The 55184-nt window shown below is 72.0% G+C and carries 50 protein-coding genes, 1 other RNA gene and 2 pseudogenes (1 of these 53 running past the window's edge); 24 read left to right on the top strand and 29 right to left on the bottom strand.

Annotated elements, in window-relative coordinates:
* Positions 1–316 precede the first annotated feature (316 nt).
* From ACFXI4_RS02370 to ACFXI4_RS02385, 4 genes are all read right to left on the bottom strand, one after another.
* Positions 317–1537 carry an MFS transporter gene (locus ACFXI4_RS02370; RefSeq protein WP_384987434.1) on the bottom strand — a complete coding sequence of 407 codons (1221 nt, stop codon included), beginning with the start codon at positions 1535–1537 and terminating at the stop codon, positions 317–319.
* 157 nt (positions 1538–1694) lie between these two features.
* Positions 1695–2744, bottom strand: a complete 1050-nt coding sequence (locus ACFXI4_RS02375; protein WP_384987436.1) for an endonuclease/exonuclease/phosphatase family protein — start codon at positions 2742–2744, stop codon at positions 1695–1697.
* A gap of 200 nt (positions 2745–2944) precedes the next feature.
* Entirely contained in the window at positions 2945–3580 is a 636-nt protein-coding gene (locus tag ACFXI4_RS02380) for a TetR/AcrR family transcriptional regulator (RefSeq protein ID WP_384987438.1), read from the bottom strand.
* A gap of 84 nt (positions 3581–3664) precedes the next feature.
* On the bottom strand, positions 3665–5263 hold the full coding sequence (locus ACFXI4_RS02385; protein ID WP_384987440.1) for an MFS transporter: 1599 nt from the start codon (positions 5261–5263) through the stop codon (positions 3665–3667).
* 232 nt (positions 5264–5495) lie between these two features.
* On the opposite strand from ACFXI4_RS02385, the gene panB reads away from it, so the two are divergent.
* From panB to ACFXI4_RS02400, 3 genes are all read left to right on the top strand, one after another.
* The gene (gene panB / locus ACFXI4_RS02390; protein WP_384987442.1) at positions 5496–6371 is read left to right on the top strand and encodes a 3-methyl-2-oxobutanoate hydroxymethyltransferase; all 876 of its coding nucleotides are present in this window, start codon (positions 5496–5498) and stop codon (positions 6369–6371) included.
* 423 nt (positions 6372–6794) lie between these two features.
* Positions 6795–7802, top strand: coding sequence for an ATP-binding cassette domain-containing protein (locus ACFXI4_RS02395; protein ID WP_384987444.1), 1008 nt, complete (start codon positions 6795–6797; stop codon positions 7800–7802).
* On the top strand, positions 7799–8629 hold the full coding sequence (locus tag ACFXI4_RS02400; protein WP_362730990.1) for an ABC transporter permease: 831 nt from the start codon (positions 7799–7801) through the stop codon (positions 8627–8629). The genes ACFXI4_RS02395 and ACFXI4_RS02400 overlap by 4 nt, the downstream gene beginning before the upstream one ends.
* Positions 8630–8646: 17 nt before the next feature.
* Here the strand turns inward: ACFXI4_RS02400 and ACFXI4_RS02405 are convergent, their stop codons facing one another.
* Both ACFXI4_RS02405 and ACFXI4_RS02410 read right to left on the bottom strand, forming a co-directional pair.
* Positions 8647–11913 carry a BTAD domain-containing putative transcriptional regulator gene (locus ACFXI4_RS02405; protein WP_384987446.1) on the bottom strand — a complete coding sequence of 1089 codons (3267 nt, stop codon included), beginning with the start codon at positions 11911–11913 and terminating at the stop codon, positions 8647–8649.
* Between the two features lie 35 nt (positions 11914–11948).
* Positions 11949–12569 carry a Uma2 family endonuclease gene (locus ACFXI4_RS02410; RefSeq protein WP_384987448.1) on the bottom strand — a complete coding sequence of 207 codons (621 nt, stop codon included), beginning with the start codon at positions 12567–12569 and terminating at the stop codon, positions 11949–11951.
* Positions 12570–12629: 60 nt separating this feature from the next.
* Between ACFXI4_RS02410 and ACFXI4_RS02415 the strand changes: the two genes are divergently transcribed.
* Entirely contained in the window at positions 12630–13430 is an 801-nt protein-coding gene (locus ACFXI4_RS02415; RefSeq protein ID WP_384987450.1) for a site-2 protease family protein, read from the top strand.
* A 3-nt stretch (positions 13431–13433) separates the two neighbouring features.
* Here ACFXI4_RS02415 and ACFXI4_RS02420 read toward each other — a convergent pair whose 3' ends face one another.
* Positions 13434–14081 (bottom strand): heme oxygenase (biliverdin-producing), encoded by a 648-nt coding sequence (locus tag ACFXI4_RS02420; protein ID WP_384987452.1) that lies wholly within the window; start codon positions 14079–14081, stop codon positions 13434–13436.
* Positions 14082–14253: 172 nt separating this feature from the next.
* Entirely contained in the window at positions 14254–15111 is an 858-nt protein-coding gene (map, locus tag ACFXI4_RS02425; protein ID WP_384987454.1) for a type I methionyl aminopeptidase, read from the bottom strand.
* 57 nt (positions 15112–15168) lie between these two features.
* Here map and ACFXI4_RS02430 point away from each other — a divergent pair, with 57 nt between their 5' ends.
* Positions 15169–15402, top strand: coding sequence for a hypothetical protein (locus ACFXI4_RS02430; protein ID WP_362728149.1), 234 nt, complete (start codon positions 15169–15171; stop codon positions 15400–15402).
* On the opposite strand, the gene ACFXI4_RS02435 is transcribed toward ACFXI4_RS02430, so the two are convergent.
* A complete protein-coding gene (locus ACFXI4_RS02435) occupies positions 15403–16671 on the bottom strand; it encodes an MFS transporter (protein WP_384987456.1) in 1269 nt (422 codons plus the stop codon).
* Positions 16672–16807: 136 nt separating this feature from the next.
* Positions 16808–17407 carry a hypothetical protein gene (locus tag ACFXI4_RS02440; protein WP_362725225.1) on the bottom strand — a complete coding sequence of 200 codons (600 nt, stop codon included), beginning with the start codon at positions 17405–17407 and terminating at the stop codon, positions 16808–16810.
* Between the two features lie 80 nt (positions 17408–17487).
* Between ACFXI4_RS02440 and ACFXI4_RS02445 the strand changes: the two genes are divergently transcribed.
* The 3 genes from ACFXI4_RS02445 to ACFXI4_RS02455 all read left to right on the top strand — a co-directional run bounded on the left by ACFXI4_RS02445 (position 17488) and on the right by ACFXI4_RS02455 (position 19587).
* A complete protein-coding gene (locus ACFXI4_RS02445; RefSeq protein ID WP_384987459.1) occupies positions 17488–18567 on the top strand; it encodes an exo-alpha-sialidase in 1080 nt (359 codons plus the stop codon).
* A 37-nt stretch (positions 18568–18604) separates the two neighbouring features.
* A complete protein-coding gene (npdG, locus tag ACFXI4_RS02450; protein WP_384987461.1) occupies positions 18605–19333 on the top strand; it encodes an NADPH-dependent F420 reductase in 729 nt (242 codons plus the stop codon).
* A 71-nt stretch (positions 19334–19404) separates the two neighbouring features.
* Positions 19405–19587, top strand: coding sequence for a hypothetical protein (locus ACFXI4_RS02455; RefSeq protein ID WP_384987463.1), 183 nt, complete (start codon positions 19405–19407; stop codon positions 19585–19587).
* On the opposite strand, the gene ACFXI4_RS02460 is transcribed toward ACFXI4_RS02455, so the two are convergent.
* Positions 19580–20248, bottom strand: a complete 669-nt coding sequence (locus ACFXI4_RS02460) for a PhzF family phenazine biosynthesis protein (protein WP_384987465.1) — start codon at positions 20246–20248, stop codon at positions 19580–19582. The two genes, ACFXI4_RS02455 and ACFXI4_RS02460, sit on opposite strands and share 8 nt — an antisense overlap.
* A 489-nt stretch (positions 20249–20737) precedes the next feature.
* Here ACFXI4_RS02460 and efeO point away from each other — a divergent pair, with 489 nt between their 5' ends.
* From efeO to ACFXI4_RS02480, 4 genes are read left to right on the top strand one after another with little or no spacing between them, the layout of a single operon-like run.
* Positions 20738–21874: an iron uptake system protein EfeO gene (gene efeO, locus ACFXI4_RS02465; protein WP_384987467.1), complete on the top strand. Its 1137-nt coding sequence runs from the start codon at positions 20738–20740 to the stop codon at positions 21872–21874.
* A gap of 10 nt (positions 21875–21884) precedes the next feature.
* Entirely contained in the window at positions 21885–23147 is a 1263-nt protein-coding gene (efeB, locus tag ACFXI4_RS02470; RefSeq protein ID WP_384987469.1) for an iron uptake transporter deferrochelatase/peroxidase subunit, read from the top strand.
* Positions 23148–23150: 3 nt separating this feature from the next.
* Complete coding sequence (gene efeU, locus ACFXI4_RS02475) at positions 23151–24044, top strand: iron uptake transporter permease EfeU (RefSeq protein ID WP_384987471.1); 894 nt, start codon at positions 23151–23153, stop codon at positions 24042–24044.
* Positions 23983–24993, top strand: a complete 1011-nt coding sequence (locus ACFXI4_RS02480) for a hypothetical protein (protein ID WP_384987473.1) — start codon at positions 23983–23985, stop codon at positions 24991–24993. Before efeU ends, ACFXI4_RS02480 begins: the two co-directional genes overlap by 62 nt.
* Before the next feature lie 10 nt (positions 24994–25003).
* Here the strand turns inward: ACFXI4_RS02480 and ACFXI4_RS02485 are convergent, their stop codons facing one another.
* The 4 genes from ACFXI4_RS02485 to ACFXI4_RS02500 form a co-directional block, all read right to left on the bottom strand.
* Positions 25004–25747, bottom strand: coding sequence for a bifunctional DNA primase/polymerase (locus ACFXI4_RS02485; RefSeq protein ID WP_384987474.1), 744 nt, complete (start codon positions 25745–25747; stop codon positions 25004–25006).
* A 93-nt stretch (positions 25748–25840) separates the two neighbouring features.
* Positions 25841–26848: a small ribosomal subunit Rsm22 family protein gene (locus ACFXI4_RS02490; protein WP_384987476.1), complete on the bottom strand. Its 1008-nt coding sequence runs from the start codon at positions 26846–26848 to the stop codon at positions 25841–25843.
* 72 nt (positions 26849–26920) lie between these two features.
* The gene (locus tag ACFXI4_RS02495) at positions 26921–28117 is read right to left on the bottom strand and encodes a serine hydrolase domain-containing protein (protein WP_362727323.1); all 1197 of its coding nucleotides are present in this window, start codon (positions 28115–28117) and stop codon (positions 26921–26923) included.
* Positions 28057–29361: a multidrug effflux MFS transporter gene (locus tag ACFXI4_RS02500; protein WP_384987893.1), complete on the bottom strand. Its 1305-nt coding sequence runs from the start codon at positions 29359–29361 to the stop codon at positions 28057–28059. The genes ACFXI4_RS02495 and ACFXI4_RS02500 overlap by 61 nt, the downstream gene beginning before the upstream one ends.
* A gap of 144 nt (positions 29362–29505) precedes the next feature.
* On the opposite strand from ACFXI4_RS02500, the gene ACFXI4_RS02505 reads away from it, so the two are divergent.
* Together ACFXI4_RS02505 and ACFXI4_RS02510 are read left to right on the top strand one after the other, a co-directional pair.
* Positions 29506–30501 (top strand): Gfo/Idh/MocA family protein, encoded by a 996-nt coding sequence (locus ACFXI4_RS02505; RefSeq protein ID WP_384987479.1) that lies wholly within the window; start codon positions 29506–29508, stop codon positions 30499–30501.
* Between the two features lie 123 nt (positions 30502–30624).
* On the top strand, positions 30625–31383 hold the full coding sequence (locus ACFXI4_RS02510) for an SDR family oxidoreductase (protein WP_384987481.1): 759 nt from the start codon (positions 30625–30627) through the stop codon (positions 31381–31383).
* Between the two features lie 240 nt (positions 31384–31623).
* On the opposite strand, the gene ACFXI4_RS02515 is transcribed toward ACFXI4_RS02510, so the two are convergent.
* The gene (locus ACFXI4_RS02515; protein WP_384987483.1) at positions 31624–32838 is read right to left on the bottom strand and encodes a D-alanyl-D-alanine carboxypeptidase family protein; all 1215 of its coding nucleotides are present in this window, start codon (positions 32836–32838) and stop codon (positions 31624–31626) included.
* Between the two features lie 173 nt (positions 32839–33011).
* Between ACFXI4_RS02515 and ACFXI4_RS02520 the strand changes: the two genes are divergently transcribed.
* Positions 33012–34457, top strand: coding sequence for an ABC transporter permease (locus ACFXI4_RS02520; RefSeq protein WP_384987485.1), 1446 nt, complete (start codon positions 33012–33014; stop codon positions 34455–34457).
* Between the two features lie 86 nt (positions 34458–34543).
* Positions 34544–35215 (top strand): annotated as a pseudogene (locus ACFXI4_RS02525) (ABC transporter ATP-binding protein); the annotation flags it as partial.
* Positions 35216–35413: 198 nt separating this feature from the next.
* On the opposite strand, the gene ACFXI4_RS02530 reads toward ACFXI4_RS02525, so the two are convergent.
* Both ACFXI4_RS02530 and ACFXI4_RS02535 read right to left on the bottom strand, forming a co-directional pair.
* Positions 35414–36400 carry an aldo/keto reductase gene (locus ACFXI4_RS02530; protein ID WP_362717399.1) on the bottom strand — a complete coding sequence of 329 codons (987 nt, stop codon included), beginning with the start codon at positions 36398–36400 and terminating at the stop codon, positions 35414–35416.
* Between the two features lie 71 nt (positions 36401–36471).
* The gene (locus tag ACFXI4_RS02535) at positions 36472–36798 is read right to left on the bottom strand and encodes a nuclear transport factor 2 family protein (protein ID WP_362717396.1); all 327 of its coding nucleotides are present in this window, start codon (positions 36796–36798) and stop codon (positions 36472–36474) included.
* A gap of 119 nt (positions 36799–36917) precedes the next feature.
* On the opposite strand from ACFXI4_RS02535, the gene ACFXI4_RS02540 reads away from it, so the two are divergent.
* The 4 genes from ACFXI4_RS02540 (at position 36918) to ACFXI4_RS02555 (ending at position 38971) form a co-directional block, all read left to right on the top strand.
* Positions 36918–37457 carry a DoxX family protein gene (locus ACFXI4_RS02540; RefSeq protein ID WP_384987488.1) on the top strand — a complete coding sequence of 180 codons (540 nt, stop codon included), beginning with the start codon at positions 36918–36920 and terminating at the stop codon, positions 37455–37457.
* A gap of 46 nt (positions 37458–37503) precedes the next feature.
* Positions 37504–37860, top strand: a complete 357-nt coding sequence (locus tag ACFXI4_RS02545; RefSeq protein ID WP_384987490.1) for a MazG-like family protein — start codon at positions 37504–37506, stop codon at positions 37858–37860.
* A 6-nt stretch (positions 37861–37866) separates the two neighbouring features.
* Positions 37867–38499: a DUF1345 domain-containing protein gene (locus tag ACFXI4_RS02550; protein WP_384987492.1), complete on the top strand. Its 633-nt coding sequence runs from the start codon at positions 37867–37869 to the stop codon at positions 38497–38499.
* 88 nt (positions 38500–38587) lie between these two features.
* The gene (locus tag ACFXI4_RS02555) at positions 38588–38971 is read left to right on the top strand and encodes an NUDIX hydrolase (RefSeq protein WP_384987895.1); all 384 of its coding nucleotides are present in this window, start codon (positions 38588–38590) and stop codon (positions 38969–38971) included.
* A gap of 155 nt (positions 38972–39126) precedes the next feature.
* On the opposite strand, the gene ACFXI4_RS02560 is transcribed toward ACFXI4_RS02555, so the two are convergent.
* Complete coding sequence (locus ACFXI4_RS02560) at positions 39127–40227, bottom strand: polyprenyl synthetase family protein (protein WP_384987494.1); 1101 nt, start codon at positions 40225–40227, stop codon at positions 39127–39129.
* A 200-nt stretch (positions 40228–40427) separates the two neighbouring features.
* Positions 40428–40910 carry a hypothetical protein gene (locus ACFXI4_RS02565; RefSeq protein WP_384987496.1) on the bottom strand — a complete coding sequence of 161 codons (483 nt, stop codon included), beginning with the start codon at positions 40908–40910 and terminating at the stop codon, positions 40428–40430.
* 149 nt (positions 40911–41059) lie between these two features.
* Here ACFXI4_RS02565 and ACFXI4_RS02570 point away from each other — a divergent pair, with 149 nt between their 5' ends.
* Entirely contained in the window at positions 41060–43402 is a 2343-nt protein-coding gene (locus tag ACFXI4_RS02570) for an FdhF/YdeP family oxidoreductase (RefSeq protein ID WP_384987498.1), read from the top strand.
* Positions 43403–43465: 63 nt separating this feature from the next.
* Here the strand turns inward: ACFXI4_RS02570 and ACFXI4_RS02575 are convergent, their stop codons facing one another.
* Positions 43466–44299 (bottom strand): PIG-L family deacetylase, encoded by an 834-nt coding sequence (locus tag ACFXI4_RS02575; protein WP_384987500.1) that lies wholly within the window; start codon positions 44297–44299, stop codon positions 43466–43468.
* Between the two features lie 303 nt (positions 44300–44602).
* Between ACFXI4_RS02575 and ACFXI4_RS02580 the strand changes: the two genes are divergently transcribed.
* On the top strand, positions 44603–44995 hold the full coding sequence (locus tag ACFXI4_RS02580; RefSeq protein WP_384987502.1) for a hypothetical protein: 393 nt from the start codon (positions 44603–44605) through the stop codon (positions 44993–44995).
* A 1007-nt stretch (positions 44996–46002) separates the two neighbouring features.
* Here the strand turns inward: ACFXI4_RS02580 and ACFXI4_RS02585 are convergent.
* The 7 genes from ACFXI4_RS02585 to ACFXI4_RS02615 all read right to left on the bottom strand — a co-directional run bounded on the left by ACFXI4_RS02585 (position 46003) and on the right by ACFXI4_RS02615 (position 52161).
* Positions 46003–46545, bottom strand: a complete 543-nt coding sequence (locus ACFXI4_RS02585; RefSeq protein ID WP_384987504.1) for a hypothetical protein — start codon at positions 46543–46545, stop codon at positions 46003–46005.
* Positions 46546–46689: 144 nt separating this feature from the next.
* The gene (locus ACFXI4_RS02590; protein ID WP_384987506.1) at positions 46690–47505 is read right to left on the bottom strand and encodes an SAM-dependent methyltransferase; all 816 of its coding nucleotides are present in this window, start codon (positions 47503–47505) and stop codon (positions 46690–46692) included.
* 82 nt (positions 47506–47587) lie between these two features.
* A complete protein-coding gene (locus ACFXI4_RS02595) occupies positions 47588–48871 on the bottom strand; it encodes a HEAT repeat domain-containing protein (protein WP_384987508.1) in 1284 nt (427 codons plus the stop codon).
* Positions 48872–49224: 353 nt separating this feature from the next.
* Positions 49225–49631: RNase P RNA component class A (rnpB, locus tag ACFXI4_RS02600), an RNA gene on the bottom strand.
* 18 nt (positions 49632–49649) lie between these two features.
* A complete protein-coding gene (locus ACFXI4_RS02605; protein WP_384987510.1) occupies positions 49650–50612 on the bottom strand; it encodes a DMT family transporter in 963 nt (320 codons plus the stop codon).
* A 16-nt stretch (positions 50613–50628) separates the two neighbouring features.
* Positions 50629–51459 (bottom strand): AraC family transcriptional regulator, encoded by an 831-nt coding sequence (locus ACFXI4_RS02610; RefSeq protein ID WP_384987512.1) that lies wholly within the window; start codon positions 51457–51459, stop codon positions 50629–50631.
* 48 nt (positions 51460–51507) lie between these two features.
* Positions 51508–52161, bottom strand: a complete 654-nt coding sequence (locus ACFXI4_RS02615; RefSeq protein WP_384987897.1) for a TetR/AcrR family transcriptional regulator — start codon at positions 52159–52161, stop codon at positions 51508–51510.
* 49 nt (positions 52162–52210) lie between these two features.
* Here ACFXI4_RS02615 and ACFXI4_RS02620 point away from each other — a divergent pair, with 49 nt between their 5' ends.
* Together ACFXI4_RS02620 and ACFXI4_RS02625 are read left to right on the top strand one after the other, a co-directional pair.
* Positions 52211–53779, top strand: a complete 1569-nt coding sequence (locus tag ACFXI4_RS02620; RefSeq protein WP_384987514.1) for an FAD-dependent monooxygenase — start codon at positions 52211–52213, stop codon at positions 53777–53779.
* Positions 53776–53901, top strand: a pseudogene (locus ACFXI4_RS02625) (MerR family transcriptional regulator); the annotation flags it as partial. The gene ACFXI4_RS02620 and the pseudogene ACFXI4_RS02625, both read left to right, overlap by 4 nt.
* 336 nt (positions 53902–54237) lie before the next feature.
* Here the strand turns inward: ACFXI4_RS02625 and ACFXI4_RS02630 are convergent.
* Positions 54238–55184 carry the 3' portion of an RNB domain-containing ribonuclease gene (locus tag ACFXI4_RS02630; RefSeq protein ID WP_384987516.1) on the bottom strand. It continues 490 nt past the right edge of the window, so only the last 947 of its 1437 coding nucleotides appear in the window; its start codon lies off the right edge, out of view; its stop codon occupies positions 54238–54240.

The raw sequence follows: 55184 nt of genomic DNA on the forward strand, positions 1-55184 counted from the left end.
TAATCCCCCCCCGCATCCTTTTGTTCTTCCCGGGGCGGGCCCCCCGCTACCCCTCCCCCCCCCCCCCGCCCCTTCGGGGGGGGGGGGGGGGGGGGTTCTGTATCCCCCCCCCCCCCCCCCCCCCTGCGCGTCGTCCGGACACCCGAGGGAAGCGCCCGCCGCGTCCTCCGGACCCAGGAAAGACACGCGCCGCCTCCTCCGGACCCGAGGGAGACGCCCGCGGCGGGCGTCGGCCGACGGCGCGGCGCACGGCCCGTGTCCGCCGTCGCCTCCGGACGGCGGTCACCGGGACGTGTGCGCCCGGCTCCGCCGGCGGTCAGGAGTGGACCGGCTCCGCCGGGTCCGGTACGTGGGACGCGATCAGCCGTTCGCGGCCCGGTGACGGGATGTCCCGGCGCCGGTCCACCGCGAAGGCCACGCTCGCCACGCCGAGGCCCAGGACCGCGAGCGCCGCGCCCGCCACCGCCGGGGAGGTGACGCCGAAGCCCGCGGCCAGGGCCACGCCGCCGATCCAGGCGCCGCCCGCGTTCGCGAGGTTGAAGGCCGCCTGGTTGGCGGAGGAGGCGAGGGAGGGGCCGGCCGCCGCGCGTTCCATGACCATCAACTGGAGCGGGGAGCCGGTGACGAAGGCGGCCACGCCGAGCAGGGTCACCGCGAGGGCCGCGCTCCACTGCGCGTGCATCAGGGCGGGGAAGAGGAGCAGCACCACGACCATGGAGGCCAGGCCGCCGAAGAGGGTGCCGCGCATCGCGTGGTCGGCGAGCCGGCCGCCGATCAGGTTGCCCGCGGTGGCGCCGACGCCGAAGAGGGCCAGCAGCAGGGTGACGTCGGAGTCGGCGTACCCGGCCGAGTCCGTCAGCATCGGCGTGATGTAGCTGTACGCGGAGAAGAGGGCGCCGAAGCCGACGACGGTGGTGGCGAGGGCCAGCCAGACCGGCAGGGAGCGCAGGGCGGTCACTTCGCCGCGCAGGCCGGAGACCGGGGCCGGGGTGTCGGTCCGGCGGATCAGCAGCGCGACCGCGGCCATCGCGGCGACGCCGATCAGGCTCACGCCCAGGAAGGTGGCCCGCCAGCCCAGGTGCTGGCCCATGAGGGTGGCGACGGGGACGCCCGCGACGTTGGCGACGGTCAGGCCCATGAACATCAGGGAGACCGAGCGGGCCTTGCGTTCCGGTGCCACCAGGTTCGTCGCGACGACCGCGCCGACGCCGAAGAAGGCGCCGTGCGGCAGGCCGCTGAGGAAGCGGGCGGCCAGCAGCCAGTCGTAGGTGGGGGCCAGGGCCGACAGCGCGTTGCCGGCCACGAACAGGGCCATCAGGGAGATCAGCACGGTGCGGCGGGGCATGCGCGCGGTCAGCGCGGCCAGGAGCGGGGCGCCGATGACCACGCCCAGCGCGTACGCCGAGACCAGGTGCCCGGCGGCAGGGATCGAGATGTGCAGGTCGTCGGCGACGTCGGGCAGCAGGCCCATCATCACGAACTCGGTGGTGCCGAGACCGAAGGCGCCGACGGCCAGCGCGAGCAGGGCCAGGGGCATGGGAGGGCTTCGCCTTTCGGGGAGCGGGTTCCGTGCGGACGTGTTTTAAGTTCAGCTACGGAACAAAGCATCCCAGGCAAAGTATTCCGGCGGGTTACCGTGCGGTGTCCGATTGTCCTTACAAAGTGCGCGGCGGCGGTCTGACCAGCAGCGTTGACTAGTCCGATGTGGTCAGGTTCACACGGGCGGCGATGGGCAGGTGGTCGCTGCCCGTCCTCGGCAGCGTCCAGGAACTCTCCGGCTCCACGCCCTTCACCATGATCTGGTCGATGCGCGCCATCGGGAACGCGGCCGGCCAGCTGAACCCGAACCCGCTGCCCGCCGCGCCCTGCGTGGAGCGCATCTGCGAGGTGACGCCGTTGAGGGAACGATCGTTCATCGTGCCGTTGAGGTCGCCCAGGAGGATCACCCGCGGCAGGCTCTCGTCGGCGATGGCCTCGCCCAGCGCGTCCGCGCTCTTGTCCCGCTGCCGGGCGGTGAACCCGGCGTTCATCTTCACCCGCACCGAGGGGAGATGAGCGACGTAGACCGCGAGGGAACCCTCCGGCGTGGCGGCCGTGGCCCGCATCGCGCGCGTCCAGCCGAGCTTGATGTCGACGGCCTTCACCCCGGTCAGCGGGTACTTGCTCCACAGACCCACGGTGCCCTCGACCGCGTGGTACTTGTACGTCGGCGCCAGCGCCTTCTCGTACGCCGGCACGGCCGACGCCGTCAGTTCCTCCAGGGCCACCACATCGGCGCCGGACGCGGCGAGTTGACCGGCGGTGCCCACCGGGTCGGGGTTCTCCGCGTTCACGTTGTGCGTGGCGACCGTGAAGTCGCCGCCGGTGCCGGACTTGTCGGTGAGCAGCCCGCCGAACATGTTCAGCCAGACGATCAGCGGGAGGAGCACGGCGATGAGCGCGGTCGCCGACCTGCGCAGGAAGCCGAGCAGCACCAGCACCGGGATCAGCAGGCCCAGCCAGGGCAGGAACGTCTCCGTGAGGCTGCCGAGGTTGCCGATGGCGTTGGGGATGCGGGAGTGCATCAGCATCACGCCGGCCAGCAGCAGCGCGACGACGGCGAGGACGACTCCCCGGCGCCAGATGCGTGGATCGTCGCGCCAGCCCGCGAGGAGGCGGTTCACCAGGCGCCGGAACCGGTCTCCCCGACGCTCGGGCCCCGAGCCGCCGTTGTCCGTCTCCGTCATGTACGCCTGCTGCGCCATACGCCTGCCTCACAACCTGCCGTGCACACCGTCGTCCCCCCGGGATACGACCCTAGGGGATGATCGGCTCGATCCCGCCGTCACATGACGGCCGTACGGAAGACGAGGACGAAGACACCGGCCGAAGAGGTTCCGGTTACCGGCCGGTTCGGGTGCACTGTGACGAAACGTGCACATTCCGCCGATGACGGCGGCAGTCGCTACGGCTGCGGGTCCGGGGAGCTGACGGGCCGTAGGCCGGCCAGTACGGAGTCGACGATCTCCTCGGCCAGGCCCTCGGGGAGGTCCGTGTCCGGGCGCAGGATGGCCCGGAGCAGCATCGGGCCGGTGAACATGTCGTTGGCCAGGTCGACGTCGATGTCGGCGCGGAGTTCGCCGTTGCACTGACCGCGGCGCAGCACTTCCTTGCCGAGTTCGCGCCGCGGGTTGACGACGTTGGCGTGATAGGCGTTCCAGATGCGGGGGCTGCTCTTCATCTGGGCGTACACGTTGTGCAGGATCGCCGACGAACGGTTCATCAGTCCGCGCCGTCGCAGCGATTCGAGCAGGACGACGAGGTCGTCGCGCATGGAGGTGCCGGGGAGTTCGGGGTCGGCGGGCTCGGCGGCCCGGATGACGTCGACGAAGAGCTCCTCCTTGCCGTTCCAGCGGCGGTAGATGGTGGCCTTGCCGACGCCGGCGGTCCGGGCGATCCGCTCGATGGACAGCTCGGCAAGCGGAACGCCGTCCTCCAGGAGCTTCATCACCCCTTCCAGGATGGCGTTCTCCACCGCCTCGCTGCGGGGACGCCCCCGGGCGGGACCCACGGACCGCGGCCGGCTGTCGGCAAGCCTCACGTCATACCGTCCTCTCACTGGCTGCGGGAATTCTCCCGCAGCCCCAGCCTCCCCCCGTGGATCCGCCCCCTACCGTGTGTCCGCTCACTCCGCGGCGGCGACCAACTCCTGCTCCCGGTCGCCCTGCTGACCGGCCGGCGGCCTGCCCGGCAGGAAGAGGGCCGTGACCACGGCACCGATCAGCGCGACGCCCACACCGCACAGTGCGGTCATGTGCATGGCGTGCAGGAAGGCGTCGTTGGCGGGCGTGACCAGGTCCTTGCCCTGCGCCCCGAGCTTCTGGGCGACACCCAGCGTGGCCTCGATGGACTCGCCGGCGGTCCCGCGCAGCCCCGGCGGCAGCGCGCCGAGCTCGCCCTCGATGCCGTTGCGGTACGACGTCGACAGGACCGAGCCGAGGACGGCGATCCCGAGGGCGCCGCCGACCTGGCGGAAGGTGTTGCTGAGCGCGGAGGCGGAACCGGCCTTCTCCCGGGGCAGGGCCTGCATGATGACGACCGAGGTGGGCGTCATGATGTGCGCCATGCCGGTGCCCATCAGGAAGAAGACGACCTCCAGGAGCCAGATCGGGGTGTCGGTCTCGAACGTCGCGAACATGCCCAGCATCGCCGCGATCAGCACCAGGCCCGCGGTGGTGGTGGCCTTGTTGCCGATCCGGTCCACGACCAGCCGGGCCCGCGGCGCGAAGATCAGCTGGGCGGCGGCCAGGGGGAGCAGCAGCAGACCGGACTGCAGCGGCGAGTAGCCGCGCACGCTCTGGGTGTAGAAGACCGAGAAGAAGGTCACGCCCATCAGCGCGAAGAAGACCAGCGCGATGGCGGCCATGGCGGAGGAGAAGACCTTGTTCTTGAAGTAGGTGACGTCCAGGGACGGGTGGTCGCTGCGCATCTCGTAGATCACGAAACCGGCGAGCACCACGACACCGGCGATGACGGTCGCGAGCACCTTGGCGTCGGTGAAGTCGGCCAGTTCGCCGCCCTTGATGATGCCGTAGACCAGCAGGACCAGGCCGACGACGGAGAGCACGACACCGACGGGGTCGAGGCGGCCCGGACGCGGGTCGCGCGAGTCGGGCACCAGCCACACCATCAGCACGAGCGCGAGGATCACGATCGGCACGTTGACGAGGAAGACCGAGCCCCACCAGAAGTGGTCGAGCAGCACACCGCCGGTGATCGGGCCGATCGCGATGGCGAGGCCGACACCGCCGGCCCAGATGCCGATGGCCTTGGGCTGTTCCTGGCGTTCGAAGACGTTCATCAGGACGGCGAGGGTGGCGGGCATCACGAAGGCGGCACCGAGGGCCATCAGCGCACGGTAGGCGATCAGCTGGCCCGGCGAGCCGGACTCGGCGGCCAGGGCGGAGCCGACGCCGAACACGACGAGGCCGCCGATCAGCACCTTCTTGCGGCCGAGCCGGTCGCCGATGAGGCCGGCGGTGAACAGCAGACCCGCGAAGACCAGGGTGTAGGCGTTGATGGCCCACTCCAGCTGGCTCTGGGTGGCGCCCAGACCGGTCGGGGCGGGGGTGGAGATGGTCTTGATGGCGACGTTCAGGATCGAGTTGTCGAGCACCACGATCAGCAGGCTCAACATCAGCGCGCCGAGGATCGCCCAGCGGCGCCGGTGCACCTCCTCGGGTATGCGGGGGCCGGCTGGAGCGCGGTCGGCAGGAGTTGTCATGCCGACGAGCCTAGGCCCATTTCAATACGGCACCGTCTCGTATCTGAATTCCTTTGCCCAGGCCTTACACAACGCGTCATGACGGGACCCGTCGAGCCCGCCGCGGGCCGACGGCCGATGACCGATGGATCACATGGAGGTCCCCTGGCCGAGGACGGCACGAAGTGCCACCATGGAAGCGGTCCGGGGACACCGTGAGGGTGCCTCGAGATGAGTTGAAGGAGCCGTTGCCATGACGCAGCTCTCGGCTGCCCAGCCCGCGCAGAACAGTCCCTCCGACGGCAGCAGGACGCTGTACGGGGGTAAGGGCACCCGCCGCATCACGGTCCGCGACATCGCCCTCTCCAAGGAACGCGGCGAGAAGTGGCCCATGCTCACCGCCTACGACGCGATGACCGCGTCCGTCTTCGACGAGTCCGGGATCCCGGTGCTCCTGGTCGGCGACTCGGCGGGCAACTGCCACCTCGGCTACGAGTCCACGGTGCCGGTCACCCTGGACGAGATGACGATGCTGTCGGCGGCCGTGGTCCGCGGCACCCGGCGCGCCCTCATCGTCGGCGACCTTCCCTTCGGGTCCTACCAGGAGGGCGCGGTGCAGGCGCTGCGCTCCGCGACCCGGATGGTGAAGGAGGCCGGGGTCGGCGCGGTCAAGCTGGAGGGCGGCGAGCGCTCGCACGAACAGATCCGGCTGCTCGTCGAGTCCGGCATCCCGGTGATGGCGCACATCGGCCTGACCCCGCAGTCGGTCAACGCGATGGGCTACCGCGTGCAGGGCCGTGGCGAGGAGGCGGCCCAGCAGCTGCTGCGCGACGCCAAGTCGGTCCAGGACGCGGGCGCGTTCGCGGTCGTGCTCGAACTGGTCCCCGCGGAGCTGGCGGCCGAGGTGACCCGGGTGCTGCACATCCCGACCGTCGGCATCGGCGCCGGTCCCGACACCGACGCACAGGTCCTGGTCTGGACGGACATGCTGGGCCTGACCTCCGGCCGGGTGCCGAAGTTCGTGAAGAAGTACGCGGACCTGCGCGCGGTCATGGGCGACGCGGCGCGGGCCTACGCCGAGGACGTCATCGGCGGAACGTTCCCGCTGGAGGAGCACTCCGTCCACTAGAGCCACTGCGGCAACACCCAGGCCGGCCCGCCGATCTTCCCCCGTCGGCGGGCCGGCTGCCGTTCGCGCCGGGGCGGCGCCGCTCTCGCGGACCGGGGTTCGCCGGCGTGGATCCGCATCGGACGGTCCCGGCGGCCGGGCCGGCCGGTCGACCACGGCGCGGGCCGCCTCGACGGCGGTGCCCCTGCCAGGCCGGCGGGTTCCCACCACGCGGGTGATCCGGGCGACCGGGCAGGTGCGCGTCGCCCGGACGCAGCCCGTCAGGCAGGACCCGGCGCGCGGTCGCAGGTCCGGTCGGCCGGCGCCGCCGGCCTGGGCGGTGTGGCCGGGCACGCCCCCGCCAGGAACCCGTGTCGGCCGGCTGTCGGCCGGTGTCGGCGGCCTGTCGGTGGTTTGTCGGTGGGGCCTGGCACGGTTCTTCCCATGACGCGAATCGACAACACCGCCGTGACCGTACGGGGGCTGGTGAAGCACTACGGCGACACCAAGGCTCTCGACGGAGTTGATCTGGACGTCCGCGAGGGCACCGTGATGGGTGTCCTCGGGCCGAACGGGGCCGGCAAGACGACCATCGTCCGGATCCTGTCCACGCTGCTGAAGCCCGACGCCGGTCAGGCCACCGTCGCCGGCTACGACGTCCTTTCCCAGCCCCGCCAGCTGCGCCGGGTGATCGGACTGACCGGGCAGTACGCCTCGGTCGACGAGAAGCTGCCTGGCTGGGAGAACCTCTACATGATCGGGCGCCTGCTCGACCTGTCCCGCAAGGACGCCCGGGCCCGGGCCGACCAGCTGCTGGAGCGGTTCTCGCTGACGGACGCCGCCAAGCGCCCGGCGAGCACCTACTCCGGTGGCATGCGGCGGCGCCTGGACCTGGCCGCCTCGATGATCGGACACCCCCAGGTGCTGTTCCTGGACGAGCCGACCACCGGTCTCGACCCGCGCACCCGCAACGAGGTGTGGGACGAGGTCAAGGCGATGGTCGGCGAGGGCGTGACCGTCCTGCTGACCACCCAGTACATGGAGGAGGCCGAGCAGCTCGCCTCCGAACTGACCGTCGTGGACCGCGGCAAGGTCATCGCCGGCGGCAAGGTGGAGGAGCTCAAGGCCAAGGTCGGCGGGCGGACGCTGCGCGTGCAGCCGGTCGACCCGCTGCAGGTACGGCCGCTCGCCGCCATGATCGACGAGCTGGGCATCACCGGGCTCGCCAACACGACCGTGGACGCCGAGCGGGGCACCCTGCTGGTGCCGATCCTCAGCGACGAGCAGCTGACCGCGGTGGTCGGCGCCGTCACCGCCCGCGGTATCACCATCAGTTCCATCGTCACCGAACTGCCCAGCCTGGACGAGGTCTTCCTGTCCCTCACCGGCCACCGCGCCAGTGCCCCGCAGGACGCCACGCCCGCCGACGACCGCGAGGAGGTCGCCGTATGAGCGCCGTCACCACCACCCCGGCCGTCACCACCCCGGGCGCCGCCGACGCCCGGATCCCGCTGCGCGGGCACCTGCGGCACACCGGCGCCCTGATCCGCCGCAACCTGCTGTGGATCCGGCAGGACCCCGAGTCGATGTTCGACGCGCTGCTGATGCCGGTCGTCTTCACGCTGCTGTTCGTGTACGTCTTCGGCGGCTCGATCGGGCAGGCTCTCGGCGGCGGCCAGGACGGTTACGTCCAGTACGTCATCCCGGGCATGATCGCGATGATGAGCATGACGCTCTCGCAGGGCGTCGGCACCGGCTTCAGCCAGGACTTCAACTCCGGCGTGATGGACCGGTTCCGGTCGCTGCCGATCGGGCGCGGCTCGGTGCTGTTCGCGAAGATCTCCGTCGAGCTGGTGCGGATGCTGTTCGCGACCGCCGTGCTGATGGTCGTCGCCGTGCTGGTCGGGTTCCACATCACCCACTGGGCCGGGCTGTTCGCGGCCGTGGGCCTGTCCGCGGTGTTCGCCTCCTCGATCATGTGGGTGTTCCTCACCCTCGGCGTGATCCTGAAGAGCGCGCAGTCCGTGCAGGCGATGGGGTTCCTGGTGCTGTTCCCGCTGCAGTTCGGCTCGTCGATCTTCGCTCCGACGAAGTCGATGCCGGGCTGGCTGCAGGCCTTCACCGACTACAACCCGCTGTCCACGCTCGCCGACGCGGCCCGCGGCCTGATGATCGGCGGCCCGGTCGCCCACGACCTGTGGATCACGCTGGGCTGGTCGGTGGCGATCACGGCGGTGGCGGCCCCGTACGCGGTCTACAGGTTCCGCACCAAGAGCTGAAGGTCCGGGAGTCCGGATCAGAGCAGGGCGGTGGCCTCCGCGAGGGAGAGGCCACCGCCCTCGGCATACGCGACCTCGTAGGCGGCGGCGTCGCCGAGTGCGGCGCGGACCCGGGCTTCGGCGCGGGCGTGCAGCCTGCGTTCCATGCCGGAGGAGACATGCCCGGCCGGCTGCAGGGCGTCGGCGGCGCCCAGACAGCGGGCGGCGTCCTGGGCGCGGGCGCCGTCGTCCATGCCGGCCAGGGCGAAGGCGGCGACGGTCAGGCTGGAGGAGCCGGACTGCGGGGTGACGGCCTGGGCCAGTGGGTCGGTCGAGTGCGCTATCGCCTCGCGCAGCTTGGCCAGGGCTTCCTGGTGGCGGCCGTCGAGGGCGTCCACCCAGGCCTCCTGGACGAGGATCATGGCGTCGAAGACCACGAAGTGCGAGATCCTGAACTGATCGCGCAGCAACCGGAGTTGCTCGCGGGCCTCGGTGATCCGGTCGGTCAGCAGCAGCCACACGGTGAGGAAGAGCCGGGCGGCGGGCATCGCCTCGTTGTGGCTGCTGTCGTGATCGGCGATGACCTCGCGCAGCAGCCCTTCACCACGCTCGATCTCGCCCAGTTCGAGCAGCGCCATGCCGAGGCGGGCGTTGAGCACCGCGACCTGGGTGCGGGCGTCGAGCCGTCCGGCGCGCTCGATGGCGGCCTCGTAGTCGTCGGCGGCCTCCCGGTACTCCCCCATGCGTTCGCGGGACTCGGCGCGCGCCGAGAACGCCTCGGCGGTGCCCCAGTCGTCCCCGAGGCGCCGGAAGATCTCCAGGGCCTCGTCCGCGTCACGGGTGGCGGCAGCGGCCGAGGTCGCGAAGTTGGCGAACACGTTGGCGCGCAGCTGGAGGGCGCCGGCGAGTTCCCACTCGTAGCCGGGCGTACGACGGCAGGTCTCTACTCCGGCGTCGACGATGGTACGCAGCTGCTCCAGGCCGCCGGTCAGCATCACGGCGAAGAACCAGAACATGCCGGGGGCCCGGCAGGTCTGCGGCAGGCCGGGCTGGTAGGCCTGGACGACGGCGCGCATCTTGGCCTGCGCGGCCGGGGTCTGCCAGGCGTCCAACTCGGTGTCCATACAGGCCAGGTGAGCCAGATGGATACCACGCCGGGCCTCGACGAGGAGCTCTCCGGCGTACGGCGGCGGGGTGTCGTGCACGCGCTGCCAGACCGGTTCCGCGCGGCGGACCGGCTCGGCGAAGGGGTCCGGACCGAGGGCCATGATGTCGGCGCACCAGGTGCGGGACTCGACCCGCTTGTCACGCAACTGCCAGTACCAGACCAGGGAGTGGGCCAGGCACAACGCCTCGTGCTCGTCCTTGGCGGCGATGGCGTGACGGATGGCGGTGCGCAGGTTCTCGTACTCCAGCTCCAGCCGGGCCACGGCGGCGCGCTGGCCGGTGCCGCGCAGCAACGGGTCAACGGTGCGGGCGAGTTCGCGGTAGTACGTCAGATGGGCGCGCTCGGCGGCCGGACGGTCACCGCTCTCGTCCAGGCGGGCGCCGGCGTACTCGGCGACGGTCTCCAGGAGCCGGTAGCGCATCCCCTGCCCGTCCGAAGGGGCGGCGACGACCAGGGACTTGTCGACCAGGGAGGCGAGCGCGTCGAGGGCGGCGGGGCCGCAGACCGCCTCGGCGGCGGCCAGGTCGCAGCCGCCCGCGAACGCGGAGAGCCGGCCGAGGACGCCGCGTTCGTCGGCGTCGAGCAGGTCCCAGGACCAGTCGACCACGGCGCGCAGGGTCTGCTGGCGGGGCAGCACGGTACGGCTGCCGGAGGTGAGGAGACGGAAACGGTCGTCGAGCCGGTCGGCGATCTGGCGGGGCGTGAGCATCCGCAGCCGGGCGGCAGCCAGTTCGATGGCGAGGGGCAGTCCGTCCAGGCGGCGGCAGATCTCGGCGCAGGCCGCCGTCGTCTCCTCGTCGGCGTCGACCGTGAAGCCCGGCCGGGCCGCGGCGCCCCGGTCGGCGAGCAGCCGCAGCGCCACCGGGTCGGGCAGCGGCTCCACCGGCCGCAGCAGCTCCCCCGGGACACCGAGGGGTTCACGGCTGGTGGCGAGGATCGTCAGGTCCGGGCAGCGTTCGAGGAGCCGGGCCGCGAGGTCGGCCGCCGCGTCGACGACGTGCTCGCAGTTGTCGAGGACGATCAGCAGCCGGCGCCGGGAGCAGTGGTCGACGAGCCGCTCGACCGGGTCGTCGTGCCGGTCGGCGGCGGCCCGCATGCCTTCGGCGCCGGCGCCGTAGAGCACGGTCTCGCGGGCACCGAGGGCGCTGAGCACGGCCTCGGGGACGTCCGCCGGGTCGTCGACGGGGGCCAGTTCGGCCAGCCACACCCCGTCCCGGACGGTGTTCCGCACGGACTCGGCGGCCTCCTGGGACAGCCGGGTCTTGCCGGCCCCGCCGGGCCCGAGCAGGGTGACCAGCCGGGCGGCGGCGAGATCGCCCCGGATGACCTCCAGGTCCCTCTCGCGTCCGACGAAGGAGGTGAGCCGGGCGCGCAGGTTGCCGGGCCTGGACGGCACCTCGGGTGCCGCCGCCGGATCGAGCAACTCGGAGTGCAGGGACCGCAGTTCTGCCCCGGGGTCGGAACCGAGCCGGTCGGCGAGCAGATGCCGTACGTCGTCGTAGGCGGCCAGCGCCTCGGCGGTACGGCCGCAGGCGTGCAGGGCGCGCAGGCGCAGCGTCTGGAGGGGTTCGTCCAGGGGGTGGGCGTCGCACAGGGCGGTCAGCTCGGGCAGGGCCTGTTCGGCGTGGCCGAGGCCGAGGGCCGCGGTGTGGCGGGCGCGCAGCGCGTCCAGACGCCGGACGTCGACGCGGGCCGCCTCGGCGGTACGGTCGGGCAGGTCGGCCAGGGCCGGCCCGTGCCACAGGGCGAGGGCGTCGTCGAGGACGGTCGCCGCCTTGGCGGGGTCGCCGTCGGCGAGCGCGCGCAGGCCCTCGCCGGTGAGCCGCTCGAAGCGGTGCAGGTCGATGTCGTCGGAGGCGGCCGCGAGCCGGTAGCCGCCGCCGGTGGACTCGATCGCGTCCGCGCCGAGCGCCCGGCGCAGCCGGCCCACCAGCGCCTGCAGTGCGCCGCCGGCGTCCGCGGGCGGGTCCTCGCCCCACACCTCGTCGACGAGCAGCCCGGCGGGCACCGCGCGCCCGGGCCGCAACGCCAGCACGGTCAGCAGGGCACGCAGCCGTGCCCCGCCCACGGGGACGGCCGTGCCGTCGGGGCGGAGGGCCTGGGTGGTGCCGAGAATCGCGTAGCGCACGGGGTCCATTGTCCCTGGGGACGCCCGGACCCCGCTGGCGGGTTTCAGATGCGCATGAACTGCGAGGAGTCGAGGGTGAGGGTCTGGTCGGCTACGGGAACGGTGATCTGCTTGCCGAAGGGGCCGGACTGCGTGCACTGATAGGTGCCGCCTTCCGGCTGGGTCAGGAGCGTCCAGGTCGCGGAGAGCACGTCGACGATGAGGTACGCCGGAATGCCGCGCAGTGCGTAGTGGCTCGGCTTCGTGTTGTAGTCCCGGTTCTTGCTCTCCGGGGAAACGACTTCGACGACGAAAGGCAGCAACGCCTCGTTGATCTCGCTCTCACCCGGGTGAACCTGGTCCAGCGGCAGCGCCGCGGCATCGGGTTCGGGCTTGTATCCCTCTCGGGGCGGGACCAACGAGAACTCGCCGACCGCCGCCCAGCCTGGCAGCCCGGCCTCGATCTGGTTCTGGATGCGCCGTGCCGTTGTCGTGTGCGCCTGGGTTACCGGTACCAATGTCAGACCGTTCTCCGTCAGCCGGAGGCGCGCGCTGCGCGGGACATCGATCCGGTTCTGGACCAGTTCAACCCATCCATCTGCGATCGTCATGAGCACCCCCTGGTTCGACTTGATATCAGCGTAACGACTACCAGGAACCCACAGCCCTCCGCTGACGTCCTTCATCCGTCACCTGTACGGTCGACCCCGCACGCCACCACCGACGCGCCCCAGGAGTCCCGGACCATGACCGCCACCACCACCCGCCACAGCGACCGGCGGATCTCTCCCGTCTTCGTCGGGATCGCGGCCGTCACCGCGGTCACCGGGTGGGCCACCTGGTCCGGGTTCGCCGAGCAGCCCGGGGTCGCCGTGTTCCTGTTCGTGACGGCGGCCTGGATCGTCTCGCTGTGCCTGCACGAGTACGCGCACGCGCGCACCGCCCTGCACAGCGGTGACATCACTGTGGGCGCGAAGGGCTACCTGACCCTGAACCCGCTGAAGTACACGCACGCCCTGCTGAGCATCGTGCTCCCCGTGCTGTTCGTGATCATGGGCGGGATCGGTCTGCCGGGCGGCGCGGTCTTCATCGAGCGCAACCGGATCCGCGGCCGCTGGCGGCACAGCCTCATCTCGGCCGCCGGCCCGCTGACCAACGTGGTCTTCGCCGCCGTCTGCACCGCACCGTTCTGGCTGCACTCCCTGGACGGCGTGCCGCGCGACTTCCGTTACGCCCTCGCCTTCCTGGCCCTGCTCCAGGTCACGGCCGCGATCCTGAACTTCCTGCCGGTGCCGGGCCTGGACGGCTACGGCGTGATCGAGCCCTGGCTGTCGTACGGCATCAAGCGCCAGGTGGAGCCGTTCGCCCCCTTCGGCCTGCTCTTCGTCTTCGCGCTGCTGTGGGTGCCGTCCATCAACAGCGCGTTCTTCGACGTGATCGACACGCTGCTGCGGGGGCTGGGCGTGGGCGACTTCGACCGCTACTGCGGACAGGAGCTCTACCGCTTCTGGCAGGGGACGAACGAGTACTGCTCGGTGGCCGGCTGACCCTCACGCCGAGAGCGGGAACTCCTCGCCGAGCGCGTGGAACATGTCCGTGTTCAGGGTGAACGCGCGCTTGCACTCGGTGATGATCCGCTGCTTCTCCAGGTCGTCGGCGTTCACCGTGTCGAGGAGTCCGCGGTAGCCGCGCTTGAAGGCGGCGGGGTTGGCGACCTGCTCGAAGACGTAGAAGCGGACGCCGTCACCCTTCTTCTCGAAACCCCAGGTCCGCTCGGCCCGGTCCCGGATGATCTGGCCGCCGGAGAGGTCACCGAGGTAGCGCGTGTAGTGGTGGGCGATGTAGCCGGCGGGCCAGGCCTCGGCGCACTCCCGCACCCGGGCCGCGTACTCCTCGGTGGCCGGCAGCGCCGTGAGCCCGGCCCGCCAGCCGGCCCCGCGCAGATGCGCGAGGTCCCGCTCCAGCGCCGCCAGGCGGAACAGCTCGGACTGCACGAACGGCCCGGCCACCGGGTCGGACGCCAGCCGCGCGGCCCCGCTCTCCAGTGCCTCGTACACGAACCACAGCTGCTCGGTGTAGCGCGCGTAGGCCGCCACGCCGTGCCGCCCGCCCAGCAGGTCACTCATGAACGTCGAGGTCTCCGCCACCGCGTGCTGCTCATGGGACGCGGTGCGGATGAGTGCCGAGAAGGAGTCCATGGGCATATCCTCTAAGGTAAGCCTTACCTAAGTCAACGCCTTGCCAACGCCCTGTCGGGAAAGTTACCGACACCATGTCGGTAAAAGCGTACCCGAAAAAGGCCCGCCCTCCGACGCGGAGGACGGGCCCGGCGGAACGTCGGGGCTGGGCCCTGTCGTTCGGATCAGGTCGCTAGGGCAGGGTGAGGATCTCCGCGCCGGTCTCGGTCACCACCAGGGTGTGCTCGAACTGGGCGGTCCGCCTGCGGTCCTTGGTGACGACCGTCCAGCCGTCGTCCCACATGTCGTACTCGTGCGTCCCGAGCGTCAGCATCGGCTCGATCGTGAACGTCATCCCGGGCTGCATCACGGTCGTCGCGTGCGGGCTGTCGTAGTGCGGGATGATCAGCCCGGAGTGGAACGACGAGTTGATGCCGTGGCCGGTGAAGTCCCGCACCACGCCGTACCCGAAGCGCTTGGCGTACGACTCGATGACCCGGCCGATGATGTTGATCTGCCGGCCGGGCTTGACCGCCCTGACCGCCCGGTCGAGGGACTCCCGGGTCCGCTCGACCAGCAGCCGGCTCTCCTCGTCGACGTCCCCGACCAGGTAGGTCGCGTTGTTGTCGCCGTGCACCCCGCCGATGTACGCCGTCACGTCCAGGTTGACGATGTCACCGTCCTGGAGGACCGTCGAGTCCGGAATGCCGTGGCAGATGACCTCGTTGAGGCTGGTGCACAGCGACTTGGGGAAGCCGCGGTAGCCGAGCGTGGAGGGGTAGGCCCCGTGGTCGCACATGTACGCGTGCGCGACCTTGTCCAGCTCGTCGGTGGTCACCCCCGGCGCGATGATCTTCGCCGCCTCCGCCATCGCCTGCGCGGCGATACGGCCGGCGGTCCGCATCGCCTCGATGGTCTCCGGGGTCTGCACCTCGGGCCCGGTGTACGGGGTCGGCGCGGGTTTGCCGACGTACTCGGGGCGGCGGATGTTTCCGGGTACCGAACGGGTGGGAGACAGCTCCCCTGGTACGAGCAGCGACTGGCCAGACATACCAGCGAGTCTAACCAGCGGACATGCGGGAACATGTGGATGGCGAAAGGAGCGTTCATGGCCCTGTTCAAGAAGCGGACCGTCGGTAAGCCGGGTGAGTGGTACTACTGCCTGGAGCACAAGAAGGTCGAGGAGGGCCCCGAGTGCCCTGCCAAGGACCGGTTCGGCCCCTACGCCACCCGTGGGGAGGCCGAGCACGCGATGGAGATGGCACGGGAGCGCAACCTCCAGTGGGAGAACGATCCGCGCTGGCACGACGCCCCGGCCGGGGACTCCTCCGAAGAGAGCTGATCAGAGCCGGGTGGGTGCGGCCGCGCGCTGGGCGCGCAGCCGCACGGCGTGCTCGTTGGTGCGGGCGTCGTACGCCATCAAAGCGGGCAGGCACAGGGCCAGCAGGCCGACCGCGCCCGTGCACAGCAGGCCGCCCACGCCGACGGACGCCCGGACGCCCAGCCATCCGGCCATGCCACCGGCGCGCACCTGGCCGAGGGTCGGTCCGACCGAGTACGACAACAGCTCGATCCCGGCGAGCCGGCCGCGCAGCTCGTCGGGGATCGTCTGGTTCCACATGGCGCCGCGGAAGATCCCGCTGACCATGTCGCAGCCGCCGGCCACGGCCAGCAGGAACAGGACCAGCCACACGTGGCGCACGGCGCCGGCGGCGGCGATCGCCAGGCCCCACAGCGCCGCCGACAGCACCACCATCCGCCCGTGCCTGCGCACCCGCCCGGTCCAGCCGCTGCCCAGGCTCACGAGGAGGGAACCGGCCGGGATGGCCGCGTACATCAGCCCGAGCGACCACTTCGCGTCCAACTCGTCGGCCAGGAACGGCAGCACGGCGAGCGGCATCGCCAGGAACATCGCCGCGAGGTCCACGGCGTAGGTACCGAGGAGTTCCTTGCGGCCCCAGGCGTAGCGGGCGCCCTCCGCGATGGAGCCCAGCGAGGGCTTCACGGCCTCGTGGGCGGCGGGGGACGCCGCGATCGGCACGATCAGCACGACCGAGACGGCGAACGTGACGAGGTCAGCGCCGTACGCCCAGCCGAGGCCCGCGTACGCCACGACCAGGCCGGCGACGGCCGGCCCGGCGACGCCGCCGACCGTCCAGCGGAACGAGTTGAGGGCGGCGGCGGCCGGGAGGTCGTCGTGGGCGACGATCCTCGGCCACAGCGAGTCGAGGGCGGGGCGCTGGACCGAGCCCAGTGCGGCCGAGAGCGCGGCGACGGCGTACAGCGGCCAGACGGCCGGGCGCGGCAGCAGGGCGTTGAGCAGCAGGGCCGCGCTGAGCAGGCCCTGACCGGCCTCGGTCCACAGGATGAGCAGCCGTTTGTCCAGGGCGTCGGCGAGGGCCCCGCCGTAGAGGCCGAAGAGGATGAGCGGGATCAGCTCCACCGCGCCGATGGCCCCCACGGCGGTCGCGCTCCCGGTGAGGTCCTTGATCTGCACCGGGAGCGCCACGAACGTCAGGAAGGTCCCGAAGTTGCTGATCAGGCCGGAGGCCCACAGCCGACGGAAGTCGACGGAGGCCCGCCAGGGGGCGAGGTCGGGAAGCACGGTCACGCTGAGCCATGCTGAACGGCCGCCGACGCCGCCTCAACCGCTTTTTCCGTCACCCACCCGCTCGGTCGGCGCGGGGGCGGGGAAGAACCTTCTCCGGTGCGGCCGGAGGCAGGTGGCCGGCCGGGGCGGGCGGAGATCACCAGGGGGTCGGGGGCGGGGCCGTCACCGTCTCGGCCAGCCTGGACAGGCGGTCCCTGAAGCGGCGGCGGGCTCGCGGAGACGGTCCGTTCTCCCCCGTCGCCGCGCTGACCAGGTGCTGGACGGTGTCCAGGTCCAGTTCCGCGCCGTCCGGGACGGTGAGCGTCTCGTGGGCCATCGCCGTCAGCGCGTCGTCGGCCGTGGCGGACAGCGCCAGTACCGTCACCCCGGCCCGGCGGGCGGTGTGCACGTGGTCCAGGAGCGGTGCCGACGCGGCCGGCGCCACCACCAGCAGCGTCTCCCCCCGGCGGGCCGCCCCGATGCGGCCGAGGCCGGCGGCGAGATGCGCCGGGTCCGTGGGGCGGGCCCCGTGCCGTACCAGCGTCGGCGCCAGTTCCGGCGTACCGGACCACGTGGCCTCGTCCACGAGGTGCGCGGCGAGGTGCCACGGCTCGTACTCCGGGGTGCCGAGCAGCAGCAGTCCGCCGCCGTGGTTCACCACCGAACCCCGCAGCGCGCCCGCGAAGCGCCGCGTCGCCCCCAACCACTCGGTTCCGGCGAGCACTTCACGCAGCAGCGCGACCCGTACGGCGTCCATGTCCCGGCATACTGCCGCAATCGGTCACTCGTGACGCGGAGTTCACCGCGAATTCGCCCGACCCGGGGAGAAGACGGCCCATGAGCGACGTAGAGGCAAGCGTTCCCTTTCGCGCGGGCACCGAGGGCTACGCCAGTTTCCGGATCCCGGCCGTGGTGGTCTCCCGGGCGGGCACCGTGCTCGCCTTCTGCGAGGGGAGGGTCGACTCCGCCGCCGATCACGGGCACATCGAGGTGGTGCTGAAGAGGTCCATCGACGGGGGGCGTACCTGGGGGCCGCTGCAGGTCGCCGCGGGCAACGGCACCGGCCTCGCCGGCAACCCCGCCCCGGTCGTGCTGGACACCGGCCGGATCCTGCTGGTCCACGTCCGCAACGCCGCCTCCGCCACCGAGGACGCCATCCTGCGCGGACAGGTGCCGGAGGCGGACGGACGGCGGGTGTGGGTGCGGCACAGCGACGACGACGGGATGACGTGGTCCGCCCCTACGGAGATCACCGAGACGGTGAAGAGGGCCGGGTGGCGGTGGTACGCGACCACACCCGGGCACGCCGTCCAACTGCGCACCGGACGGGTCGTCGTGGCCGCGAACCACACCCTCGCGCCGACCGGGACCGACAACGGCACCGAGGCCAGGTACAACAGCGGGCACTGTCTGCTCAGCGACGACCGGGGCGAGACCTGGTACCTCGGCTACGTCGACGAGAACACCGACGGCCACATCAATGTCAACGAGACCTCCGCGGCCGAACTCCCCGACGGGCGGGTCTACTTCAACACCCGCAACGACTCGCCGTCGCCGGGCAACCGGGCCGACGCGCACTCGGCGGACGGCGGGCGCACGCTGGTGAAGCCGTTCCGGCCGCAGGCCGGGCTCAGCGCGCCGGTCTGCGAGGCCAGCGTGCTGCAACTCCTCGGTCCCGACGTGCTGTTGTACTCCGGCCCCGCGGACCCGGCGACCCGTGCCCTGATGACGATCCGCGCCTCCGCCGACGGCGGGACCACCTGGCGGCCGGTGTACACGGTCGACGGACTGCCCGCCGCCTACTCCGACCTGACCCGGGTCGACGCCGAAACGGTCGGCCTCCTGTACGAGACGGGCGACTTCAGCGCGTACACGACGATCACCTTCCGCCGGGTGCCCGTGAACCGGCTCACCTGACCGGGTGCGGCCGCCGCCGCGCACGTAGAGTCGGCCCATGACCTCTTCCGACACTTCCGACAGTGCACAGCAGGCGGCGGCCGAGAAGGCCCCCGCCAAGGATCCCTGGGACCTGCCCGACGTCTCCGGCCTGGTCGTGGGTGTGCTCGGTGGCACCGGCCCGCAGGGCAAGGGCCTCGCCTACCGGCTGGCCCGGGCCGGCCAGAAGGTGATCATCGGCTCCCGGGCCGCGGAGCGCGCGCAGGCCGCCGCCGGCGAACTCGGGCACGGTGTCGAGGGTGCCGACAACGCCGAGTGCGCGCGGCGCAGTGACATCGTGATCGTCGCCGTGCCGTGGGACGGGCACGGCAAGACGCTGGAGTCGCTGCGCGCGGAACTGGCCGGGAAGCTGGTCGTGGACTGCGTCAACCCGCTCGGCTTCGACAAGAAGGGCGCCTACGCGCTCAAGCCGGAGGAGGGCAGCGCGGCGGAGCAGGCCGCGGCGCTGCTGCCGGACTCCCGGGTCACGGCGGCCTTCCACCACCTGTCGGCGGTGCTGCTCCAGGACCCGGAGGTCGAGGAGATCGACACCGATGTGATGGTGCTGGGCGAGGCGCGCCCGGACGTGGAGATCGTGCAGGCGCTGGCCGGGCGCATCCCGGGGATGCGGGGCATCTTCGCGGGGCGGCTGCGCAACGCCCACCAGGTGGAGTCGCTGGTCGCCAACCTGATCTCGGTCAACCGGCGCTACAAGGCACACGCCGGGCTCCGCGTCACGGACGTCTGAGCGGATGGGGGACACTGGTGGCTGCCCCCACCGGTGTCCCCCGGCCGACCGATCCCGAAAGTGACTCCGCCATGCCCCGCCTCGCCCTCTACTCCCTGGTCGTCTGCGTCCTCGCCGTCGTCGCCGCCGTCGTCTCCTTCGTCCGGGGCAGCTGGCCGATCGGTGTCGTCTGGGTGCTGCTGACGGGGCTGTCGTCGAACATGACCTGGTACTACGTGCGGCGCGGGCGCGCGGACAAGCCGGTCGCTAGCTGAGACCCGGCTGCCGTTCGGCGCCCTCCAGGAGGACCCGCCCGCCGATCTCCACCCAGCCATAGGGCTGCGGTGCCGTGAGGATCTGCGAGCCGCGGCCCTGGGTGATGTTCAGGGCGCGGCCCAGCCGGTCGGTGAGCAGCAGCGCGGCCGCGCCGGTCGCCTCGTCCTCGTCGATGCCGTCGCCGCGGCCGGGGAAGGCGCGGGCCCGGACCCGCCCGGCCGGTTCGTCCTCCCACGCCCAGGCGTACACCCACTCCCCGGGCCCGGGCACCGGCAGGGCGTCCACCTCGGCGGCCGTCGCGTACTGGCGCAGGGTGCGCGGCGGGGCCCACTCGGGGCGTGCCTCGATCCAGCTGAACTCCCCGTCCAGCCGGGCGCCGACCACACCGGCCGGTGTGACCAGTTCGGGCACGTCCAGCAGCCAGGCGGTGCCGACGCAGGGGTGGCCGGCGAAGGGCAGCCGCAGGGTGGGGGTGTAGATGTCGACGACCCCGCGCTCGGGGTCGTCGACGAACACGGTCTCGCTGAATCCGAGTTTCGCCGCCAGCGCCTGCCGGTCCTCCCGCGCGGGCAGCAGCGAGCCGTCCCGGACGACCCCGAGTTCGTTGCCGTATCCGCCGTTCGCCGCGCAGAAGACCCGCAGCACGTCGTAGTCAGTCACTCCGGCATTCAAGCACCGCGGCGGCGGCCGGGTCGCCCCTTGCGAGGGGTCTGCGGCCGCCGCCGGGCGGGGATCACGCCTCGGTGCGGCGCCTGCGCATCGCGAACACCACGCCCGCGCCCGCCGGAACCGTGACGGCGGCGGCCGTGCCGAGGGCGGCGGCCGGAAGGGCCGAGCCGGTGGAGGCGAGACTGCCGCCGGTGCCGCCGGTGCCGGTGGTGGAACCGGTGACGCCGCCGCTCGCCGAGCCGGCTGCGTCCGTGGCGGTCGTCCTCCGCGTCAGACCGGCGGAGCCGGCCCGTCGTAGGCCCGAAACGGCTTGCTTGACCTTCCCTTGACCATTCCTTGGTGGCGGTTTTTCGCCGCCGAGATCAAGCCGTATCTGTGATCTATCCGTGTCCGGTCAATCCCGACCCGGGTGGGTACCAGTGAGGTAAGCCTCATGTAACTTAGGTCAGCCTCACCACACCTCCCCTGCTTGGAGCCTGCATGCGTGCCGTCCGACTCACCGTCACCGCTGCCGCCACCGTGGCCGCTCTGACCGCCCTCTCGGCCTGCACGGCGAAGAGCGACGCCAAGGGCGACGACGCGATCCAGGTGACCGCTGCCGACGCCAAGTGCGAGACGTCGGTCAAGTCCGTGCCGGCCGGGCAGGTCACGCTCGCCATCGAGAACACGGGCTCCAAGGCCACCGAGGTCGAGATCCTCTTCCCCGACGACCGCATCGTCTCGGAGAAGGAGAACATCGGCCCGGGCACCAAGTACACGCTGACCGCCGAGGTGAAGGCGGGGTCGTACGAGATAGCCTGCCGCCCCGGGATGAAGGGGCACGGCGTGCGGCAGAAGCTGACCGTCACCGGCTCCGGCGCGGCCGCCAAGCGCAACCCGACGCTCGACAAGGCCGTCGCCGACTACCGCGAGTGGGCCCAGGGCGAGGCCGACGCGACGATCCCGAAGGTGGAGACGTTCGTCGCCGCCATCAAGGCCGGCGACCTCACCGCCGCCAAGAACGCCTACGCCCCCTCCCGCGTCGGCTGGGAGAGCACCGAGCCGATCGCCGAGTCCTTCGGTGACATCGACCCCAAGACGGACACCCGCGCCGACGGCCTGGAGAAGGGCCAGAAGTGGACCGGCTGGCACGCGCTGGAGAAGGCGCTGTGGCAGGACAAGAAGATCGGCGCCGAGCAGAAGACCCTCGCCGACGAGCTGCTCAGCGACCTGAAGGACTGGCAGAAGCGGGTCGGCAAGGCCGAGATCACCCCCACCTCCATGGCCAACGGCGCCAAGGAACTCCTCGACGAGGTCGCCACCGGCAAGGTCACCGGCGAGGAGGACCGCTACTCGCACACCGACCTCAGCGACTTCAAGGGCAACGTGGACGGCGCGCAGAAGGCGTACGAGCTGCTGAAGCCGGTCGCGCAGAAGAACGACGCGGCCCTGGCCACCGAGCTGGACAAGCAGTTCGCCGCACTGAACACGCTGCTCGACAAGTACCGCACGACCGCCACCTCGGACGGCTTCGTGTCGTACGACAAGGTCACCAAGGCTCAGCGCAAGGAGCTGTCGGACGCGGTCAACGCGCTCGCGGAGCCGCTGTCCAAGCTCGCCGCGACCGTCGTCAAGTAAGGGGCAGGACATGGCAGACAAAGCCAATCCGTCGCGACGCGCGCTCATCGGCTGGGGCGGTGCCGGGCTCGCGCTCGGCGCCGCGGTGGCCGGGGGCGCGGTGGCGATGGCCGAGGCCGGTGACGACATGTCCCCGGCCGCCGCGGACGCCGGGGGCGCGGTCGAGTTCCACGGCGCGCACCAGGCCGGGATCGCCACCGCCGTCCAGGACCGGCTGCACTTCGCCGCGTTCGACGTGAAGACCGAGGACCGGGACGAGTTCGTCCAGCTGCTGAAGGACTGGACGGCCGCGGCCCGGCGGCTGACCGCCGGGAAGGCAATCGGCGAGGGCGCCTACGGCGGGCTCGCCGAGGCGCCCCCGGACGACACCGGCGAGGCGCTCGGGCTGAAGCCGAACCGGCTGACGCTGACGATCGGTTTCGGACCGTCCTTCTTCGAGAGGTTCGGCCTGAAGGACAGCCGCCCGGCCGCCCTGGTCGACCTGCCGCAGTTCCCCGGCGACAACTTCGACTCCGCCCGCACCGGCGGCGATCTGTGCGTCCAGGCCTGTGCCGACGACCCCCAGGTCGCCGTGCACGCCATCCGCAACCTGGCCCGGATCGGCTTCGGCAAGGTCGCCATCCGCTGGTCCCAGCTCGGCTTCGGCAAGACGTCCTCGACCACGCCGGACGCCCAGACCCCGCGCAACCTCATGGGGTTCAAGGACGGCACCCGCAACATCGCGGGCACCGAGACCGACCGGCTGAAGAAGTTCGTGTGGGTGGGCGACGGTGACGGTCCGGCGTGGATGAGCGGCGGCTCGTACCTCGTCGCCCGGCGCATCCGGATGAACATCGAGACCTGGGACCGGACCTCGCTCCAGGAGCAGGAGGACGTCTTCGGCCGGGACAAGGGCGAGGGCGCCCCGGTCGGCAAGGCCAAGGAGCACGACGCGCCGTTCCTCAAGGCCATGAAGCCCGACGCCCACGTGCGGCTCGCGCACCCCGACTCCAACGACGGGATCACCATCCTGCGCCGGGGCTACTCGTTCACCGACGGCACCGACGGGCTCGGGCGGCTGGACGCGGGGCTGTTCTTCCTTGCCTACCAGCGTGACGTGCGCAACGGGTTCATCCCGTTGCAGCGCAGGCTGTCGGCGTCCGACGCGCTCAACGAGTACATCCAGCACGTGGGTTCGGCGGTCTTCGCGGTCCCGCCCGGCGTCCGGGACAAGGACGACTGGTGGGGCCGGACGCTGTTCTCCCGGTCCGCCGAGTCCGCCAAGGGGGCGTGAGCCGTGTTCTCCAACTATCTGATCGGGCTGCGCGAGGGCCTCGAGGCCTCGCTCGTCGTCTGCATCCTCATCGCCTACCTGGTCAAGACCGGGCGCAGGGACGCCCTGCGGCCGATCTGGACCGGCATCGCGGTGGCGGTGCTGATCGCCATGGGCTTCGGCTGCGCCCTCGAATTCGGTTCCCAGGAGCTGACGTTCCAGGCCCAGGAGGCGCTCGGCGGGTCCCTGTCCGTCGTCGCGGTCGGCCTGGTGACGTGGATGGTGTTCTGGATGCGGCGCACCGCCCGGCACCTCAAGAAGGAACTGCACGGCAAGCTGGACGCGGCCCTCGCCATGGGCACCGGCGCGCTGGTCGCCACCGCCTTCCTGGCCGTGGGCCGGGAGGGCCTGGAGACCGCCCTGTTCGTGTGGGCGTCCGTGCACGCGGCCAGCGACGGCACCCCGCGCCCCCTGGTCGGCGTCGCCCTGGGCCTCGCCACCGCCGTCCTGCTCGGCTGGCTGTTCTACCGCGGCGCCCTGCGGATCAACCTCGCCAAGTTCTTCACCTGGACCGGCGGCATGCTGGTCGTGGTCGCCGCCGGCGTGCTGGCGTACGGCTTCCACGACCTCCAGGAGGCCGACTGGATCCCGGGCCTGACCAACCAGGCCTTCGACATCAGCGGCACCATCCCGCCGGACAGCTGGTACGGCACCCTCCTCAAGGGCGTCTTCAACTTCCAGCCCGACCCGACCGTGCTCCAGGTCACGGTGTGGCTGCTGTACCTGGTCCCGACACTCGTCCTCTTCTTCGTCCCGGTAGGGTTCGGCTCCGGGAAGGGGAAGGTGAAGGCACCTGATGACGCACCTGACGACCAGGGATCGCGGCCCGCTGCGGCGCCGCAGGCTCCGCGGGCGTGATCGGAACGCGCTCCTGGCGGTCTCACTGGCCGCCGTGTCGCTGACGGCGAGCGGCTGCGTGGTGGTGCACGGGGAGCGCGAGATACTCCCCACCACCACCCGCGCCGAGGCCGCCAAGGCGCTGAAGCAGTTCACGGCCGCCTACAACAACGCCGACGCGGCCTACGACGGCTCCCTGGACGCCGACTTCACGACCGGTGCCCTCGCCGACATCGACTCCGCGCGTCTGAAGGCCGGGCACCTCAACAGCCCGAGCGGCAACTCAGGCCACTCGGCACTGGAGTTCGACGACGTCAGGTACACCATCCCGAAGAAGGCCGGCTGGCCGCGCTGGTTCCTCGCCGACGCGCACGGCAACAAGGGCGGCGACGACCGCTGGCTGCTGGTCTTCACCCGCGACAGCCTCTCCGAGCCGTTCCAGGTGGCGTATCTGACGCTGGTCGCGCCGGACGCCGTACCGAAGTTCACGACCGACAAGGACGGCTGGGCCGAGACCGTGCCGGCCAGCAGTCCCCGACTCGCCGTCCCTCCCGCGGACCTGGGCCAGGAGTACGCCACGTACCTGAAGAGCGGCGGCGCCGCCTTCGCGGACGGCGCGCACACCAGCGGCTGGCGCACGGACCGCAGTAAGTCCACCAAGCCGGGCCTGGCGACCCAGTACATCGACGAGCCGCTGACGGGCGGCGACTACGCGCCGCTCGCCCTGCGCACCTCCGACGGCGGCGCGATGGTGTTCTTCACCACCCGCTACTACGCCAAGGAGACCGCGGCCGCGGGCACGTCCGTGCCGGCGCAGAACCAGGACGTGAAGGCCCTCACCAAGGGTGAGATCAAGCAGTCGCTGACCATGCAGTTCGTCTCCAACCAGGTCGCCCTGGACCCGGCGGGCTCCGGGAAGGTCTCGGTCATCGGACGCATCCAGGGTCTGACGTCCGCCGAAGGGGCCTGACCGAAGGGGCCTAGCCGCTGGCCGGCCAGGCGGCGGCAGCGTGGTCGGACTCCTCACCGACGTACCGGGCGCAGGCGTCGGTGAGGATCTCCAGGAGGCTCAGCGGGTCGGGCAGCGGATGCTCGGGGCCACGCACCCAGCGCACCTGCCGGCCGTCCTCACCGGGCAGCCGGGCGGGTGGTACGAGGACGTAGGACCCCCGGCAGTGCCAGCGCAGCCCCGGGTGCTCGTCCATGGTCTCGGGCCGGCAGTCCAGCTCGCACGGCCACCACTCGTCCTCGTCCTCGGGGGTGCCGCGGGTGAGGGTGAAGAACAGCATGCGGCCGTCGTCGCTCTCGGCGACCGGACCCGCCTCGACGCCGTTGGCGAGCAGCCGCTCCAGCGCCTGCCGGCCGGCCTCCAGGGGGACGTCCAGGACGTCGTGGGTCATCCCGGTCGCGGTGATGAAGTTGGCCTGCGGCTGGTGCCGTGCCCAGCGCTCGATCTGCGCGCGGTCGGTGGTGGACTGCGTCTGCCACGCGAACGACACCGGGTGCCGGGCCGGGGTGGGGCATCCGACGCGGTCGCAGGAGCAGCCGTAGCCGGGGGCGGGATGCGCGGCGGGTGCCAGGGGCAGGCCCGCCTCGGCGGCGGCGAGCAGCAGGGCCGCGCGGCTGTCGTCGTCGGTGGCGGCGGTCTCCTTGGGCCGTCGTCCGAGCAGCCACTGGGAGAGTTTGCCCTGGCGGCCGTTACGGCCGCCGAACGTCCCGCTCATGAATCGCCTCGCCTCGCTGTGGTCCGGCCAGCATGCCTTATCGTCCCATCTGGGCGTGAAGGGGGGTACGCGAGCGATAAGGAATTGCGGGAGTTACACCATCGAACCAGGCGAACCGGGCGGCGGCCACTCGTCGCCCCAGTCCGCGTCCCGCGCCGCCTTGTACAGGTCGCCATGGCGTTTGGTGACCGTCGTCCGGCGCAGTCGCTCGTCCTTCTCGCACAGGTCGAGGAGGACCTGGCCCTTGCGGATCTGCGGGCGCCGGACCACCCGGGCCGGCGCCGGGGCGGCCGGGAGGCGGGTGGCCGCCACATAGCTGAACTTCTCGTCCTCGTACGCCAGCGACCCGCCCTTGACCTGGCGGTGCAGCGAGGAGCGGCTGACCCGGGCCGAGAAGTGGCACCAGTCGGTGCCGGGGACGATCGGGCAGGCGGCGCTGTGCGGGCAGGGCGCGGCGACCCGGAACCCCGCGGCCACCAGGCGGTCGCGGGCCTCGATGACCCGGGCGTAGCCCGCCGGGGTGCCGGCCTCGACGATGACGACGGCCCGCGCGGCGGTCGCGGCGGCGTCGACGAGCGCGGTACGAGCGGCCTCGTCGAGTTCGTTGAGGACGTACGACACCGTGACCAGATCGGTGCTCTCGATGGTGAGCGCCGCTCCGATCCGGGAGCGCTGCCACACCGCCTCCCGCAGTTCCGGGTTGGCCGCGGCGATCTCCCGGCCGAGGGCCAGCGCCGGCTCGGCCCAGTCGAGGACCGTCACCGGCCGTACGCCGGCCCAGATGTCGGTCACCGCCCAGGTCGCCGCGCCCGTCCCGCCCCCGACGTCGACATGGCTCCCCGGTGCCCAGCCCTGCGGCGCCGCGTCGGCGAACGCCGCCAGCGCCGCCCGTACCGCCTCGAAGGTGGCCGGCATCCGGTAGGCCGCGTAGGCCACCACGTCGGCCCGGTCCCGCAGGATCGGCGCGTCGGTCGGGGTGGCCCCCCGGTAGTTGGCGATCAGCCGCTCGACGGCTCCGGCGGCCTGCTTCGGGGGCAGGCCGTCGAGGAGTTCGGCGAGCGTGGCACGGAGCCGGTCGGCCGGGGATGCGGGGTGGTTCACCCGGCGATTGTAGGGGCGGCCGGACCCCACGGTCGCAGGGCCGGCCGGCCCGCGCCCCGGCCGGGTCCGCCCTCACACCCCCGGGCTGAGGAACACCGCCCTCGCCAGCCGGGTCGCCGCCGCCGCACGCGGGGCGCTGCCGCCCGGGCGGCGACGGGGGTGCACCGTGTTGGCCAGCAGGACCAGGAAGGTGTCCGTCGCCCGGTCCAGCACCAGGCTCGTCCCCGTGAACCCGGTGTGCCCGGCCGCGCCCCGGCCGGCGAGTTCGCCCATGAACCACCGCTGGTCCACCAGGAACCCCAGACCGGGCGGGTCCAGCAACAGGTCCACGAAGTCGGGGCCGAGGACGCGCGCCGGACCGTACGCACCGCCGGCCAGCAGCGCCCGGCAGAAGACGGCCAGGTCCCGGGCCGTGGAGAACAGGCCCGCGTGCCCGGCCACCCCGCCCAGCGCCCAGGCGTTCTCGTCGTGGACCACGCCCCGCAGCATCCCCCGGTCCGCCTTGGCCCACGGCCGCCGCTGGTCCTCGGTGGCCACCGCCCCGGGGCAGGGGCCGAAGTCGGTGGCGGTCATCCCGAGCGGGCGGGTGATGCCCTCGCGGACCAGGACGTCGAGGGTGCGGCCGGTGATCCGCTCCAGGACGCACTGCAGGAGGAGCATGTTGAGGTCCGAGTAGCGGTAGGCGCCGGGCGCGCTGCTCGGGGCCTCGGCCCGCAGCAGGTCGAGGCGGGCCGCGTCGTCGGGACAGTCGTAGAGGGGGAGTTCGGGGCGCAGGCCGGAGGTGTGGGTGAGGAGCTGGCGGACGGTGATGCCGTGGAGGGCGGCCGCCCCGAAGTCGGGGAGGTAGGCGCCGACCCGGGCGTCGATGCCGAGGGTGCCGCGTTCGAGCTGCTGCACCGCGGCGACCGCGGTGAAGAGTTTGGTGAGGGAGGCCAGGTCGAAGGGGGTGTCGACGGTCATCGGGACCCGGGCGGCGCGCGGCAGTTCGACACCGGCGTCCGACTCGGGGTCGTACGCGGACCAGCGCACCGCCCAGCCGGCCGCCTGCTGGACGGCGATCACGGGACCGCGTCCGGCGACCACCACGGCCCCGGCCGCCCAAGGCCGCTCACCCTCGGTGAGGGCATGCACTTCGCGCGCGAGGTGCCTGAGTTCCGCGGGGTCGAGCCCGGCCCGTTCGGGTGTCTCGACGCGCAGTCTCGGTACGCTCAGCTCCCTGCTCCCTCCATCCCCGCACGTGTGTTCCCACGTGATGTCCAGGGACGGCACATTCCCATGAAGCAGGCCAGCGCCACCAGTGTCCCGGCCAGTTGGACGATCGCCATGGGCACGGCGGTTCTCTCCCCGGCGATCCCCACCAGCGGCGAGGCGACCGCGCCGACCAGGAACGAGGAGGTCCCGAGCAGCGCGGACGCGGTTCCGGCGGTGTGCCGGGTGCGCAGCAGGGCGAGGGACTGGGCGTTGGGAAGGGTGAAGCCCATCGCGGACATCAGCACGAACAGGGCCGTGGCGACGGGGGCGAGACCGACCGGGCCGAAGACCCCGGTCGCGATGAGGAGCAGGGCGGTCGCGGCGAGCACGGTCACGGCCAGGCCCGCGCCGAGCACCTTGTCCAGGCTGACCCGGCCGACCAGCACCTTGCCGTTGATCTGCCCGGCGATGACCAGCCCGACCGAGTTGAGCCCGAAGAGCAGGCTGAAGGTCTGCGGGGAGGCGCCGTAGATCTCCTGGACGACGAAGGGCGAGGCCGATATGTAGGCGAACAGCGCGGCGAAGGCGAAGCCGCCCGCGAGCAGGTAGCCGGTGAAGGGGAGGTCGGCTAGCAGGGTGCGCATGGCGCGGACGGCGGCGGCCGCTCCCCCGGCGTGCCGGCCGGCCGCCGGCAGGGTCTCCGGGAGCTTCGTCCACACCACCGCGGCGAGGACCGCGCCGACGGCCGTGAGGACGACGAACACGCCCCGCCAGTCCGTCACCCGCAGGATCTGGCCGCCGATCAGCGGGGCGATGATGGGGGCGGCCCCGGAGACCAGCATCAGGGTGGAGAAGAAGCGGGCCATCGCGACACCGTCGTAGAGGTCGCGTACGACGGCCCGGGCGATGACGATGCCGGCGGCGCCGGCGAGGCCCTGGGCGAGGCGGAAGGCGACCAGCGTCCCGACGTTCGGCGCCAGCGCGCACAGGGCGGTGGCGGCGACGTAGACGGCGAGGCCGGCCAGCAGCGGGCGGCGGCGGCCCCAGCGGTCGCTCATCGGGCCGACGACCAGCTGGCCGAGGGCCATGCCGGCGAGGCAGGCGGTGAGGGTGAGCTGGACGGTCGCGGCGGGGGCGTGCAGCGAGCGGGTGACCTCGGGCAGGGACGGGAGGTACATGTCCATGGCCAGCGGGGGTGTCGCGGTGAGCGCGCCGAGGACCAGCACCAGCAGCAGGCCGGCCCGGCGGGCGGTGGGGGTGGCCGTGGGGGGCGCGGCGGTGTCCTGGGCGTCCGGCGTCGGCGGTGCCGGCCGCTCCGGCATCTGGCGCATGTGTCCCCCCGCTCCTCCGGTTCCCGGCGGTCTCGGTCCGCGGATCCGCTCTTGATGAACCCCGATGTCCGCCGCCTATGCTCTCAGCTCGTACGTACTGCCGGGAAACACATGAGCGAGGGTGGGGCTGCCGGGATGGCTGAGCAGAAGGTGCGCTGGGGGATCCTGGCGACCGGCGGGATCGCGGCGGCGTTCGCGGCGGACCTGGTGGATCTGCCGGACGCGGAGATCACGGCGGTCGCCTCGCGGACGGCGAAGTCCGCGGAGGCGTTCGCGGAGCGGTTCGGGATCGGCCGGGCGTACGGCGACTGGGAGTCGCTGGCCCGGGACGAGGACATCGATGTCGTGTACGTCGCCACCCCGCACTCGGCGCACCGGGCGGCGGCCGGGCTGTGCCTGGAGGCCGGGCGGAACGTGCTGTGCGAGAAGGCGTTCACGATCGACGTCCGCGAGGCCGCGGAACTGGTGGCGCTGGCCAAGGAGCACGACCGCTTCCTGATGGAGGCGATGTGGATGTACTGCAATCCGCTGGTGCGCCGGCTGAAGACGCTGGTCGCGGACGGGGCGATCGGCGAGATACGGACCGTGCAGGCGGACTTCGGCCTGGAGGGGCCGTTCCCGCCGGCGCACCGGCTGCGGGACCCGGCGCAGGGCGGGGGCGCGCTTCTCGATCTGGGGGTGTACCCGGTGTCGTTCGCGCAACTGCTGCTGGGCGAGCCGGACGGGCTGTCGGCGCGAGCGATGCTCTCGGCGGAGGGCGTCGATCTCCAGACGGGTGCGCTGCTCTCCTGGGAGAGCGGTGCTCTCGCGATGGTGCACTGCTCCATCGTCGGCGGCACCGGCACCACCGCGTCGGTCACCGGCTCCCGGGGCCGGATCGACGTCCCGGACGGGTTCTTCAACCCCGAACGCTTCGTCCTGCACCGCGACGGCCGCGATCCCGAGGAGTTCGTCCTGGACCCGGCCGACGGCCCGCGCAACACGTTCCGCCACGAGGCCCGGGAGGTGATGCGCGCCCTGCGGGCCGGCGAGAAGGAGTCCCCGCTCGTCCCCCTCGACGGCACCCTCGCCGTCATGCGCACCCTGGACACCCTCCGCGACCAGATCGGCGTCGACTACGAACGCCCCTGAAAGGGGCGCGGGACGTATCCGATGTGCGGCTCCGCCGCGCGGGCGCGCCGAGCCACGACGGCGCCGCGGCCGACCGACGGCCGATCACGGCCCTCCCCAGCGGAGCGCCTACGCTGCCACCCCATGGATGCCAAGCAATCGAAGACCGCCGTGGTCACCGGCGCCGGTTCCGGTATCGGACGGGCCGTGACCGTGGAGCTGCTACGGGCCGGCTGGTCGGTGACACTGGCCGGCCGCCGGCCCCGGACCCTGGAGGAGACGGCGGCGCTCGCGCCCGAGGGCGCCGCGCTCGTCGTACGCACGGACGTGGCCCGGCCGGAGGACGTGACCGCCCTGTTCGCGGCGGCCGTGACCCGGTTCGGGCGGGTGGACCTGCTGTTCAACAACGCGGGGACGTTCGGGCCCGGCGGGGTGCCCGTGGAGGAACTCGCCTACGACGCGTGGCGGCACGTCGTGGACACCAACCTCAACGGGGCGTTCCTGTGCGCGCAGGCGGCGTTCCGGCAGATGAAGGACCAGGAGCCGCAGGGCGGGCGGATCATCAACAACGGGTCCGTCTCGGCGCACACGCCCCGCCCGCGCTCCGTCGCGTACACGGCGACCAAGCACGCCCTCACGGGGCTGACCAAGTCCCTGTCCCTGGACGGGCGGCCGTACGGCATCGCGGTCGGGCAGATCGACATCGGCAACGCGGCCACCGACATGACGGCCGCGATGCGGGCCGGCGTCCTCCAGGCGAGCGGGGAGATCGCCCCGGAGCCGGTGATGGACGTGGCCGATGTGGCGCGCACCGTACGGCACATGGCCGAGCTCCCGCTGGCGGCGAACGTGCAGTTCGCGACGGTGCTGGCGACGGCGATGCCGTACGTGGGCCGCGGCTGAACCTCCGTTCAGCCCCGGTCTTCGCAACCTGCACAAGCGGAATTCCGACGTCCGCGGTATTGCGGCCGGTAACGCGCCTATGCTCAACTTTCCTCCACCAGAACTTCACAGTTGAAGCTCTGGTGTTCCGCCGAACCAAATCGAGGGGGGAGGCGGCAGCCGTCCCACCGGACCGGGTGGGGGTGGACCCGTGCGGGACCGCGGGTACGCACCGGTGGGCGGGACGGCTGCCGCGTGACGTCAACTCCCCTGCGCGTCGCCCGGACCGGCCCCCTGTGCCGCGGCCTTCGCCGTCCGCCGCCCGCGCAGACCCCAGGCGCCGGCGCCCGCGAGTGCCAGCACGCCTGCCGCGCCGCCCACGGACAGCCACGGCGAGGCACCGGAGGACCCGCTGCCGGCCGCCCGCGTCCCGGGTGCTCCCGCGCCCACCGCACCCTTCGACGGCGACGGACTCGCGCCCGCACCGCCCTCGCTCAGCGGGTCGACCAGCATGCCCACCGCCTGCGCCGAACTCCCCTTCCCGAAGCCCCAGTCGAGCAGGGCGGCGGTCTCCTCGTACACGGCGTTGCTGCCGCTGTCGGGGTGCATCACGGTGACCAGCAGGGTGCGGCCGCCCCGGGTGGCACCGCCGGTGAAGGTGTTGCCGGCGTGACTGGTGTAACCGTTCTTGACGCCGAACAGGCCCTTGTAGACGCCCAGTCCCCAGGAACCGGTGAGCAGACGGTCGGTGTTCTGGATCTGGAAGGTCTTCTTGCCCCCGGCCGGGAAGTCGGCGGTCCTGGTGCCGCAGTAGCCCCGGAAGTCGTCGTCCCTCAGCCCGTGCCGGGCGAACAGGGTCAGGTCGTAGGCGGAGGACAGCTGGCCGGGGTGGTCGAAACCGTCCGGGCTGACCACATGGGTGTCCAGGGCCTGCAGGTCGGCCGCCCTGGCCTGCATCTCGGCGACGGTCTTCGCGACGCCGCCGTTCATGTGGGCGAGGACGTGCACGGCGTCGTTGCCGGAGCGCAGGAAGACGCCCTGCCACAGCTGCTCGACGGTGTAGGTGATACCGGGCTTGATGCCGACCAGGCTGGAGCCGGCCGGGACGTCGGAGATGTCACTGTCCTTGACCCGGTAGCGCTCGGTCCGGTCGAACTTCTTCAGCACGGTGTCCGCGAACAGCATCTTCAGGGTGGACGCGGGCGCCAGGCGCCGGTGCGCGTCGCAGGAGGCCAGCACCTCCCCGCTCTCGCAGTCGGCGAGCAGCCAGGCATGGGCGGTGATCTTCTTGGGGAGACCGGTGGCCCCCCGCACCTGGACGCCGCCGCGGGCAAGGCGTTCGCCCCCTATGACGGTGGCGGCCGAGGCAGGGGTCGCCGTGGAGAGGGGAAGAGCGGCGGCCGTGAGTCCGAGGACGGCACGCCTGGTCAGCCGAGAGGAATCGCGCACCCGGGGACGGTACACCGAATCGAACATCCGATTCCCGGGTGGTCCCCTCCGGCACGCGAGGAATTTGCTGTCTTATGAAAGTTTGATGAGACTACGGGCTTTCTCAGCTCTGACACATCCTTTGCCCAGTGTGACTCAAAGGTTTCTCCCTAGCTTGAGGCAGCGCCCACAGCGGGCGCCAAGAACCTTCGAGGAACGGGATGTTTGGCATCTGTCTCAAGCGCGAACTGGGCCGCAGAAAGAAGGCGGCCCTGGTCATCGCACTGGGTCTGGCGCTCGGAATCGCCCTGGTCATCACGGTCAACTCGGTGTCGGCAGGCATGACCCAGGCGCAGGACAAGGTCCTCGAGTCGCTGTACGGCCTCGGTACCGACATGACGGTCACCAAGGCCCGTGCGGCACCCACTTCGGGCAGTTCCGGCGGCCCCGACTTCACGTTCGACGCCCAGTCCAGCGGCAGTTCCACGCAGAGCTCGGACCGGGTGATGACGCAGGGAGGTCAGACCCTGAAGTCGGCCCTGGTCGCCAGGGTCGCCGCGCAGAAGGGCGTGGAGAGCGCGGTCGGAGCGCTCTCCCTGAACGTCACCGGGGTCGACGGCTCCTTCACCCAGGGCAAGGCACAGAGCTCCAGCGGCACCGGCAACAGCGGCGGCCAGGGCCGGCCGGGCGGCGGCACCTCCACCGGCCAGCCCCAGGTGCGGGGCGGCGGCGCCGACTTCAACGTCAACAGCTACTCCGTCGTCGGCGTCGACGTGGTCCACCAGGACCTCGGCCCGCTCTCCCCGATGAAGATCACCTCGGGCAGGACCTTCACCTCGTCGCAGACCGGCGCCAAGGCCGCGGTGGTCGGCAAGTCGTACGCCAAGGAGAAGAAGTACAAGGTCGGCTCGACCTTCAAGATCTCCGGCACCAGGTTCACCGTCATCGGCATCGCGACCCCGGACAGCAGCGAGTCCGACACCGACGTGTTCGTGCCGCTGAAGGCAGCGCAGACCCTCGGCGACGCGAAGAACCAGGTCACCACGGTCTACGTCAGGGCGACCGGCTCCCAGCAGATCACCGCCGTGAAGAAGGAGATCACGGCCGACATCTCCGGTACGACGGTCACCACCTCCGCGGACCTGGCGTCCACCGTCTCCGGTTCCCTCTCCACCGCCTCCAGCCTGGCGACCAGCGTCGGCAAGTGGCTGTCCGTCGCCGTCCTGGTGGCCGCCTTCCTGGTGGCGGCACTGCTGACCTCCTCCACGGTCTCCCGCCGGGTGCGTGAGTTCGGCACCCTGAAGGCGCTGGGCTGGCCCTCCGGGAACGTCACCCGGCAGGTCGTCGGCGAGTCCATGGTCAACGGCCTGATCGGGGGCGCCCTCGGTATCGCCCTCGGCGTCGGCGCGGCCTACACGGTGACCGCGATCAGCCCCAAGCTGACCGCCCAGCTGGGCGGCACGGGCGGCGCTGGCGGCATGGGCGGCGGCCCCGGCCGGCAGGCCGCCCAGAACACCACGGAGATCGCGCTGAGCGCGCCGGTCTCCCTCACCACCATCGCGCTCGCGGTCGGCCTCGCGGTCACCGGCGGTCTGATCGCCGGCGCGATGGGCGGCTGGCGCGCCTCCCGGATGCGCCCGGCCGACGCCCTGCGCAGCGTCTCGTAACACCGCCAGCCCCCTCGGACCGGGGCGCCGCTTCCGATCCCCCGGGACGCGGCGCCCCGCGCCGCTCACCACCCAGTGGAGAACCCATGTACAGACTCACCGCAGTCACCAAGCGCTACACCCGGGGCAAGGAGACGGTCGAGGCGCTGCGCGGCATCGACCTGACCATCGAGGACGGCGACCAGCTCGTCATCCAGGGCCCGACCGGCGGCGGCAAGTCGACGCTGCTCCAGATGGTCGGCGGCCTGGACCGGCCGACCGAGGGCGGTGTCGAGCTGGACGGCGTCGACCTCGCGCGGATCAGCGAGGCGAAGCTGACCCGGCTGCGGGCCGAGAAGATCGGCATCATCTTCCAGTCGTTCAACCTGATCCCGACGCTGACCGCGCGGGAGAACGTCGAGACGGCCCTGGTGCCGCTCGGCGTGAAGCCGGCCGAGCGGCGCGAGCGGGCGGCGGAGGCGCTGCGCTCGGTGGGCCTGGGCGAGCGCCTCACCCACGCCCCCGCGGAGCTCTCCGGCGGCCAGCAGCAGCGGGTCGCCATCGCCCGCGCGCTGGTGAAGAAGCCGAGGGTGCTGCTCGCCGACGAGCCCACCGGCAACCTCGACGAGGGCACCCGGGACGACATCATGGGCCTGCTGGAGGGCCTGTGGCACGAGTACCGGCTGACCTTCGTCATGGTCACCCACGACTCCTCCATCGCCCGCCGCGCCCCGCGCCTGGCCACCATCGGGGCCGGCCGGATCACCCTCACCGAACAGGGCCCCGGACCGAGCCACGGGCAGAGTCACGGACAGGGGCACGGACCGCAGTACGCCCAGCAGGCTGCCGACCACGGCCGGCAGGCCGAGGGGTACGGCCGGCAGGCCGAGGGGTACGGCCGGCAGCCGTACGCGCAGCGGCAGTACGGCGGCGGACCGGGCCACTGACGGGGTCGCCACCGCGTCCGCGGCGGCCGTTCAGCGTCCGAGCAGCAGGTCGATCTCGGCCAGTTGTCCGGCGGTGAGCGGCCCCTTCGCCATCGCTCCGGCGTTGTCCTCGGCCTGTGCGACGGACCGGAAGCCCGGGATGGGGACCGTACGCGGGCTGCGCGCCCAGATCCAGCCGAGGGCACCCTGCGCGAGGGTCCGGCCGCCGCTGGTCAGGACGGCCCGCAGCGCGTCGATCCGCGCGACCCACTCGGGATCGGCCCCGGTCCCGTCCCCGAACCCGGGCAGCCAGGCCGGCGGCCTGCTCCGGATGTCCCCCGCACCGGCCGCCGCCCGCCGCCCGCCTAGCAACCCCATCGCGAGCGGGCTGCGGTTGACGGCGGCGAGGTCCAGGTCGGCCGCTGTTCGCAGGAGTTCGGGCGCGTCCTGGAGCACGTTGAGGGTGTGCTGCACGGCCGCGCAGTTCGGGCCCTCGGCGAAGACGGCCGCGCGGGCCGGGTCGTCGGTGCTCCAGCCGTACGCCCTGATCAGTCCCTCCGTCACCAACTCCTCGCAGACGTCGCGCAGTTCGGCGGCACGAGCCGGGTCGGCGTCGGAGAGGTGCAGCTGGTAGAGGTCGACGTGGTCGGTGCCGAGACGGCGCAGGGAGGCGGTGAGGGCACGGCGGACATGGGCCGGGGAGTCGTCGCTGCCGGTGAGCGTGCGGCTGTGCTCGTCGAAGACGTTGCCCCACTTGGTGGCGACGACGGCCTCGTCCCGCCGCTTGCCGAGGGCGCGGCCGAGGACACGCTCGCTGTGCCCGGCGCCGTAGGTGTCGGCGGTGTCGAAGAAGGTGACGCCGAGGTCGAGGGCGCGGTGCACGGCCCGTACGGACTCCTCGTCGTCGACCTTCCCCCAGCCGAGCGGCTGCCCGCCCGCGTCCTGCCACTCGCCGCCGATGGCCCAGCAGCCGAAGCCGAGCGCGCTGACCTCGATGCCGGAACGTCCCAGGGTCCTGGTGGTGCGGTAGCTGTCCATGCCCGGGACGGTAGGAGTTGAAGTGCACACGAGGACAAGGGGGGTTGCCGGACCTGTTGCCGGACCTGTCGTCAGGCCTGCCCGGTCTCGAAGCGGGAGATGCGGCCGTCGTCCTCGACCGTGAAGTTCCAGCGGGTGACCATCTCGCCCCAGGTGTCGTTGCGGTAGTGGGCGAGCAGGGAACGGCCGCCGTTGGACTCGTTGTCGACGTCCAGGTGACCGTTGGAGGAGAAGATCTCCCGGTCGATCCACTCGTCGAGGTCCCGGTCGGAGCCGTCGTCCGCCATCGTCGCGTCCGCGGTGAGGAGTTCCGTGAGGCGCTCGCGGTCGTTGGCGTTGACGGCGGTGACGAAGGCCCGGACCGCCGGGTCGCTGAGCTTGGCTGTCTTGATCGTCATGCGAGTCAGCGTCACACCGCGGCCGGGGACCCGCCACCCGAACGGCGGTGAGGGCGGGCCACCCGGGTGGCCCGGTGCGACGGTGGAGATCTGATCCGTCCGCTTCCCGAGGAGCCGCCGTGACCTGCTACGACCGACGTGACGTGGGCCTGCTGCTCCGGCTCGGGACCGGCGGCGTGCTGGCGGCACACGGCGCGCAGAAACTGTTCGGCTGGTTCGGCGGGGGCGGCGTCGAGGGCACCGGACAGTTCATGGAGTCGGTCGGGTACGCGCCCGGGCGGCAGAGCGCGCTGGCGGCCGGACTGGCGGAGGCGGGTGGCGGCTCCCTGCTGGCGCTGGGCCTGGCGACCCCGGCGGCGGGGGCGGCGGCGGCCGGTGCGATGGCGGGCGCGGCCGCGCTGCACCTGCCGAACGGCTTCTTCGCGGCGGAGGGCGGCTACGAGCACGCGGCGAGCCTGGGCCTGACCGCCGCGGGCCTGTCGGTCACCGGGCCCGGCCGGCTCTCCCTGGACCACACGCTCGGGCACGTCTTCGACCGGGGCTGGATGGTCCCGGTGGCACTGGGCGTGACGGCGGCGGTCACGGCGGCCGTGGTCGGAGCCCGGAACCAGCGGGTGCGGCGGCGGGAGGGCGAGCAGGAGGCGCTGTTCGAGCAGTGACCGCGGCGCGGTGAGCGGGGGGCGGGGCATGGCAGGCTACGGCGTCATGACGCAGCAGCCGACCCCGCCCGCGGACGTATGGGCCGCCATCGACGACCTCTGGACCTGGCTGGAGACCCACCGCGTGCACGACGGCGACACCGGCCTCGTCCTGCGGATGCTGAAGCTGACCGAGGAGGTCGGCGAGGTCGCCCAGGCGGTGATCGGCGCGACCGGCCAGAACCCCCGCAAGGGTGTCAGCCACACGTGGGACGACGTACAGGGCGAGCTGTGCGACGTGGTGATCACGGCGCTGGTGGCGTTGCGGACGCTGACGCCGGACACCCGCGCCGTCTTCGAACGCCACCTGGCGGGGGTGACGGCACGCTCGCTGGGCCCGGGGGCGACGACGCCACTACCGTGACGACGCATGAGACGTTCCCTGCCCCTGGACGCCGTGCCCCGCCTCACCGTCGCGGCGGTCGTCGGAGCGGTGGCCGGCGTGGCCGTGGCGCTGGCGGCCGACGGAGCACTCGGGGCGCTGGCCGCGATCGCCACGACGGAACTGGCCTTCGTCCTGACGGGCTGGGCGGTGCTGTTGCCGATGGACGCCGCGGCCACCCACCGCAATGCGCGGCGTGAGGACTTCCGTCCCGGCACCGAGGAACCCGTGGTGGTCGCGGTGGCCCTGTGCGCGCTGGCCGCCATCGTGCTGCTGCTCCTGCGCGGCAGGTCCGACCCCGGTCACGTGGCGGCGGCTCTCGCCCTGTGCGGGGTCTTCACGGCCTGGGGCGCGCTGCACCTGATGTACGCCGCCCGTTATGCCTACGTGTACTACGAGTCCGGGGGCGGTATCGACTTCAACTCGGACGACCCGCCGGCGTACCAGGACTTCTTCTACTTCAGCTACAACCTCGGGATGACCTACCAGGTCTCCGACACCGATGTGTCGAGTTCGGCGATCCGGGCGATCGTGCTGCGTCACACGCTGCTGTCCTACGTCTTCGGCACCGGCATTCTCGCCACCGCCATCAACCTGGTCGTGGGCATCGTCAGCGGCTGACCGCGCCGGCCGCACGGCGTGAGCCGGTGTGACCAGGGTAGGAAGGATGCGTCGCGTCGACCGGCGCGACGGGAGGGCAGGGGTGGGGATGATCTCGGAGCAGGCCGCCGCGGGCGTGGTGGAGGCGGTCGTCGTCTACAACGGGCGGGTGCTGCTGGTGAACGGGCAGCACGGCTGGGAACTGCCGTCGGGCGCTCCCGAACCGGCGGAATCCGCGACGGCCACTGCGGCGCGGCTGGTGTACGAGCTGACCGGTTACCTCGTCGACGGCTCGACGCTGCTGCGGCCGGCGGCGGACACGGCCGCGCCGGACGCGCACTCCTTCGTGGTGTGCCGGCTGCTGTCCGAGACCCCGTCGGCGGAGGCGCGGCTCGGCGCGGAGCACCTCAGGTGGTCCCCGTTCACGGAAGCCGTCGGCACGGGGCTTCCCGCACCCGTCCGCGTCTATCTGGAGGGCCACACACCCGTGTAGCCCGACGCCGGCCGTCCTCCTGACGACCCGTACACCGGCCGAGCCACGCCGGGGCGGCGGCCGGGCGTCCCGCCTCGGCGGGGCGCCCTGGGACCCGGGGCGCCGGACGAACCCTCCGGGCCGGGCGGGCGTGTCGGTACCGCGGCCGGGCGGGTTCAGTGGGAGCGTTCGACGCTCCAGTGCGGCAGCAGCGTGAAGAAGTCGACCGCCTCGCCCCGCCAGTGCGCCCGCCAGCCACCGGCCACCAGGGCGGCCTGCTCGGCGTGATCACGCATCCGTGCCCGTAGCCGCCCGCCCACCCCACGCGCCTCGGCGATCTCCCGGATCGTGTCGATCGTCCCCGCGGTGCAGGCGGGGTCGCCGAGCGCCGTCTCCAGCACGGCCCGCTCCGCGCCACCGAGGCCGTCGGACGGGGACAGCAGCGCGGCCACCACGTAACTGCGCTTGCCGTCGCGGATGTCCGTTCCGGTCGCCTTGCCCATCACCTCGCCGTCCCCGAACAGGTCCAGGTAGTCGTCCCGCATCTGCGCGCAGATGCCCACCAGGCGTGCGTAGCGGCTCAACTCCCGTTCGTGGCGCACCGGCGAGCCCCCGGCGGCGAGCAGGCCCAGCCGCAGGGGCGCGAGCAGCGAGTAGCGGGCCGACTTGTAGTCCGCCACCTCGTCGATGACCTCGGTGTCCGGGAGGCCGCCGGTGACATCGCGCTCCAGGTCGACGATCTGCCCGAGGAACGTCTCCGCCGCCGCCCTGGTCTGTTCCTCGATCATGGCCTGGCGCACCGGCGGCGCGGCCCGCGCGTCGAGGAGGGCCCGCAGGGACAGGGCCAGCGCCAGATCCCCGGCGAGCACGGTGAGGCCGAGGGCGATCCGGGGGTGGCCGGGGAACCGCTCCCGGTAGGCGTAGTAGGTGGAGGGACCGCCCCGGCGGGTGGGGCTGTCGTCGATGAGGTCGTCGTGGATCAGGCCATGGCTGTGCAGCAGTTCGAGGCTCAGGGCCGCCTGCTCCAGTCCCGGCACCGGGCCGTCCGTCACCAGGCGCGCCGCCTCGTGGAGGATCACCACACGGATCCGCTTCCCGCCGCGCAGCGACAGCTCCCTCAGCAGGCGCAGGCACTCCGGGGTGAACCTGCTGAACGAGGGTGTGTCCAGGGCGTCGTCCAGGGAGTCGAAGTACTCCGCGAAGAGCTTCTCGAAGGCCCGGGTGTGGCCGGCGAGACGAGCCGTCAACTGGTCGTGGGCACCGGCGGTGTCGGGCATGGCGGGGCTCCTGGGGACGACGTGGCTGTCCGGACTTTCATTTTCCGGGTCGGGGCGATCGGCCGACGACACATTGTCCGGACGAGTGGGGCGGACACCGTTCCCGGCGTGAGAACGACCGGCGACCCGGCGACCCGGAGAAATCGGGGAACATCAGGGAAACGGGAGATACGCCGAGGAATCGGGAGCGCGCCCACCAGTCACCGGCCGGCCGAACCGATCGACGGTCCGACGGGCCTCCCCTGCGGGGGGAGCCGGTCGACCAGCGCACCCACGCTCTCCAGGCCGCCCACCTCGCGGTCGCGTCGGGCGCCGACGACGAACTGGTGGTCGCCGCCGCGCTGCACGACATCGGCCGGGCGCAGCGGGTGCGCGCCGAACCCGGGCCTGCCGCACGAACGGGCGGGCGCGGAGTGGGCCGGCCGGCACCTGGGCGAACGCGTGGCCTGGATCACCGCCCGGCACGTCCGGCCAAGCGTCACCCGGTGGCCACGGACCCCGCGTACGGCGCGCTGCTCAGCCGGGCGCCCATCGCGTCGCTGAAGGTCCGGGGCGGCCCGGTGGACGAGACCGGTGCTGGGCATGGCGGAGCCGGTGGCTGCGTACGAGCGGTGGGGCGCGGGACGTCCCGGGGCGTCCTGACCGAACCGCCCGGCCGCCTGCTCCCCCCTCGCCCTCGCCACCTCTCCCCTCCTCCCTCTCCCTCTCCCTCTCCCTCGCCCTCGCCCTCGCCCCTCGTTCTCCCCTCGCGAGGCCTGACAGGCGTGCCTAGCATGGCAAAGGAGACCACCGAGACCGGCGGCGTGCACTCTCGACGGTGAAGGCGAGAGCCATGAGTACCTCCCACGACGAGCCGAAGCGGCTGGGACGGGGCACGGGGGAGGAGACCGAGCCCCGGGTGGGGCCGAGGCCGCAGGGGGAGCCGTTCTTCCACCCCTACCACCACCCGGCCGCCGGCTGGGGCGCCGCCAAGAGCGTCTCGAAGTTCCTGCTGCGGGAACACGCGCTCGTGGACGGCCCCCGGGCGATCATGAAGATGAACCACGAGGGGAACGGCTTCGACTGCCCCGGCTGCGCGTGGCCCGACGACACCAAGGGCCTGCGGCTCGACCTGTGCGAGAACGGGGTCAAGCACGTCACCTGGGAGATGACCCACAAGCGGGTCGGGCGTGACTTCTTCGCCGCCCACTCCGTCGCCGAACTGTCCGAGTGGAGCGACTTCGCGCTGGAGGACCAGGGCCGGCTGACCGAGCCGATGGTGTACGACGCCGGGTCGGACCACTACGTGCCGATCAGCTGGCGGGACGCGTTCGAGCTGGCCGGACGCGCGCTGCGGGAGCTGGACGATCCGAACCAGGCGTCGTTCTACACCTCGGGCCGGCTCGGCAACGAGGCCACCTTCCTGTACCAGCTCCTGGCCCGTGAACTGGGCACCAACAACCTGCCGGACTGCTCCAACATGTGCCACGAGGCGAGCGGACGCGCCCTCACCGCCTCGCTCGGCACCGGCAAGGGGACCGTCGACCTCAAGGACTGGGAGGCCACGGACGCCCTGTTCATCATCGGGGTGAACGCGGCGTCGAACGCGCCCCGGATGCTGACGGCCCTGGCCGAGGCCTACCGGCGCGGCACGCGGATCGTGCACGTCAATCCGCTGATCGAGGCGGCGTCGCGGCGCACGATCATCCCGCACGACTTCGTGGACATGGCCGCCTTCCACGCGACCCGCACCGGCACCCTGAACCTCCAGGTGCGCATCGGCGGTGACATGGCGCTGATGCGGGGCATCGCCAAGGCGGTCCTGGACCAGTCCACGTCCGACCCCAAGGCTCTGGACCAGGAGTTCATCGACCGCCACACGACCGGCTTCGAGGAGTACCGCGCGGTGTGCGAGGCCACGCCGTGGGAGGAGATCGAGCGCCAGTCCGGCATCGGCCGCGCCGACATCCTGCACGCGGCGCGGATCTACCGGGAGGCCGACCGCTCCATCGTCAGCTGGTGCCTGGGCGTGAGCCAGCACGAGCACGGCGTGGACACGGTACGGGAGATCGTCAACCTGCTGCTGCTCCGGGGCAACCTGGGACGGGAGGGCGCCGGTCCCTCGCCGGTGCGCGGCCACAGCAACGTCCAGGGCAACCGCACGTGCGGCATCGACCACCGGCCCGAACCGGCGTTCCTGGACCGGCTGGCCGGGGTCTGCGGCATCACCCCGCCCAGGGAGCACGGCCTGGACACCGTCGGCACCATCGAGGCGATGCTGCGCGGCGGCATCAAGGTGTTCGTCGGCATGGGCGGCAACTTCGCGCTGGCCGCGCCGGACACCCGGGCCACCTACGAGGCCCTGCGCTCCTGCGACCTCACGGTCCAGGTGAGCACCAAGCTGAACCGCAGCCACCTGGTCCACGGCCGCCGGGCCCTGATCCTCCCGTGCCTGGGCCGCACCGAGAAGGACCACCAGCGCGGCGGCGTCCAGTCCACCTCCGTGGAGGACTCGATGAGCATGGTGCACCTGTCGGTGGGCATGAAGAAGCCCGCCTCCCCGCACCTGCTCTCCGAGCCCGCCGTCATCGCGGGTGTCGCCCGGGCGGCCCTCCCCGACTCCACCACCCCCTGGTCGTGGTACGTCGAGGACTACGACCGCATCCGCGACACCATGGCCCAGGTCCTGGACGGCTTCGAGGACTTCAACCGCCGGGTCCGCCTCCCCCTGGGCTTCCGCATCCGCCAGCCGGCCCGCGAACTGGTCTTCCGTACCGGCTCCGGGCTCGCCGAGTTCTCCTCGGCGCCGCTCCCGGACGTCGTCCCCCCGCCGGGCACCCTGGCCCTGGGCACCATGCGCTCCCACGACCAGTGGAACACCACGATCTACTCCGACAACGACCGCTACCGGGGCGTCAGGAACCTGCGCACCCTGGTCTTCATGAACCCCTCCGACATGCGCGAGCGCAGCATCGAGGAGTTCGATCCGGTCGACATCACCAGTACCGCCAAGGACGGCACCACCCGCACCCTGAACGGCTATCTGGCCATCCCCTACGACCTCCCCCGGGGCTGCGCGGCCGGCTACATGCCGGAGATGAACGTCCTGATCGCCCTGTGCGACTACAGCGAACAGAGCGACCAGCCCCTGATGAAACACATCCGGGCGACGATCAGCCGGGCGGCCACCTTCTGAGCGCGGCTGTCGGCGGCCCCGCGAAGATCAGCGCAGCCCGGGCTCTCCGCAGCCCGGCGAAGTTCAGCGCAGTCCTGCGAAGAGGTCGTCCTCGGGCAGGTCCGCGCCGGTGGTGTCGTGCACCCGTACGAAGGTCTCGACACCCATCAGCTCGGTGAACCTCTCCTTGCCCATCCGCAGGAAGAAGATGTTCTCGCCCTGGCTGGCGTGCGCGGCCAGGGAGTCGAACTTCTGGCCGCCGAACCCGGTGGTGTCCACCCAGGTGGTGATCTCGTCGTCGGGAAGTCCGATCTCGGCGAGCGCCGCGGCCTCGGCGGGATCCGGCTCCGGCATGTCCTCACCGAACTCGCGCATGACCTCGCCGAACCGCTGCATCGCCGAGCGGGGCATCGTCGTCCAGTACACCTTCGACGCCGACTCGGTCATCTCCAGCGCCGCCATCGTGATGCGGTTGGCCTGGATGTGGTCGGGGTGCCCGTAGAAGCCGTTCTCGTCATAGGTGACCACCACGTCGGGCTGGTACTGCCGGATGAGTTCCGCCAGCCGGGCGGCCCCCTCCTCGACCGGCGTCCGCCAGAACGCCCCGGGAGCGTCGTTGGAGGCCCAGCCCATCATCCCGGAGTCGCCGTAGCCCAGCATCTCCAGATCGCTGATCTTCAGGATCTCGCAGCTGGCCTCCAGCTCCTGCCGCCGGAGCGCGGCGACGGCCGCCGGGTCGTGTCCGGGCTCCCCCGGCTTGACACCCCCCGGCCCGTCACCGCAAGCGCCGTCGGTACAGGTCACGAGGACCGTGCGCATGCCCTCCGCCGCGTACCGCGCGAGCACACCTCCCGTACTCGTGGCCTCGTCGTCGGGATGGGCGTGCACGGCCATGAGCGTCAAGGGTCGGTCGTTCATGAAACAGTCCTCCTGCTGGGAAAGTCCTCGGTCCGAGTCCACGGCGGGCACCCGGTCGGGCGCCCCTCGACGACAGACTCCCGAGCACACCGATCCTCACCGCCCGGGCGGCACCGCTTCCTCCACCGATGCAACGGCGCCGACCGGCCGGACTGTTCCCACCGCGCCAGGCCGGGAGAACCCATTGGACAAAAGTCGCGTTGTTGCATGCGGCGATATCCAGCGCAGCATGTCCTGAACCCTGGATGATGGGTAACTAGACAGTGACGGTAAGTGATGAGGGGCGATGCCGTGGGGGCCACGATGACCGCACAGGAAACCGATCGCGCGGAGGGATTCCCTCCGCACAGTTCCTCCGGGCAGCACCCGGGCGGAGCGCACCGGCGTCCGCGCCCCGAGGCCGGCCGGACCACGTCGTCCGCCCTGTTCGTCGCCGCGTGCACGGTCCTCGGGCTCGCCCTGGCGACCGCGGCCGCCCTCGCCGTGCCCCGTTCGGGGCGAACGGCGGTGTTCCTGGCCGTGGAGGCGGCGTCGACCGCCCTGGCAGTGGCCCTGGGCCTGCTGCGTCGCACCCGGCGCACCCGTCGCACCCGCCGCCCGGCAGGCGGCCCACCCGGCACCGCCGCCTGGACCACCTCCGGCGAGTTCGAGCGCACGGCCGTCAACGGCGCCGGTGCGATCCCTGACGCCGGTTAGACCGCCCGGACCGACGGCCGGTGTGGCGACGGCGGCTCACGGTCGCCACACCCACCCCACCGGCCGATGTCACCGCCCCCGAGGCGATCGCCCAGCCGGGGACGCCCGCGGCGTGGGCCACCATCATGACGGCGACCAGTGACATGGGCAGCAAAAGCACGAGCAGAGCGAACTGGAACACGGCCGGCCACGCCTTGTCGTTCTTTGTGAAAACCCTCTCCGAAAGACGGTCCAGAAAATCCAGAAAGCTTTCGGGCGGAGTATCTGAACGGCCATTCGACGATCCGGTTCCAGGACTGTGGATATATGCACCGCCCACGGAGGAGTCGTGTCCCGCGCCCTCCTGTCCCGAACCGCGACGTCCATTCGGGCGAGCCCCGTTCTGCGACGGGATATCCGGCGTTCCAGAACCGGACTCGGGCATCCCTGATGCCGTGGGAACAGGATCGGGCACCGGGAACTCCTGACTGATACACCAACATGAAGCAGCGTGTGCCGCTCCCGTCACATCGAACGGCTCCTCGACCACCGGTCACGGGCGCAACGCAAACGCATCAGGTACAACCTGCGGCGATCCCTGATCACCGTCGCCGATCCGCACGCCGTCCCGCCATCAACCCCGTCGGACGGCCACGTACGGACAGAAACACAATCTATAGCCCCAGGACTCCCGGCACGCGTGCGCTCAGGAATGCGGCGCCGGCAATAGGGAAGATCTCGCACTCCGCGTGCCCGACAACAAGACCTGTTACATGCCTGTTCGGACTCCACACGCCACCAACGGGTTCCTGAATGGCACCCCATTCACCCCCGGGAGTGACACCGCACGTACGACGGGGGCGTACGCCGGTTCAGGAATCACCTGCCTCGCTCCACGCCATAACCCACAAGGGGACCGGAGTTGGGCGCCACCCCGCTCCGAACGAGCACGGACACAGGTGCGCGGCGCTCCCCCTACGACAGGGGAACGCCGCGCACCGTATTCCGTTTTCGTACGACCGCTTCGCTCACCAGGTGTGTGCCACGTCCACCACGAGATGGTTGGCGGTCTGGAAGACCCGGAACGGCAGCCGGGCGCGGACACCCAGTCCGGCCTGGGTGTAACCCTCGGAGCCACCGGTGACCTTGAACTCCCGGAAGGTCCGGTACCCGGTGACGCCGACGGACGGAAGCGCGGGGTAGGGCTGTCCGGTGGCCGGGTCGTAGCGCGGCGAGAACAGCGAGATCTCCAGAATGGCCCCGCCCCTGATCGGAACCACGACGTCGCTGGGGTCCTGGTGCAGCACGTCGACGTAGCGGACCGTGAACCCGATCGGCGCGTCCCCCGCCCCCAGGCCGTCGAAGACGAGCCGGTCGAAGCACTCGTGCTGCCCGGCCCGCACGTCGGTCAACCGCCGCCCGGCATCGGCGTCACCGCTCTTCTCCAGACTCCCCCACGACACGCCGCAGTCGACGGCAGCCGCCGGCGCGGCAACCGCCGGCACCGTCCCGGCCACCAGCCCACCGCCCGCCAACATGATCGCGGCCAGTGCAGTACCTATCCGTCGCATGACTACCCCCCTGGTAGCTCGCGCAGGTGTGTGTCTTCTCAGACCTGCGGCCCCTCGGAAGGTTGTGCGCACCGGAGCCGCCCATCGAGACCCAGACACCCCGCCCGCACCACCTGCTGCCTGAGCCCACTCCCGTTTCCACCGCTACGGCTTACGCGCAAGCCCACCGTGCTCGGCGACGACCGTCGGGACCCCCGAACCAGGCTCCGGCCGCCACTCGGTCACCGAGACGACACCGGGCTCGACGAGTTCCAGACCGTCGAAGAAAGCGGTGATCTCGTCAATGGACCGCAGGTTGTACGGAACGGCACCGCTGCTGTTGTAGGCGTCCTGGGCCTGTTCGAAGACGGGGTCGATGCCACGCGATCCGTCGTTGACGGACAGATAGCTCCCCGAGGGCAGCGCCCCCATCAGCCGCGTGACGATGGAACGGGCCTGCTCCAGATCGCCGATGTGCCCCAGGATGTTGCTGAGGATGAGCGCGGTGGGCCGCCCGAGGTCCAGCGTCGCGGCGGCGGCTTCGAGAATGCGGTCCGGCTCCGCCACGTCGGCGTCGATGTAGGCGGTCGCGCCCTCCTCGGTGGAGGTCAGCAGGGCACGGGCGTGGGCGAGCACCATCGGATCGTTGTCGACGTAGACGATCCGCGCCTCGGGAGCGAGCCCCTGGGCGACCTCGTGCGTGTTCTGCGCGGTGGGAAGCCCGGTCCCGACATCGAGAAACTGCCGGATCCCGGCGTCGGCCACGAGATAGGCGATGTTCCGCCGCAGAAAGGCCCGACTGCTCCGGGCGATGGTGACGATCCCGGGAAACACCTCGGTGTAGGCGTCACCCGCCTGCTCGTCGACGGGGTAGTTGTCCTTCCCGCCGAGCCAGTAGTTCCAGATACGCGCGGAGTGCGGCACCGACGTATCGATCTTGTCCTGCTCCGCCGGCTCGGGCGTCGTTGCGGGGTCACTCATGAGAGGCGCACGTCCTTCAACCGGGGGCGGGAACCGTTCGCGACACATCCTACGATCGAACTCCCGTACGCGGGCGTGCAGTTCACGCACACGGGCATACCGAGCGTCCGCCGCGGACCTGCATCCCCCCGGTCGCCCGCAACAGCCGGACAGCCGCGACTCGCTGGTGACGCGGACGGTCCTCGGCCAGGAGGGCGCGCAGCGGTTCCTCCGGCAGGCGGTCGGCCCAGGGCAGCAGAGCCATGGTCGCCTGCCGGACCACCGCCGCCGAGGGGTCGTCCAGGAGCGGCGTCACGTCGTCGACGCGCACCGCGTCCAACGCCCGCAACCCCGCCACCGCGAAGGCACGCACCCCGGGAGCCGGGTGCGCGAGCAGTCTCCGGACCAGATCCCCGTCCTCGCGAACCCCGCACTCACCGAGGCCCACCGCGGCGGCGGGCCGGCCCGCGGGGTCGGCGCACAGAGCGCGGTACAGCGGTGCAGGGTCAATGCCGCCCTGCCTCAACACCCACCGTGCACACGCCCGCACCACGGCCGACCGGTCGGTGAGGTACGGCTCGGCGTCGGCGTGCCGCCCGGTGCGGCGCAGCGCGGTCACCCCCGCCGACCTGACCCGAGGCTGCCGGGCCCCGAGCAACGCCACCACGACCTCGGTGAACCCGTCGCAGGCGCCTTCACCAAGGGCCGCCACCGCCGCCTCGGCACACAGGTCCTGCACGACGACGTCGCGATGGCGAGCGGCGGTCCGGGCGAGCCGCGCGGCAGGGAGCAGCCGCCGCTCGAGGGCCACCCGGTGCGCGAGCCGAGCCGTGGCCCGGTCCTCACTGCCGAGCAACGCCTCGACCTGTCCGGCCGGCCCCGAACGCAGCTCCTCGGTCAGCAACTCCTGAGCAAATCCGCCCCGGGAGCGACGGCCGGTGCGCAGGATCAGCGCGGCGTGTGCGGCCAGCCGGGACGAGGGCGTCCCGGCCAGCAGGGCCCGGGCCCGTTGACGTACCGGCCCCACCCAGTCCGCGCAGCGGATGACGACCAGCGCGAGCAGGGCGGACCGTCCCCCGGCCTTCTCCAGCGCGGCCTCGCGGATCCGGCCGTCGGGATGGCAGAGGGCGAGGGCGAGTTCACCGTCATCCGGCCTACGGGACCACGTGACCACGGCCCTAGCCGCATTCGACCCCCACCACATCCGCCGCCCGGCCCGCGACGCCTTCGAGTGAAACAACTCCGGCCGCCGCCAGGCCAGTTGGCGTACCCCGAAGTCGAGCCCGATCCACTGGTCCGGGTCGGTCACGTCAAGCGCCTGCCCAAGCCCGACTCCGGCGGCCAGCCGCTCGACGGCCTCGTACGACTGACCTTCGCTGGTAGACATGGAGGAAACGTAAGCACTGCGTTCTAGGGCTCGTAGATGGCGAGTTTAAGGTCTCACCGCACGCTAGGTCGGTTCGGGATAAGCCGCCCGTGCGATCCGCCCCCAGGCAGCACGAAGAGACTCGTGCGGGTGGGGGCATGTCCTTCGAGACTCCACCTGGGTGGAGCGGAAGCCCGTCGGGCCGCGTTGACGATGTTCGAGGGTACCCGGCGGTGCGGACACTCGTGCCGGTGATCGCGGTGACGGCAGGTGGTGACGTGTACCCGCGGTCTGCCCTGCCAACGCCCAGATGTCCGTCGCCAGGGTCCCTCGGTCACCAGTGCGCTCGTGCCGCCCGTGAGGAGGTGGAGCGGCAGACGAGTCGGGCTGTACGCCGGGTTCTGTTCCCCGGTCCCTCGCGGGAGCCGGGGCGACGGCCATCCATCTAGGGCCGGTGTTGCCACCGGCCTCGTGCGGTCTACCCGGGGGCTCGGGCGGGCAGCCCTCGAACGTCCCCGCAGGGCCGCCTCTTACAGCGGCCCCTCTTGACCTTGCTCCGGGTGGGGTTTACCTAGCTGCCCAGGTCGCCCTGGGCACTGGTGGTCTCTTACACCACCGTTTCACCCTTACCCAGCACCGAGGTGCTGGGCGGTTTGCTTTCTGTGGCACTGTCCCGCGAGTCGCCTCGGGTGGCCGTTAGCCACCACCCTGCCCTGTGGAGCCCGGACGTTCCTCGGGAAGCCCCTGTGAGGGGGCTCCACGCGGCCGTCCGCCCGGCTCGTCTGCCGTGTGGACCATGTTAGCGGGCGCCGGCCTCGTCTCGTTCCGGCCGGGGGGCCGGGGCCGGTCCGCGGCGGAGCCACTGACGGGCGGGGCGGACCGGCGCCGGGTCGGCGGACCCTTTCGGTGCCGAGGCCATCGTCGCCAGGACCGAGCCGGTCAGGATCAGCGCGAAGGAGACCGCGATCGTCGCGGTGAAGCTCTCGCTCAGGAAGAGCGCACCCGCCGCCACCGCCACCGCGGGGTTGACGTACGTGATCACCGTCGAGCGGGTCGGGCCTATCTCCTTGATCAGTTCCAGGAAGGCCACGAACGCCACCGCCGTGCACAGGACGCCCAGGGCCAGGAGGGAGAGGAGGGCTCCTGAGGAGGGCACGGCCGTGGGCCAGGTGGCTGCTGCCGCGGGGGCGTAGACCAGCGTGGCCAGGGTCAGGCAGGGGGCTATGAGCTGCAGGGTCGGGACGTCCTTCAGGCGTCGGGCCGCTATCAGGGGAGCCGTCGCGTAGCCGACGACCGTGAGCAGGACCTCGCCGAGGGAGCGGGCGTCGCCGCCGGTCAGGTGGGGGACGGTGAGGACGCCTACGCCGGCCAGGCCGATCAGGAGGCCCGTCACCCGTCGTGCGCCCAGGTGTTCCGTGTCGCCGAAACAGCGCGCCGCGACCACGCCCACGATCGGTACGCCCGCGATCAGCAGGCCCGCCGTCGAGCTCGACAGGTGGCGTTCGGCGTCCGTGAGGGTGAACCAGGGGCCCATGATCTCGATGCACGCGAAGGCCAGCATCGGGCGCCAGTGGGTGCGGATGGTCAGCCACAGGCCTCCCTGGCGGATCGCCAGGGGCAGCAGGAGCAGCGCGCCCACCGCGCAGCGGGCGAAGACCACCGTCGACGGGGACACCTCGTCCACCGCCACCTTGATCATCAGATAGGGGATGCCCCAGATCACTCCCATGAGGGAGAACAGGAACCAGCCTCGTGCAGTCATGCGTACAGGATCGGGGTCAGGAGCGTCCCGGGTCTTGAACGCTGTTGCGGTAGGCCGCCGGGGTCACGCCCAGGACCCTGCGGAACCAGCGGGTGAGGTGGGCCTGGTCGGCGAAGCCCACCAGGGCGGCGGCCTCGGCCGGGCGTACGCCCGAGTCCAGGAGGGCGCGGGCCCTGGTCACCCGGTACTGGGCCAGCCAGGCATACGGCGGCACCCCCATCGTCGTACGGAAGGCCCGCAGGAGTTGGTAGCGGGACAGGCCCAGGTCGGCCGCCAGGGCGGAGAGGGACGGTGGGGCGGTGAGTTCGTCGGCGAGTCTGTCCCGGACGACGAGGGATATGCCGTGTGCTCCGGGGACGTGGTCCTCCGCGGGGCGGGCCGTGGAGTGGCGGCGGGACAGGGCCGTCAGCAGCCACGGGAGGCGGGATTCCGCTTCCAGCGGGTCGGGGCAGTGGGCGAGGTCGGTGTGGGCCTGGCGCAGGGCAGCGGCCAGTTCCGGGTCGTCCAGGACCGGGTCGCGGAAGTGCGGGGTGCCGGCGGCCAGGGTGCCCTCCGCCAGCAGGGACGGGTCCGCGTACAGGGCACGGTAGGCGTAGCCCTCGTCCGGGGTGGCCGGGCCGCCGGTGTGCATCTCGCCGGGGGCCAGTACGACGATCGCGCCGGGGCCGTTGCGGATGTGGCCGCCCCGGTAGTCGATGATCTCCGAGCCGCCCACGCACACTCCGATGGTGAACTCCGCATGGGCGTGCGGGGCGTAGATGTGGCGCTCGAAATGCGCCGTCAGCAGGTCGAGCGGCGGGCCGCAGCGACCCAGCCGCGCCCTTGTCCACCGTGCTTGTTCCGCCACTTCCGGCACCCCCTGTGCGGCCCCCTGCGCGTCAAGGGTGCAACGCGTTCAGGCGTCGGTTCCATCCCTCATCCGCTCCAGCGCGTCGAAGGCCGCCCCCATCCGCTCCCGGTGGTCCCGCGCGACCTGCGGGAACGGCTCGCCCGCCAGTTGGCGCCGCACGGAGGTGACGCACACCGAGCGGTACGCGGCGACGGTCACGGCCGCGAGCAGTTCCGGGTCGGCCTGACCGGCGTCGGCGAGTGCTCCGGCGAGCGCCCGTTCCACCTCCTCGGCGCCCTCGCGGGCGCGTGCCAGCAGCGCCGGTGAGGCTGCCACGACCGGCCAGAAGCCCTCGAAGCCCTCCCCGACGCCGCCCAGCGGGTGCCCGGCGTCGATGAACCGGAAGGCCAGGCGGCGCAGTGCGGTGAGCGGGGGCTCGTCGGGGGCGCGGTCCCGTACCGCCCCGGAGAAGGCCGCCACGGCCTCCGGGATGCGGTCGAGGAACAGGTCCTCCTTGCGCGGGAAGTAGTTGAAGACGGTCATCGCGGAGACGCCCGCCGCTCGCGCCACCTCGGCGACCGTCACCTGGTCGAAGCCGTGCTCCCGGAACATCACCGTCGCCACGTTCGAGATCCGCTGCCGCGTCTCCCGCTTCTTGCGCTCCCGCAGGGTCTCCCCCGGCCTGCCGTCCGGTCGGCTCCCTGGCCCGCTCTCATCGATCACAAGAAAACTATAGCCGCTCGAAACTTTTAGTGACTACAGTGAAGTCATGACAGCAACGGATCGCAAAGATCACGAAGAACAGACCTACGACGTGGTGGTGGCCGGTGGAGGGCCCGTGGGGCTCTTTCTCGCCGGTGAGCTGCGGCTCGGCGGGGCCCGGGTGCTGGTCGTGGAGCGGCTGGCCGAGGTGGACGTCACCATCAAGGCGGGCGGCATCAACACGGCCGGCGCGGTGGCCCTCTACCGGCGGGGCCTGCTGCCCGAGCTCGCCGAAGCCTGGGAGAGGAACCGGTGGCGGCTGCAGGCCTTCCTCGGGGATCGCGGCGCCGACGCGGCCCGTACTCCCCCGAAGTTCGCCGGGCACTTCGCCGGGATCATGATGCGCGGGGACCTGTTCGACGCCTCCGACCCGGCGTTCGCCGACATCGGTCCCGCCGACCGGGTCGGTCTCGGTGTCCCGCAGGCCGACCTGGAGCGGATCCTGGCCGCCCGCGCCGAGCGGCTCGGCGTGGAGGTGCGCCGGGGCGTGGAGCTGACCGGCTTCGACACCGACGGCGGGAGTGTGGTCGTACACCTCGACGGCGGCGAGGACGTCCGGGCCGGCTGGCTCGTCGGGTGCGACGGCGGGCGCAGTACCGTCCGCAAGCTCGCCGGGTTCGACTTCCCCGGGAGCGATCCGGAGATCACCGGCTACCAGGCGGTCGTCGAGATGAGCGGGGGCGAGCGGCTGGGGAAGGGGTGGAACACCACCGACGTGGGGACGTACGTCAACGGGCCGTTCCCCGGACGGATCCTGACCGTCGAGTTCGACGGGCCGCCCGCCGACCGTTCCGCGCCCATCACCGCGGACGAGCTCCAGGCCGCCCTGCGCCGGGTGTCGGGGGTGCCCGAGGTGACCGTCCACGAGGTGCACTCCTCGACCCGGTTCACCGACAACGCCCGGCAGGCGAGCACCTACCGCAGGGGCCGGGTGCTGCTCGCCGGGGACGCGGCGCACGTGCACTCGCCGTTCGGCGGCCAGGGGCTCAACCTCGGGCTCGGCGATGCCCTGAACCTCGGCTGGAAGCTCGCGGCGGTGGCACAGGGGCGGGCCCCGGAGTCCCTGCTCGACAGCTACACCGCCGAACGCCATCCGGTCGGGGCCTGGGTGCTGGACTGGACCCGCGCCCAGGTCGCCGTGATGCGGCCCGACCGGCACGCCCGCGCCCTGCGCCGGGTCGTCACCGACCTCGCGCTGACGCGGGAGGGGACGACCTACCTCGTCGGGCAGATCTCCGGCGTCCGGCAGCGGTACGACCTGCCCGGCGAGCACCCGTTGACCGGCGGGAGCGCCCCTGACCTGGAGTTCTCCGACGGCACCCGGCTCGGCGACCGGCTGCACGACGGCCGGGCGGTGCTGTTCGACCTCGCTGACGACCCCAAGCTGCGGGCCCGCGCCGAGGAGTACGGCGACCGGGTGGACGTCGTCACCGCGCTCTGCCCGGGGCGGCCGGAGCTGACCGGTCTGCTCGTGCGGCCCGACGGGTTCGCCGCCTGGGCCGCCGACGGGGACGACGACCGGGGGGACGGCCTCGACGACGCGCTCACCCGCTGGTTCGTCGCGGCAGCCGGCTGAGCCTGCGGCCGACCTTGCCGCGACGTCACCGTCTGTACGGGCGGGACCGCACCCTCCGGCACGCCGTGGCCCTCGCCCGGATCCGGCGGCTGACCGGGCTGGGCCTCGGGCTCGCCGACGTCTGCACGTCCTCATCGTCGTCGGCCCGCACGCAGACGCCGTGGTCCACCCGCAGCTGCTGGCCCCGGACGCGCTGCACGTCCGGGGCGGCGTCCGGCTCGGTCTGCGGATCCCGCTGGTCGCGATCAAGTCCGTGCGGCGCGAGACGCGTTACCGGCACGAGCGGACGGACGGCGAACTCGACGTGCCCGTCGGCTCGCAGACCTCCGTGACCGTCGAACCGGCCGGTCCCGTCACCCACTTCACCCTGCTGGGCCGGGCCCGTGAGGTGCGCGTGGTGCGGTTGCGGCCCGCCGACGCGACCGGCCTCGTACGACAGCTCACGACGGAACGGCAGCTCACGCGGGCGCGAACCGGACCTTCGTCGTCCCCGGATCGGCCTGGGTCAGCCGCACCGGCAGCCGCTCGCCCAGCGGAAGAGGCGCGCCGGCCTCGATCCGGCCGATGACGGCGGGCTGCTGCAACAGGACCTTCCCCACGGCCGGCCGATGCGGCTCGACCTCCACCACGCACCCGTCGAAGACCTCCCCGACGCGGTCCTTGAGCAGCGCCGCCTCGACGATGTCGACGCTCTCCCGCTCCACGGTGCCGGCCCGCCGCGCGCCTTCGGCCATCTCCTTGGGGAGCAGGTCCAGCGCCATCAGCACCCAGTCGGGCGGGGCCTCGCCGGCCGCCGCCGCCAGGCACAGCTCCAGGACGTAGCGGTCGGCCAGCCGGCGCAGCGGCGCGGTGCAGTGCGCGTAGGGGGCGGCCACGGCCGCGTGGGTGCTGATCGCGGGCCGCACGCCGTCCCTGAAGACCGTGTAGCCGGCGCCGCGCAGCAGCGTGGTGCACTCCTGGAGGAAGGCGGCGTGGCGGGGACGGCGCGGGTTCAGGGAGCGGATGAGGGCCGCGTAGGAGACATGGTGCGGCCAGTCGATGTGCAGGGCGGTGGCGGTACGGCGCAGCCGCGCGACGGCGCCGTCGGGGGCCGTGGGCAGGGTGCGCAGTACGCCGGTGCCGTAGGTGAGCATCAGATCGGCGGCGGCCATGCCGGTGAGCAGGGAGATCTGGGCGTTCCAGGACTCGGCGGGCAGCGGGGCGCGGTAGCTGAGCCGGTAGGTGTGGTCGTACTCGACGATCTCCTGCTCCGGCACGTTGAGCGAGATGCCGCCGCGCTCCACCTCGAGGCGTTCGCGCGCTTCGCCGACAGCCCTGAGCAGGGCGAGGGGTTCCTCGGCGGTCCCCTCGTCGATCCGCTGCTGCACGCCGGCGTAGTCCAGCTTGGCCCGGCTGCGGACCAGGG

The organism is Streptomyces sp. NPDC059224, assembly GCF_042754285.1.
Lineage (GTDB): Bacteria > Actinomycetota > Actinomycetes > Streptomycetales > Streptomycetaceae > Streptomyces.

Excerpts from the sequence above, each read along its gene's own strand:
- ACFXI4_RS02370 (WP_384987434.1), bottom strand. The coding sequence starts at position 1,537 with ATGCCCCTGGCCCTGCTCGCGCTGGCCGTCGGCGCCTTCGGTCTCGGC.
- ACFXI4_RS02375 (WP_384987436.1), bottom strand. The coding sequence starts at position 2,744 with ATGGCGCAGCAGGCGTACATGACGGAGACGGACAACGGCGGCTCGGGG.
- ACFXI4_RS02385 (WP_384987440.1), bottom strand. The coding sequence starts at position 5,263 with ATGACAACTCCTGCCGACCGCGCTCCAGCCGGCCCCCGCATACCCGAG.
- panB (WP_384987442.1), top strand. The coding sequence starts at position 5,496 with ATGACGCAGCTCTCGGCTGCCCAGCCCGCGCAGAACAGTCCCTCCGAC.
- ACFXI4_RS02395 (WP_384987444.1), top strand. The coding sequence starts at position 6,795 with ATGACGCGAATCGACAACACCGCCGTGACCGTACGGGGGCTGGTGAAG.
- ACFXI4_RS02400 (WP_362730990.1), top strand. The coding sequence starts at position 7,799 with ATGAGCGCCGTCACCACCACCCCGGCCGTCACCACCCCGGGCGCCGCC.
- ACFXI4_RS02405 (WP_384987446.1), bottom strand. The coding sequence starts at position 11,913 with ATGGACCCCGTGCGCTACGCGATTCTCGGCACCACCCAGGCCCTCCGC.
- ACFXI4_RS02410 (WP_384987448.1), bottom strand. The coding sequence starts at position 12,569 with ATGAAGGACGTCAGCGGAGGGCTGTGGGTTCCTGGTAGTCGTTACGCT.
- ACFXI4_RS02415 (WP_384987450.1), top strand. The coding sequence starts at position 12,630 with ATGACCGCCACCACCACCCGCCACAGCGACCGGCGGATCTCTCCCGTC.
- ACFXI4_RS02420 (WP_384987452.1), bottom strand. The coding sequence starts at position 14,081 with ATGGACTCCTTCTCGGCACTCATCCGCACCGCGTCCCATGAGCAGCAC.
- map (WP_384987454.1), bottom strand. The coding sequence starts at position 15,111 with ATGTCTGGCCAGTCGCTGCTCGTACCAGGGGAGCTGTCTCCCACCCGT.
- ACFXI4_RS02430 (WP_362728149.1), top strand. The coding sequence starts at position 15,169 with ATGGCCCTGTTCAAGAAGCGGACCGTCGGTAAGCCGGGTGAGTGGTAC.
- ACFXI4_RS02440 (WP_362725225.1), bottom strand. The coding sequence starts at position 17,407 with ATGGACGCCGTACGGGTCGCGCTGCTGCGTGAAGTGCTCGCCGGAACC.
- ACFXI4_RS02445 (WP_384987459.1), top strand. The coding sequence starts at position 17,488 with ATGAGCGACGTAGAGGCAAGCGTTCCCTTTCGCGCGGGCACCGAGGGC.
- npdG (WP_384987461.1), top strand. The coding sequence starts at position 18,605 with ATGACCTCTTCCGACACTTCCGACAGTGCACAGCAGGCGGCGGCCGAG.
- ACFXI4_RS02455 (WP_384987463.1), top strand. The coding sequence starts at position 19,405 with ATGCCCCGCCTCGCCCTCTACTCCCTGGTCGTCTGCGTCCTCGCCGTC.
- efeO (WP_384987467.1), top strand. The coding sequence starts at position 20,738 with ATGCGTGCCGTCCGACTCACCGTCACCGCTGCCGCCACCGTGGCCGCT.
- efeB (WP_384987469.1), top strand. The coding sequence starts at position 21,885 with ATGGCAGACAAAGCCAATCCGTCGCGACGCGCGCTCATCGGCTGGGGC.
- ACFXI4_RS02480 (WP_384987473.1), top strand. The coding sequence starts at position 23,983 with ATGACGCACCTGACGACCAGGGATCGCGGCCCGCTGCGGCGCCGCAGG.
- ACFXI4_RS02485 (WP_384987474.1), bottom strand. The coding sequence starts at position 25,747 with ATGAGCGGGACGTTCGGCGGCCGTAACGGCCGCCAGGGCAAACTCTCC.
- ACFXI4_RS02500 (WP_384987893.1), bottom strand. The coding sequence starts at position 29,361 with ATGCCGGAGCGGCCGGCACCGCCGACGCCGGACGCCCAGGACACCGCC.
- ACFXI4_RS02505 (WP_384987479.1), top strand. The coding sequence starts at position 29,506 with ATGGCTGAGCAGAAGGTGCGCTGGGGGATCCTGGCGACCGGCGGGATC.
- ACFXI4_RS02510 (WP_384987481.1), top strand. The coding sequence starts at position 30,625 with ATGGATGCCAAGCAATCGAAGACCGCCGTGGTCACCGGCGCCGGTTCC.
- ACFXI4_RS02515 (WP_384987483.1), bottom strand. The coding sequence starts at position 32,838 with ATGTTCGATTCGGTGTACCGTCCCCGGGTGCGCGATTCCTCTCGGCTG.
- ACFXI4_RS02520 (WP_384987485.1), top strand. The coding sequence starts at position 33,012 with ATGTTTGGCATCTGTCTCAAGCGCGAACTGGGCCGCAGAAAGAAGGCG.
- ACFXI4_RS02530 (WP_362717399.1), bottom strand. The coding sequence starts at position 36,400 with ATGGACAGCTACCGCACCACCAGGACCCTGGGACGTTCCGGCATCGAG.
- ACFXI4_RS02535 (WP_362717396.1), bottom strand. The coding sequence starts at position 36,798 with ATGACGATCAAGACAGCCAAGCTCAGCGACCCGGCGGTCCGGGCCTTC.
- ACFXI4_RS02545 (WP_384987490.1), top strand. The coding sequence starts at position 37,504 with ATGACGCAGCAGCCGACCCCGCCCGCGGACGTATGGGCCGCCATCGAC.
- ACFXI4_RS02550 (WP_384987492.1), top strand. The coding sequence starts at position 37,867 with ATGAGACGTTCCCTGCCCCTGGACGCCGTGCCCCGCCTCACCGTCGCG.
- ACFXI4_RS02555 (WP_384987895.1), top strand. The coding sequence starts at position 38,588 with ATGATCTCGGAGCAGGCCGCCGCGGGCGTGGTGGAGGCGGTCGTCGTC.
- ACFXI4_RS02560 (WP_384987494.1), bottom strand. The coding sequence starts at position 40,227 with ATGCCCGACACCGCCGGTGCCCACGACCAGTTGACGGCTCGTCTCGCC.
- ACFXI4_RS02570 (WP_384987498.1), top strand. The coding sequence starts at position 41,060 with ATGAGTACCTCCCACGACGAGCCGAAGCGGCTGGGACGGGGCACGGGG.
- ACFXI4_RS02575 (WP_384987500.1), bottom strand. The coding sequence starts at position 44,299 with ATGAACGACCGACCCTTGACGCTCATGGCCGTGCACGCCCATCCCGAC.
- ACFXI4_RS02580 (WP_384987502.1), top strand. The coding sequence starts at position 44,603 with ATGACCGCACAGGAAACCGATCGCGCGGAGGGATTCCCTCCGCACAGT.
- ACFXI4_RS02585 (WP_384987504.1), bottom strand. The coding sequence starts at position 46,545 with ATGCGACGGATAGGTACTGCACTGGCCGCGATCATGTTGGCGGGCGGT.
- ACFXI4_RS02590 (WP_384987506.1), bottom strand. The coding sequence starts at position 47,505 with ATGAGTGACCCCGCAACGACGCCCGAGCCGGCGGAGCAGGACAAGATC.
- ACFXI4_RS02595 (WP_384987508.1), bottom strand. The coding sequence starts at position 48,871 with ATGTCTACCAGCGAAGGTCAGTCGTACGAGGCCGTCGAGCGGCTGGCC.
- ACFXI4_RS02605 (WP_384987510.1), bottom strand. The coding sequence starts at position 50,612 with ATGACTGCACGAGGCTGGTTCCTGTTCTCCCTCATGGGAGTGATCTGG.
- ACFXI4_RS02620 (WP_384987514.1), top strand. The coding sequence starts at position 52,211 with ATGACAGCAACGGATCGCAAAGATCACGAAGAACAGACCTACGACGTG.